Raw genomic sequence first — 56,409 nt, forward strand, 5'->3', positions numbered from 1 at the left:
GAAGGACCAGTTGTCCACCACCATGTGGAAGAAGGGCGACCGGCTGGTCCGCGACCCCGAGCGCACGCCGATCCGTGCCGACCAGGTCACCATCGGCTCGGTCTTCCACGTGCTCCCCGAGTCGATCAAGGACTCCGAGCACGTCCTCGAGGACAAGGCCAAGGCCGCCGTGCTGCTGATGCGCCTCAACCCCGAGGACATCAAGCCCCAGAAGGAGCGCGACTGGGGCCACGAGGGCATCGTCGCCTACTCCAAGATCTGCACCCACGTCGGGTGCCCCGTGGGTCTGTACGAGCAGCAGACGCACCACCTGCTCTGCCCCTGCCACCAGTCGACGTTCGACGTGACGCAGGACTGCAAGGTCATCTTCGGCCCGGCCAAGCGCCCCTTGCCGCAGCTGAAGATCACCGTCGATTCCGAGGGTTACCTGGTGGCCGACGCCCCGTTCCGTGAGGCTGTCGGTCCGAGTTTCTGGGAGCGTGGTTCCGCATGAGCAGCAACGGACGCAGCGGGTCGGCCGACCCCATCGATCGCCTGCGCAAGGACGACGTCACGCCCGAGGCACCCACCGCCCCCGCCCTGAAGGCCGTCGGCGGAGTCGCCGGCTGGCTCGACGACCGCACCGGTGCCGCCAAGCCCGTCGGCTACCTCATGAAGAAGGTCTTCCCCGAGCACTGGTCCTTCATGCTCGGCGAAGTCGCCATGTACTCGATGATCATCTGCCTGCTGTCGGGCACGTTCCTCACCTTCTGGTTCGTCCCGAGCGCCGGTCAGGTCGTCTACGACGGCTCCTACCTGCCGCTGCGTGGCATCACGATGTCAGAGGCGTTCCGCTCCACCGTCGACATCTCGTTCGACATCCGCGGGGGCCTGCTGATCCGCCAGATCCACCACTGGGCCGCCCTGATGTTCATCGTGGCGCTGTCGGTCCACATGCTCCGCGTCTTCTTCACCGGCGCGTTCCGCAAGCCGCGCGAGATCAACTGGGTGATCGGCTGCATCCTGTCGATGCTCGCGCTGGTGGAGGGCTTCGCCGGCTACTCGCTCCCGGACGACCTGCTGTCCGGCACCGGCCTGCGCGCCGCCGAGGGCTTCATGCGCTCGGTGCCCGTGCTCGGGTCCTACCTGTCGTTCGCGCTGTTCGACGGTCCGTTCCCGGGCGAGGCGATCATCCCCCGCCTCTTCTCGATCCACGTCCTGCTGCTCCCGGCGATCCTGGTCGGCCTGTTCACGGCCCACATCGGGCTGGTCTTCGTGCACAAGCACACCCAGTTCCCGGGGCCGGGTCGCACCAACGACAACGTGGTCGGCTTCCCCGTGATGCCGGTCTATGCGGCCAAGGCCGGTGGCTTCTTCTTCATCGTCTTCGGCGTCATCTCCCTCATCTCGGGCCTGGTCACGATCAACCCGATCTGGGCGTACGGACCCTACGACCCGTCGCCCGTGACCGCGGGGTCCCAACCGGACTGGTACATGGGCTTCGCCGACGGGGCGCTGCGCCTGCTGCCCGGCTGGCTGGAGTTCACCGCGTTCGGGTTTACCTTCTCGTTCAACGTCATGATCGGCGCCATCCTGCTCATCCCCGTGATGTACGGGCTGATGGCCATCTACCCGTTCCTCGAGAGGTGGGTGACCGGCGACAACCGCGAGCACCACCTGCTCGACCGGCCGCGCAACAACCCCACCCGCACGGGTCTGGGGATGGCAGCGCTGACGGCCTACGGCGTGCTCATGTTCGCCGCCGGCAACGACCTCATGGCGATCAAGCTGCACCTGTCGATCAACGACATCACCCACATCCTGCGGGCGGCGTTCTTCATCGCTCCCCCGCTGGTGTTCTGGGTGACCAAGCGGATCTGCCTGTCGCTGCAGCGCAAGGACCGCGACCTGGTGCTCCACGGCCGGGAGACCGGTCGCATCATCCGGACCGCCGACGGGAAGTTCTTCGAGCAGCACGAGCCGCTCGACGAGTTCACCCGCTGGAACCTCGTGCAGCACGAGCCCCACCACGTGCTCACCCTCGAGAAGGCGACCGACGAGCACGGGGTGGCCTCCCCCACCGCGCGCAAGGACCAGGCCCGCTCGGCGCTGTCCCGGTTCTACTTCAGCGACTCGATCAACCCGGTCACGCCGGCCGAGCTCGCCGCCGCCCACCACGACGGCCACGGGCGCGAGTCGATCGGCGCCATCGAGGCGGGTAGCGACGAGACCCGGCCCGCCCTCGAGAGCGCCCGCAGGGAGCCCCCCAAGCGCCCCTGAGGCCCGCCGGTGCCCACGGGGGGGCACCCCAGCAGGTCACAGGGCCGCCCAGGCGACCCAGAGCCCGGTCCGCCCATGGCAGGCTGGACCCGTGGTCGAGATTGACGCGGCGGAGTTCGAGCAGGCGGTCGGCGATGCCCTGGACGCGGTGCCGCCGGAGCTGATGCGGCTGCTCGACAACGTCGTCTTCTTCGTCGAGGACGAGCCACCGGCCGACGACCCCGACCTGCTGGGGGTCTACGACGGGACGCCCCTGACCGAGCGCGGTGACGCGTGGGCAGGCGCCCTCCCCGACCGGATCACGATCTTCCGCGGGCCACTGACCAGGATGTGCAAGGACCGCGAGGACCTGCTCGACGAGATCGCCGTGACCGTGGTGCACGAGATCGCCCACCACTTCGGCATCGACGACGAGCGACTCCACGCCCTCGGCTGGGCCTGAGCCGATCTGAGCCAGTCTGAGCCGGTCTGAGCCGGTCCCCAACAGCGTGGTCCCGTCAGGGCAGCGGCAGGTGGAACGCCGCGGCCATCGACGTGGCGGTCTTCGCGCGTCCGAGCGGCTCGGTGCCGGTGACCTCCGCGTAGAGCCGGGCCAAGGAGTAGTGGTCGAGCCGGGCCGTCACCACCCGGTGTCGCTGGCTGGGGTGCGCCACCACCGTGAGCACGCGGTTGCCGGCGCTCTTGTCGTCCTCGTCGGCCGTGAGCACGACGGCGAGCCGACCAGCCTTCCAGTCCGGGCCCGCCTCGATCCTGGTCATCCACCCCTGGAACCACCGGTCTGCCGTCGCGAGGCTGCAGTCATGGGCGTCGTGGCACAGGTCGGGCACGACCATCGCAGCGTTCGGCAGGTGGCCCGCGTCGACCGCCGGTCCCAACGCGGTGACCGGCAGGTCGTACCTGCGGCACAGTGCCCGCTCGTCGGCGAAGTAGGGCCACGGGTTGTGCTTGACCGCATACCGCCCGCTCGGTAGCAGGGCGCAGCTGCCCGGCATCGCGTCCACGTAGACCGCCGCGGTGCGTCCGGCGGAGATCGCCCGGCCGAAGACCGAGGGGCCATGCACCGGCACGTTGTCGGCCGGCGACTTGTTCGTGGTGACCAGTCGGGTGCTCCCCGCCGCGATGGCGATGTAGTTGGGGAGGGACGGATGGCGCACCCCGAAGTAGCTGGTCGCGTAGCCGTAGGTCTTCGCGAGGCGGTAGGTGTACGGCATCTGCGCGCGCATCTGGGCGAGCGAGTGGTTCTCCACGACGAAGACGATCAGCTTGCTGACCGGGACCACCGCGGACGCGGACGCGGCCGCCGACCCCGTGGTGGTGGTGGTCGTCGTGGTGGTCGTCGTGGTGGTCGCCGGGCTGTCGCCGGTCGCGCTGCTGGTGGTCGTGGCGGTGCTGCCGACCGCGTCACCGCCCGACGAGTCCGCGCACCCGGCGAGGCCGAGCACAGCGAGAACCGAGCTGGCGACGAGCAGGCTGGTCCGGTGCACCCTTGCACGATGACACACCCCGGCGGCGACGCACCGTTCGAGACTCGCGGGGTGACGACTCGCGGGGTGACGACTCACCGGGTGACGACTCACCGGGTGACGACCCACGGGGCGACGACCCAGCGGCACCGCGCCCCTAGGACGGCAGTCGGCTCGGCTCAGGCCAGCGCGCTCTGCGCCTTCCACTTCGCGAACGAGTACTGCCAGACACCGATGCCCTCGGCCGGCAGGAACGGACGGTTGGAGCCGATGAAGGTCACCACGTCGCCGACCTTGGAGTTCTCGAACATCCACTTGGCGTTGGCCGGTGACATGTTCACGCAGCCGTGGCTGACGTTGGCGTTGCCCTGGGCACCCACCGACCACGGAGCGGAGTGGAGGTACTCGCCGGTCCAGGTGACCCGCAGGTTCCAGTCCGTCTCCTCTTTGTAGTAGCCGGGCTTGCCCTTGGGGATGCCGATGGTCGTCGAGTCCATCGTGACGTGACCCTCCTTGCGGATGATCACCTTGGTCCCGGACCGGGTCTCCGTGGTGGCGCCGGGGCGACCGGTGCTGACAGGGATCACCTTGATGACCTGGCCGCCACGACGGACCGTCATCTGGTGACGCTTGATGTCGACCGTGGAGATCATCGACGAACCCACCGTGAAGCTCGCGCTGTCGTCGTTGCCGACCCACTTGCCCTCACCGGTCTGGACGCCGGTCAGGGGCGCGCTGATGGTGACCGTGGTGCCGGGCTTCCAGTAGTTGGTGGGGCGCCACATGAGCTGGCGGTTGTCGAGCCAGCCCCACGACCCGTTCTGCGTGGGTGAGGTGGTGATCGTGACCCGCTTCTCTACCTCGGCGCGAAGCTTCGCGCTGGTGACGGCGGAGTCGAACTGGATGCTGGCCGGCATACCGACGCCGACGGTCTCGCCGGAGTTGAGGATGCCGTAGGTCGCGGTGACCTTGGGCTTCAGGGTGGCGAACGTCGAGGTGGTCGTGGACGGCGTGCCGTCCTCGCCGGTGGCGGTCGCGCTGACCGTGTATGCCGCGCTGGGAGCCAGCAGCCCGCTGGAGGTCCACGCGCCGTCGTCGCCCAGCTTGCCGGCGACCTTGCGGCCCTTGGCGTCGGCGACGGTGACCTCGCCGAGGGTGCCGCTGGTGGCCGAGACCACCACGGGATCGGTCGGCAGCACGCCCGTGGCTCCCTCGGCCGGCGTGATGGTCAGCTCGGCCGGCGTGGGGGTCGCCGAGGACGAGGAGGAGGACGAGGAGCTGGAGCCGGCCACGTTGTCGGTCGCCGGGCTGTCGACGCCGCCCGAACAGCCGGCCACCAGGGCCAGTCCCGCAACCATGGTCGCGGCCACGGCCAGTCGTGCCCCTTGAGTCCTACCCACCACGTGTACTCCTGTGCTCTGCGCCGTCGTGGCGCCCTGTGCGTTCGGTGCTGGTCAAAAGCGTGTGCCTCTGAACAGCGTGTGCGTGTCGCGTCCTCGGCCACAGTCGCAGGACCCGTCCGACGACGGCCGTCATCCCGACAGACGCCCGACCGGCCCGAATGGTTGGCTATGCAACTGTGTCTGGCCGGGCGATCACTATTTCGCGCCAGGCCCCCTGAGCCCGAGCCCCTGAAGAACCCGGCGGCCCGCCCCTGCGCGGACCGGAGGTCAGTCTACCTGCTCGACGGCGATGCCCCTGACACCACGACGATGCCCCCGAAACGACACACCAGGGCGCAAACGCCAGCACCGCCACGCTGTGGGCCGGGAGGTCGGGCGACTGGCCGGGTTCGCACCGAGCAACGCGAACGGCCGGGGCAACCCCGCAAGGGTCACACCCGGCCGATCGACCACGCGCAGCTCAGACGGCGTGCGGCCCCTTGAAGTACTCGAAGGTCCAGCCCACCAGGGCGACCACGCCGAACGTGGCACCGATGATGAACAGCCACCAGCCGACCGCCAGGCCGAGGAAGCACAGCGCAGCCGCACCGGCGAGCGGCAGGGGCCACCAGGAGTGCGGGCTGAAGAAGCCGTACTCGCCCTCGTGCTCGGCGATCTCCCCACCGGGGTTGTCCTCCGGGCGCTCGGGCAGCCGGCGCGCGGTGGCCCACAGGTAGAACGCGACCATCGCGCCCAGCCCTGCGGAGAGGAACAGGCCGGCCGGACCGACCGGCTCCTTCCACTCCGTGAAGATGCCGTAGACGAGGCCGACGGGGGCGAAGAAGGCCGCCAGGATGATGAAGAGCTTGTACTCGATCTTCACGGGTCAGTCACGCTCCTCATGGAACCGCGGGTGCTTGTCGTGGTCGAACTCGCCCGTGACGTGCTCCTCGCCGGAACCGGTCTCGGCCATGATGCGGGTCAGCGTGTCGGGGTCGGCGTGCACGCCGGACAGCGGAGCCGCCTCGGGGTGGTGCAGGTCGAAGGCCGGGCGCTCGGAGCGGATCCGCGGGATGGTGTCGAAGTTGTGGCGCGGCGGCGGGCACGAGGTGGCCCACTCGAGCGACGCGCCGTAGCCCCACGGGTCGTCGGTCTCGACCAGCGGCGCGGTGCGCCAGGTCTTCCAGACGTTGTAGAGGAACGGGAGCGTCGACGCGGCCAGCAGGAAGGCGCCGAAGGTGGACACCTGGTTCTCCCAGGTGAAGCCGTCCTCGGGCAGGTAGTCGGCGTAGCGACGGGGCATGCCGTCGACGCCCAGCACGTGCTGGATGAGGAAGGTCGTGTGGAAGCCGATGAACAGCATCCAGAAGTGCACCTTGCCCAGCGTCTCGTCGAGCATCCGACCGGTGAACTTGGGCCACCAGAAGTAGAAGCCGGCGAACATCGCGAAGACCACGGTGCCGAAGACCACGTAGTGGAAGTGCGCCACCACGAAGTAGCTGTCGGACAGGTGGAAGTCGAGGGCCGGGCTGGACAGGATGATGCCGGTCAGGCCGCCGAAGAGGAACGTGACGAGGAAGCCGATCGCCCAGAGCATCGGCGTCTCGAAGGACAGCTTGCCGCCCCACATCGTGCCGATCCAGTTGAAGAACTTCACGCCCGTGGGCACGGCGATGAGCATCGTCATGACCGCGAAGAACGGGAGGAGGACCTGGCCCGTGGCGTACATGTGGTGGGCCCACACGGTGACCGAGAGGGCCGCGATGCCGATGGTCGCGAAGACCAGGGTCTTGTAGCCGAAGATCGGCTTGCGCGAGAACACCGGGAGGATCTCGGAGATGATGCCGAAGAACGGCAGCGCGATGATGTAGACCTCGGGGTGGCCGAAGAACCAGAACAGGTGCTGCCACAGCATCGGACCACCGTTGTCGGGGTCGAAGACGTGGGCCCCGAACTTCCGGTCGGCACCGAGGGCCAGCAGCGCGGAGGCCAGCACCGGGAACGCCATCAGCACGAGCAGGCTGGTGACGAGGATCGTCCAGGTGAAGATCGGCATCCGGAACATCGTCATGCCGGGCGCGCGCATGCAGATGATCGTGGTGATGAAGTTGACGGCGCCGAGGATGGTGCCGAAGCCGGCGAGCGCGAGGCCGAAGACCCACAGGTCGCCACCGAGGCCGGGGCTGTTCGACGCGTCGGACAGCGGCGAGTAGGCGAACCAGCCGAACGACGCCGCACCCGACGGGGTGAGGAAGCCGGCGGAGGCGATCAGGCCACCGAAGAGGTAGAGCCAGTAGGCGAACATGTTGAGCCGCGGGAAGGCGACATCGGGTGCGCCGATCTGGATCGGCATGAGCGCGTTGGCGAACCCGGCGAACAGCGGGGTCGCGAACAGCAGCAGCATGATCGTGCCGTGCATGGTGAACAGCTGGTTGAACTGGTCGGGGTTGTCCACGATCTGCAGGCCCGGCTGGAACAGCTCGGCCCGGATCAGGAGCGCGAGCACGCCACCGAACATGAAGAAGATGAACGAGGTGATGAAGTAGAGGTTGCCGATCACCTTGTGGTCAGTGGTCGACGCCCACTTCACGACGGTCTGGCCCTTGGTGAGCCGGCGGGTCGCGGTGGCCTCGGTGGACCGGTAGTAGGTCCCCGCGCTCGACTCGGTTGCCGCTGCCATCAGTTGCTCCCTGCACTCGGGATGAGGTCTTTGTCCTCGTTCATGACCTTCTCGGGGTTCAGGCTGTTGTCGAGCTGGCCGGTGTTGCCCTTCCCCTTGAGCTCGGCGATGTGGGCGTCGTAGGCGGCCTGGTCGACGACCTTGACATTGAACAGCATCTGCGAGTGGTAGGCGCCGCAGAGCTCGGCGCACTTCCCCTTGAAGTCACCGGTCTCGGTGGGCACGACCTGGAACTTGTTGACCCGCCCGGGGATCATGTCGAGCTTCTGCAGGAACGCCGGCACCCAGAACGAGTGGATGACGTCGCGCGAGGTCAGCACGAACTCGGTGCGCTTGTTGACCGGCAGGTAGAGGGTCGGGAGGTTCTGCTCGGTGCCGGGCTCCCCCGTGAGCTCGGCCTGGGTGCCGCTCTCGTAGGTCTGCTCGTTGACGTAGTTGAAGTCCCAGCTCCACTTCTTGCCCACCACGTTGACGACGACGTCGGGGTGCTTGGAGGTGTCGAGCAGGGCGGCCTCGTCACGAGCGGTGTAGTAGAAGAGCACCGCGATCATGAACACCGGGACGATCGTGTAGAGGATCTCCATCGGCACGTTGTAGCGCAGCTGCACCGGCAGGGCGGTGTCGTCCTTCTTGCGGCGGTAGGCCACCACGCACCAGCCGATCAGGCCCCAGACGATGACCCCGACGATGAGCGCGGCGATCCAGGCACCGTTCCAGAGCGAGGTGACGCGTTCGCCGCCCTCGGTCACGGCGCGGGGCAGGAAGCCGTCCTGGACGCGCCCGGCGCAGCCGGAGAGGGCGAGGGCGACGAGCGACAGCCCGAGAGCCGTGGTCGTTCTCCTCTGAGCAGTCCGCCGCCGCTGTGGGCGCGGCGCAGAGACGTCGTGCTGACGCAACGGTGCACCTTCTTCGAGACAGTGATGGGCCATCGCGCCAAACCCTACTCCAGCCAGTGCGTCCCGTCCGGTCAGGGTGCGGCTAACGTCAGGGTGTGGCGAACCCCTCCCCGGACGACGCTCCCGGCGGCGAATCCGACCGTCTCCCCGAGCGTGCCGTCCTCGACGCGGCGCCCGGGCCGATGCACCCGCGAGCCAGGGAGACGATGCTCGCGGCGGTCGACGCCGGCTGGGCCGACCCGCGCCGCCTGCACCGGGAAGGACGGACGGCGCGACGGCTCCTCGACCAGGCCCGTGAGGTGCTCGCGACTGGGCTCTCGGTCAGCCCTTCGGAAGTCGCCTTCGCGCCCGACGGCCCGACCGCGGTCCGCTGGATGACCGACGGCCTCCGGTATGCCGCGCGGCGTCGCGGAGCGCGCCTGGTCGCCTCGGCCGTCGAGCACTCTGCGGTCCTCGTCCCCGGCCGCCACGCAGCCGACGCGGCAGCCGACCCGGCGGCCTTCGAGGCGGTCGCCGTCGACGGCGCCGGGCGCGTGGACCTCGGCGCGTGGCACCGGGCCGTGGCCACACCGGGGACGGTGGCCGCCGTCCTCCAGCACGCCAACGGCGAGGTGGGCACCATCCAGCCCCTCGAGGCGGCTCACGAGGCCTGCCTCGCCGCCGGGGTGCCGCTCGGGGTGGACGCCCAGGCCTCACTCGGGCGGACCTCGCCACCGGACACCTACGACGTCCTGGCCGGCGACGCCGCGTCCTGGGGTGGACCGGGCGGCCTCGGCATCCTGCTCGTCCCGGAGCGCACGCGGTGGCTGCTCCCGGGCCCCGCCGACCCGGACGCCGCCCTCAGCGGGCCGTCTCGGCACACGCCGTGGGTCCCCTTGGCGCTGGCGGCGGCCGAAGCCTGGCAGCAATCCGCGGCCGGGGCCGCGCGGGAGCGCGAGGAGGCGTTCGCGCTCGTCGACCTCATCCGCACCGCTGCTGCCGCGGTCCCGGACGTCGACGTCGTGGGTGACCCGGCGGGCCGCCTCCCCCACGTCGTCACCTTCTCGGCGCTCTACGCCGACGGTGAGGCGCTGGTGCGCGAGTTCGACCGCAGGGGCTTCGCCGTGGGCTCGGGCTCGGCGTGCACGGCCAGCACCCTCGAGCCGAGCCATGTCCTGGCGGCGATGGGCGCGCTGACCCACGGCAACGTGCGCATCACCCTGCCCCTGGCTGCCGTGGCACCTGACCGGGCCGCCCAGGTCGACGCCTTCTGCGCCGTCATCGCCGAGGTGGTCGAGTCGGTGCGGACCGAGCTCGGGGCTCGTCGCCTGTGACCGGCACCCCGCGACCCCCGCGACCCCCGGATGAGCTGGAGCCCACCCCGGCATCCGAGCTCGTCGTCGTGGACGCCCGCGGCCTGCGCTGCCCAATCCCGGTCATCAGGCTCGCGCGGGCCGCCCAGGACTCGCCGGCCGGCACCGTGGTCGAGGTGTGGGCGACCGACCCGGCGGCCCGCGCCGACATCCCGGCGTGGTGCCGGATGCGCGCCCAGGACTACCTCGGCGAGGTCGCCACGGAGGGCGAGCACGCGGCATACCGGGTGCGCACGGTGGGGTGAGCCCCGGGTCGGCTAGGCGGAGAAGGTCGGTGGCTCGAGGCCGACGGCCTCGCCGAGCCGCGCGAGGTAGTCGCGACGCGACACCGTGACCACGCCGAGGCTGCGCAGGTGGTCGGTCGCCCACTGCACGTCGATGAGGCGACGAGGGTCGCCGTCGGCGAAGACGTAGCCGGCCGTGGCCACGACGGCGGCCTTGGACGCATCGGTGACCCGGTGGAACATCGACTCCCCCGCGAAGAGCCCGCCGACGTTGATGCCGTAGAGCCCCCCGACGAGCTGGCCGTCCTGCCAGGTCTCGATGCTGTGCGCCCAGCCGAGGGCGTGCAGCTCGGTGTAGGCGTCGATGATCTCCTCGGTGATCCAGCGGCCGTCGCGACCGGGGTCGGCACACGCCTCGACCACGTCGCGAAAGGCCGTGTCGACCCGCATCTCGAAATGCCGCAGCGACTTCTGGAGCGAACGGCTGGCGTGCACTCCCCCGGGCAGCAGGACCCCGCGCGGGTCCGGTGACCACCAGCCCAGCGGCCTCGTGCCGAGCTCACCGAGCCCCATCGGGAACACGCCGCTGCGGTAGGCCTCGATCAGCGTCCCCGCCCGCAGGTCACCCCCGACGGCGACCATGTCCTCGCCGTCCTCCACCTCGCTCAGGTCGAAGACCCAGCTGGTGGGGAGGGGTTCGACCGGCTCGGCGGTCACCACCGGTGCACCGCTCGCCTACGGCGCGATGCAGCTGATGTGGGGTTCGATCGCGTCCGCCGACTCCTGGCCGTAGGCATCGGCAAGCCGCTGGAGGAAGCTCGCCTTGCCCAGCGTGTACTCCTGCGTGCCCACGGTCTCGATGACGTAGGTCGCGAGCATCGAGCCGAGCTCCGCGGAGTGGCGCAGGCCGAGGTCGGCCGCCAGCCCGGTGAGGAAGCCGGCCCGGAACGCGTCACCGACACCGGTCGGGTCGGCCCGGCGCACCTCGCGGGCGACCGAGACCTCGATGGTGTCCTCGCCCTTGCGCTCGATGGAGACGCCCTCCTTGCCCCGGGTGATGACCCGGGTGTGCACCCGGTCGGCGATCTCGGCGGCGTCCCAGCCGGTCTTCTGCTCGGTCAACGCCGCTTCGTACTCGTTGGTGAGCAGGAAGTCGGCGCCGTCGATGAGCTGGCGGATGGTCTCGCCGTCGGCGAACGCGAGCTGCTGGCTCGGGTCGGCAGCGAACGGTATGCCGCGGGACCGGCACTCGCGCGTGTGGCGCAGCATCGCCTCGGGGTCGTTGGCGCCGACCAGGACCAGGTCGAGCCCGCCCACGCGGTGGGCGATGGGGTCGAGCTCGATGCCCCGTGCCTCGCTCATCGCGCCGGCGTAGAAGGTGGCGATCTGGGCCATGTCCTCGTCGGTCGTGCAGACGAAGCGGGCCGTGTGCTTGGACTCGGACACGTGCACCGAGTGGCAGTCGACCCCGTGTCGCTCGAGCCAGCTGCGGTAGTCGGCGAAGTCCTCACCCACCGCCCCGACGAGGATCGGCCGCTGGCCGAGGTTGGCCATGCCGAACGCGATGTTGGCGGCCACCCCGCCCCGGCGGACCTCGAGGTCGTCCGCGAGGAACGACAGCGAGACCTTGTCGAGCTGCTCGACGACGAGGCTGTCGCGGAACCTGCCCTTGAAGGTCATCAGGTGGTCGGTGGCGATGGAACCCGTGATGGCTATCTGCACGGGACGAAAACCTACCTGTTGTGGAGGTTCAGCGCGCGCAGCTCCCTCTGGCCATTGCCGCGACCGGATGCAGGGGGCACAGTCGAGCCATGACCGAACCCGAGATCGCCGCGTTCGACTTCAGCGGCCTGCGCGCCACCTTCGTCAACTGCACCCTCAAGCGCTCCCCCGAGCCCAGCAACACCCAGGCCCTGGTCGACCTCAGCGCCGCCATCATGCGCAAGCACGGGGTCGACGTCGAGCTGATCCGGGCCGTCGACCACGACATCGCCACGGGCGTCTACGTCGACATGACCGAGCACGGCTGGGACCGCGACGAGTGGCCGACGTTGTTCGCCCGGATCCTCGACTCCGACATCCTCGTGGTCGCCGGGCCGATCTGGCTGGGCGACAACTCCAGCATCACCAAGCAGGTGATCGAGCGCCTCTACGCCGGCTCGTCGATGACCAACGCGGCTGGGCAGTACGTCTACTACGGGAAGGTCGGGGGCGCGATCATCACCGGCAACGAGGACGGCATCAAGCACTGCTCCTCCAACATCCTCTACAGCCTCCAGCACATCGGTTACTCGATCCCGCCGGCTGCGGACGCCGGGTGGATCGGCGAGGCGGGACCCGGTCCGTCGTACCTCGACCCGGGCAGCGGCGGGCCCGAGAACGAGTTCACCCAGCGCAACACCACGTTCATGACGTGGAACCTCATGCACCTCGCGGCGCTGCTGAAGGCCGCAGGTGGCTTCCCGGTCGGGGGCAACCAGCGCACCGAGTGGGACGCCGGCGCCCGGTTCGACTACCCGAACCCCGAGTACCGCTAGCTGGGTGTACCGGGTGAGGACAGACCAGCGAAGGGCCCGTCACCACTGGTGACGGGCCCTTCGGCAGTGCTCAGTTGCTGGGTTGTCAGCTGCTGGGTTGTCAGCTGCCGTGCTCGATCAGCTGCTGTGTTCGATCAGCTGCTGTGTTCGATCAGCTGAACGAGTCGCCGCAGGCGCAGGAGCTGCCGGCGTTGGGGTTGTCGATGGTGAAGCCCTGCTTCTCGATCGTGTCGGCGAAGTCGATGCTCGCGTTCTCGAGGTAGGGGGCGCTCATCCGGTCGACGACGACCTCGACACCGTCGAAGTCGCGGACGAGGTCACCGTCGAGGGTGCGCTCGTCGAAGTAGAGCTGGTAGATGAGGCCGGAGCAGCCGCCGGGCTGGACTCCGACGCGCAGGCGCAGGTCGTCGCGACCTTCCTGCTCGAGCAGGGACTTCACCTTGGCAGCAGCGACATCAGAGAGGAGCACGCCGTGCGTGGCCTCGGCGGGCGCCTCGGTGGCGTCGACGGTGGTCGCCGCAGCGGTCTGGTCCTGAACACTCATGGTGATGCGTCCTTCATGTCGGTGGAGGTCGGCCACTGGTGCCAACCCACGGTTCGCGCGAAATGTTCCCCGCGCCACTCCACTGTACGACGTGCTCAGGCGCGAGGGGACCAGGTGGCCGCCACCCGGGCGGTTCGCGCCGCGAGGGTGCCGACGGGATCGGTCATGGCGGCCTCGACCTGCGCGGGCGTCTCAGCCACCGCATAGCTGCCCGACAACCCCAGGGTCATGGTCTCCCGTCGCCCGACGAGGGCCTGCCCGGCGATCACGACGCTGGGGGTGGCCGTCTCCAGCGCCAGACCTGCGACCCCCGCCACGACCTTGCCCTGCAGGCTCTGCCAGTCGAACGAGCCCTCCCCCGTGACCACGAGGTCGGCTGCCCGCAGCAGCTCGCGCAGCCCGACTGCCTCGAGGACCTCGCCCACGCCGCTCACGCGGGTGCCGCCGAGCAGCAGCAGCGCGTAGCCCAGCCCTCCCGCGGCCCCGGCGCCAGGCGTCTTGTCCAGCCGTCTCGCCGACCCGGTCAGCAGGTCGGTCTGCTCCGGCACCGTGCGGCGCACGACCTCGACAAACCGTCCCAGGGCGCCCTCCAGCGCCTGCGCCAGCTCCGGCGAGGCTCCCTTCTGGGGGCTGAACACGGCACTGGCCCCCTGGAGTCCGAGGAGCGGCGACTCGACGTCGGTGGCGAGCACGAGCTCGACGTCGCGGAACCGGTCGCGCGCCTCGACCAGCCCCGGCAGGGCCGCGTCGGAGATCTCCGCGAGCGCCAGTCCACCCCGCGCCAGGTCGTGGGCGGCACCGGCGCCCAGGGCCGCCAGCAGACCAGCCCCCGCGTCGTTGGTGGCGCTCCCGCCCAGGCCGACGACGATGCGGCTCACGCCCTCGTCGAGGGCCGCCTCGAGCAGCCGTCCCACGCCCCAGGTGCTGGTGAGGGCGGGGTTGCGCTCGTCGGCCGCGAGCAGGTGGAGACCGGCCGCCTGCGCCGACTCGAGGTATGCCGTGCGGCGTCCACCGTCGTCGACCACCAGGAGCGCTGCGGGCACCTCACGACCGAGCGGGTCGGTGACGGTCACCGCCAGGGTCTGGGCGTCGGGCAGTGCCCCGGCGAGGACGTCGAGGAAACCCGGTCCCCCGTCGGACAGCGGTCGCAGGGTCAGCAGGTCGTGCGGTGCGCTGGCGGCCCACCCCTGGGCCATGGCCTGCGCGGCCTGCTGGGCGGTGAGGGTGCCGGTGAAGCAGTCCGGGGCGATGACGACGTGCACGGTCCCATCCTTCCAGTCCACGTGCGAGTGTCAGCGGTGGGCTTAATTCGACCCGGTTGAGCACGAATGGGCGGAAAATGCGTGGCGCGGTGGAGGCGGGTGGCGGCAAACAGGTCCACACTAGACACATGCGCCCCCGTCAGCCCGCCAAGAAGCCGCACCTGCCCAACAGCCCCTTCCGCGCCGCAGAGGTCCCCGAGATCCCGGACTTCGCCGTCGACGACAGGGTCACCCACGACCGGCACGGCCTGGGATCGGTCGTCCGGGTCACCGGCGACCGGATCCACGTGCGTTTCGGTGAGAACACCGTCAGCGTGGCGATGTCCAGCAGCAAGATCCACCCGCTCTGAGTCGGCCCACCTAGGGCACCAGGGCGGCAGCGAGCAGCCGGCGGGCGGCTCCTTCGTCGCCGTCCACCGAGAGGTCGGCAGGATCGGCTCGGTGCCACAGTGCGAGGTAGAGCTGGGTCGCGGGTCCACTGACCCGCGCGACCGCTCCCTCCGCCACCCCGTCGACCAGCACGACGGCTCCGTCGACCAGCCGAACGGTCCAGGACGCCTCGACGTCGGTGCAACACAAGGCGATCGGCTCGGGCGCTGGGATCACGTTCAGCGCCGCGCGGTCCGCATGACGGACCAGGCTGCGAGGAGCCATCACCTCGAACACCTCGGCCACGCCGTCGGCCGCGTCCTGTGGCGTGAGGCCGGGAACCGCCTCCACCGGACCGGACACCGGCAGGCGGGCAGCGGCCTGCAACGCGTCGACGTGGTGGACCGTGGTCTCGTGGAACTGACGGCGGCGCCAGAACCCCGCGGTCCCGTGGGCCGGGTCGGCCGAGAAGCTCCAGGAGGGGTGGTCCGGGGGCAGCTCGGACAGGGTGGCCACGATCGAGTCGGCGCACGCGGCATACCAGTCGGCGAGGGGCTGGTCGCGGTCGCGCCGCGGGTAGGGGTCGGGCGGTGCGCCCTCCCGCGCGCTGTGGGCGGCCCAGAGGTGCACCCGGCCGAGGTGGTCGACGAGGTCGCTCACCGACCAGCCGGGACAGGCGGGCACCGCTGCTGCGGGGTCGGTGGTGCGCACCGTGGCGAGCATCGCCGAGGTCGCCGTCCCGAGGGCGGCCAGCGCGTGGTCGTCGTCCATGGGCGCGACCCTAGCCCGGCAGCCGGCGCTGGGCACGGGACCGCACGGCATACGATCGGGGCGTGAGCACCCCTGTGACGCAGTCGGACTCCCGTCCCTCCCCCCTTCCGCTGCTGGTCCTCGGTCGGGGCACCGACCTGCACACGGAGCGGGGCGTCGAGTGCCCTGGCGACCTGCCTGCCGCCTCGGACCCGGGGCTCGTCGAGCGGGCCCGCGCGGCCAAGGCCGCCCTCGGCGACCAGGTGTTCGTGCTCGGGCACCACTACCAGCGCGACGAGGTCATCGAGTTCGCCGACGTCACGGGCGACTCCTTCAAGCTGGCCAAGGACGCAGCCGCGCGACCGGATGCGCCGTACATCGTGTTCTGCGGGGTCCACTTCATGGCCGAGTCGGCCGACATCCTCACCAGCGACGAGCAGACCGTGATCCTGCCCGACCTGGCCGCTGGGTGCTCGATGGCCGACATGGCCGCGATCCGCCAGGTCGAGGACGCCTGGGACGACCTGGTCGAGGCCGGGGTCGCGGACCGGACCATCCCGGTCACCTACATGAACTCCTCCGCGGCGATCAAGGCCTTCACCGGCCGTCACGGCGGCACGATCTGCACCTCGTCCAACGCCCGCACCGCCCTCACCTGGGCGCTGGACCAGGCGGGCGAGGGTGGCAAGGTGCTCTTCCTGCCCGACCAGCACCTCGGGCGCAACACCTACGTCCGCGACCTCGGTGGCGACCTCGACGGGTGCGTGGTCTTCGACCCGCACAAGCCGATGGGTGGCCTGACCCGCCAGGAGCTCGAGGACGCCACGATGATCCTGTGGCGCGGCCACTGTTCGGTGCACGGCCGGTTCAGCCTCGCCGCGGTCGAGCAGGCCCGGCGCGAGATCCCCGACGTCAAGGTGATCGTCCACCCCGAGTGCCAGCACGAGGTCGTCGAGGCGGCCGACGAGGTCGGCTCGACCGAGAAGATCATCCAGACCATCGCGGCCGCGCCGGCCGGCACCAAGTGGGTCGTGGGCACCGAGCTCAACCTCGTGCGCCGGCTCGCCGCGCAGTTCCCCGAGCAGCAGGTCTCGTTCCTCGAGAAGAACGTCTGCTACTGCTCGACGATGAACCGCATCGACCTGCCCCACCTCGTGTGGACCCTCGAGTCTCTTGTGGCGGGCCGCGTCGTCAACCCGATCCGGGTCGACCCCGAGGTGGCCCACCACGCGCGCGTCGCGCTCGACCAGATGCTCGCCCTCCCGGGCGAGACCCACCGGGACTAGCTCAGCCGACAGAGATCAGGCCATCGCCGTGGCCGCCCGGACTGGGGTCCACGCTGCTCCCCGTCGACCGGGGCGGACTAGTCCTCCTGAGGGAGTCCAAACGCGGGCGACCCTGCCCATACTGGGTGATCCGCAAGGATTCGCGCCCCACGCAGGAGGGTCACCCCATGGCCACGATGTCACGCAGGCGAGCAGCCAGGATGGTCGCCGGCGACGTCATCGCACCGTATGGTGTGGCGATCCGCGGTCGCGATGCCTGCATCCCGACGTGCTCGGTCCGGCCGAGCGGCGGAGGGGGTGGCGAGTCTCGCTGTAGACCGCTGCACCCGCCGTGGGCGGGCTGACCCGACCGAGTTCAGGGGCGGTCGGGCAGCTCGTCCACGGTCATCGTGAAGTCCCGCGCGCGCAGCCGGTCGACCAGGGCGTCACCCATCGCGGTCGACGGGGTGAGCACGCCTGCGGCAGCAGGCAGCGACGGTCCGTCCAGCGCGAGGCACAGGGCCGACTCACCCAGCATGACGGCCGTGGCGGCATACCCGGGGTCGCCCTGTGCGGCCACCGTGGCGAGGTAGCGGCGGCCGGTCTCGGTGGTGGTCCGGATCTTCATCGAGAACCACCCGGACCGCCGGGCCTGCTCGCTCGGTCCCTCGCCCGGCGAGGGGGCCAGGCGGTCGACGATCGGCCGGGTGCGGGGGTTGGCCATGCCGGCGTAGGCCAGGCCCAGCAGCCCGGTGAACACGGTGGCACGACGGCGGCCCCGCATGCCCTTCCCGTAGGCGCTCACCTCGCGGTAGCGGAACCGGCGACCGTAGGCGTGGTCGCGCAGTGCGTTGCTACGACGCACGATCCGGGTGTTGAAGCCGGCCATGATGAACGGCCCGACCCAGTCGCCCGTCTGGGCGTCGACGAAGACCGAGCTCGCGTCGCGCTCCTTGCCCAGGTCGGGCTCGGTGGCTCGGTCGGGGCTGAGGGCGTAGGCGTCGAAGATCACCGTGCGCAGCGACGTGTCGGCTGCCACCGCCTCGAGCTGCGCCCGTGAGGAGTCGATGGTGCCGCCGCTGAGGCCGCCCTTCGACTTGGCGTGCAGGGTCGTGTCGAGCAGGGAGCCGGCTGCATCGGCGACGGCGCGCTCGTGCAGCAGGTGCACCCCGAGGTCGGACGGGATCGAGTCGTACCCACAGGCCGTCACGATGCGCGCCCCGGTCTCCTTGGCGCGGGCGTCGACGGCGTCGATCGCCCGGCGGACGAACAGCACCTCACCGGTGAGGTCGGCGTAGTGGGTGCCGGCCTCGGCACAGGCCTCGACGAGGGGCAGGCCGTAGCGCAGGTAGGGGCCGACGGTCGACGCGACAGCCGTCGTCGACTCCGCCATGGCACGCAGCGAGGCGGAGTCGGCGGAGTCGGCGACCACCAGGGGCCAGTCGCGGGCCGCGGCCGGCAGCTCCGACCGCACCWCCTCGAGCCGGCGCTCGGAGCGTCCGGCCAAGGCGACGCGGGTGCCTGCCGGCGCGTGCTCGGCGAGGTAGGCGGCGACGAGCCGGCCGACGAAGCCGGTGGCCCCGAAGAGCACGACGTCGTGGGTGCGGGTGGGGGTGGCGGGGGTCATGACGGCGTTCCATTCGCTCGGGTGTGCGCGATGAGGTCGCGGTACCAGTGGTAGGAGTCCTTGGGAGTGCGGACCTGGGTCTGGTAGTCGACGTGCACCAGCCCGAACCGCTCGGCATAGCCGGCCGCCCACTCGAAGTTGTCGGTCGCCGACCACGCGACGTAGCCGCGCACGTCAGCGCCGTCGCGGATCTCGTCGGCCAGGGCCCCCAGGTGGGCGTCGTGGTAGGCGATCCGTCGCGGATCGGGCACCCGGCCGTCGACGGGGTCGTCGTCATGGAACGAGCAGCCGCTCTCGGTCACGTAGAGCGGCGGCAGCTTCTCGGCATACCGGTTGCGGAAGGTGCGCACGATCTGGGCCAGGCCCTCCGGGACGATCGGCCAGTCGAAGTCGGTGCGTTCGTAGCCCTCGATCCGACGGGTCTCGAACGGGAGTCCCGACGGGAGCTCGGCGCCGTCGAGCTGGGAGCTGTCGGGCGCCAGGCCGGGCGCACCGATGCGCGCCGGGTTGTAGTAGTTGATGCCGAACCAGTCGAGCGGCTCGGCGATGGTGGCGAGGTCGCCGTCGCGGTAGGTCGGGAAGCCCTGCTCGGTGCCCTCGACCGGGTAATGGCCCAGCAGGACCGGGTCGGCGAACATCCAGTTCCAGAGGTTGTCGTAGAACTGGGACGCCTCGACGTCCGGTGGCTCCTGCGAGGCCGGCCACACCGGCGCGTGGTTGCTCGCGATGCCGATCTCGCGGCAGCCGGCCGCGCGCAGCGCCTGCGTCGCGAGCCCGTGCCCGAGGAGCAGGTGGTGGACGACGGGCAGCGCCTCGAACCCCAGCGAGCGGCCGGGTGCGTGGTTGCCGATCGCGTAGCCGAGCATGGTGACGACGTTGGGCTCGTTGAGCGGCATCCAGCGCGCCACCCGGTCACCGAGCCGCTCGCCGACGATCCCCGCGTATGCCGCGAAGTGCTCGGTGATCTCGCGACCGGTCCATCCCCCGCGGTCCTCCAGGGACTGCGGGGTGTCCCAGTGGAAGAGCGTGGCGGTGGGCTCGATGCCGGCGTCGAGCAGCTCGTCGACCAGGCGGTCGTAGAAGTCGAGGCCGGCGGCGTTCACCTCGCCCGCCCCCGTGGGCAGGATCCGTGGCCACGAGATCGAGAACCGGTAGCTGTCGACGCCGAGGACCTTGAGCAGCTCCACGTCCTCGCGGTAGCGGTGGTAGTGGTCGCAGGCGACGGCTCCGCTGGCGTCACCCGCGATCGCTCCCGGCTTGTCGCAGAAGGTGTCCCACACCGACCGACCGCGGCCGTCCTCGTTGACGGCGCCCTCGACCTGGTAGGCCGCGGACGCCACGCCGAAGGTGAAATCCTGTGGCAGAAGCGGGAACTCGGTCACCGGACTCTCCTCGGGCTTGCGGTGGTGGGCTGGACTTCGGGGTCAGCGGGGCATGGCCCCCAGCCGCGCCAGGAGGACGGCCTCGGCCACACAGACCTTCTCGAACTCGCCGAGGTGCAGCGACTCGTTGGCGCCATGGGCCCGGGTGTCAGGGTCCTCGACACCGGTCACGAGGATCGCGGCGTCGGGGAACTTCTTCGCGAACGACGCGACGAACGGGATCGACCCGCCCACGCCGATGTCGACCGGCACGACGCCCCACGCATCGGTGAAGGCTGCCCGCGCCTGGTCGTAGACCGGGCCGTCGGCGTGGGCGTCGAACCCGGCACCCTGGTCGTCGAGGTGCACCTCGACCCTGGCGCCCCACGGGGTGTGTGCGGCGATGTGGCGCTGCACCGCGGCATACGCCTCCAGGGGGACCTCGTCGGGGGCGAGCCGGATCGAGACCTTGGCGCTCGCACTCGGCACGAGCGTGTTCGACGACTTCGCCACGGAGGGCGCGTCGATGCCGATGACGGTGGCGGTCGGCTTGGCCCAGATCCGGTCGAGGAGGCTGCCCGTGCCGATGACCTCGACACCGTCGAGCAGTCCGGACTCCTCACGCAGGCGGGCCTCGTCGAACTCGAGGTCGCTCGCCTTGCCCGACTTCAGGCCGGCGACCGCGACGTCGCCGGCGTCGTCGTGGAGGCTGGCCAGGATCCGGACCAGGGGGGTCAGGGCGTCGGGGACGGCACCGCCGAACATGCCCGAGTGCACTCCGTGGTCGAGGGTCGTCACGGTCACGACGACGCGGATCAGGCCACGCAGGGTGGTCGTGAGCGCGGGCTCGCCGATGGCCCAGTTGGTCGAGTCGGCCAGCACGATCGCATCGGCGCGCAGCTTCTCGCCGTGCTTCTCCAGCAGGGTCGGCAGCGAGTCGGAGCCGATCTCCTCCTCCCCCTCGACGAAGACGGTCACGCCGACCGGAAGGGCACCCGCGTGGGCTCGAAGCGCTGCGAGGTGCGCCATGATCCCGGCCTTGTCGTCTGCGGCGCCCCGGCCGTAGAGCCGGCCGTCACGCTCGGTCGGCTCGAAAGGCGCACTGTCCCAGTCCTTCTCGTCGCCGGGCGGCTGCACGTCGTGGTGGGCGTAGAGCATCACCGTGGGCGCACCCTCTGGTCCGTCGATGTGCCCGATGACGGCCGGGCGGCCCCCTTCGCGGACGATCTCGACGTCGAGCCCCTCGGCGCGCAGGAGCGCGGCGGTCGCCTCGGCGCTCGCCTCGACGTGGGCCTGGTCGAACGCATCGAGGCTCACGCTCGGGATGCGGGTGAGGTCCTCGAGGTTCTGGCGCAGGCCCGGCATGAGGTCCGCCACGGTGTCCCGAAGGGCGCAGATCTGGTCGTCGGTCAGCAGGTCGTCAGTCACGGTCGGGAGCCTAACGGGTGCGACTGCCGGCTCCTCGGGCGTGGTCCGGAGCGCTCGGCGGCGCCTTCGCCCACACCCTGCCCACGGCGACCTGGTGGGACGACCTGGCCGACGGCGCGACCTTGCGCTGGCTGCGCTGAGCCCCCCGCTGGCACGGATTCAGGGGTAGCTGCTCCGACGGCATACAGTGAGCCTGTGTTTGGACGCAACAAGACCCTGAACGAGCAGCAGGCCGAGACGGTCGCGACTGCGCCCCGCGAGGGCGCCAAGAACCGGCCGACGCCCAAGCGCAAGGACCAGGAGGCCGCGAACCGGCGCCCCTTGGTCGTGACCGACCGCAAGGCGGCTCGCAGCGTCGACCGCGACAAGCGTCGTGAGGCGCAGCTGAAGCAGCGCGCGGCCATGGTCACCGGCGACGACGCCCACCTGCCCGCTCGGGACAAGGGTCCGGTGCGCCGCTACATCCGCGACTACGTGGATGCCCGCTGGAACTTCGGCGAGTTCATGCTGCCGGTGATGATCGTCGTCCTGGCGCTGTCGTTCATCCGCATCCCGGCCGTGTTCGCGGCCGTGTCGATCGGCGTCTACGGCCTCCTGCTGGCCGCCGCGGTCGACGGCTTCCTCATGTGGCGCCGGCTCAAGGCCAAGCTCATCGCCAAGTTCGGCGAGGACAAGGTGGGCCGCGGGCTCGCCATGTACGCGGTAATGCGCGGCTTCCAGCTCCGCCGCTCGCGGATGCCGCGGGCGCTCATCAAGCGCGGCGACTTCCCCTCCTGACGGCCTCGGCCCGGCCAGCTACTCCGCGGCCAGCTACTCCGCGGCCCGCAGGCTCATCGGTCCGTAGACCTGGCGTCCCTCGTGGAACAGCGTGACGGCGTCCACCCCGAGGTCGGTCAGCTCGTGCCACGACTCGCCGAACCAGTTCTCGGCGTCGGACTGCGACGGGAAGGCCGTCGTCACCAGCCCTTCGCCGCTCAGCTCCGCCCCGTCGGCGTCGAGGTAGGTCCACGTCCACGCATCGCTCATCCCCCCACTCTAGGGTTCGCACCGTGATCGAGTTCGAGGGCGTGACGCTCGCGTACGCCGCGCAGCCGGTCCTGCGCGACGTCACCTTCGGGGTCCCCGAGGGTGAGCTCCTGCTCGTCGTCGGCCCGACCGGTTCGGGCAAGTCCTCCCTCCTGCGGTGCCTCGACGCCGGCCTGACCCGGGACCCCGCGAACACCTCCGCCCGCCTCACGGGGCGGGTGCTGGTCGACGGCGTCGACGTGCACAAGGCAGACCCGGCCGACCCGCGGCCACTCATCGGTGTGGTGCGCCAGGACCCGGCCAGGGCCCTGGCCGCTGGCACGGTGGAGTCCGTCATCGCGGGCGCGGTGCTCGCCCGCCACGCCGACTCCCACGCCGGTCAGCGCCAGGTGGAGGAGACCCTCGACCTGCTCGGGATCAACGACCTGCGGTCACGGCCGGTCACCGAGCTGTCGGGGGGCCAGCAGCAACGGGTGGCGATCGCAGTGGCCGTCGTCGCGGGGCCGCGGGTGCTGGTGCTCGACGAGCCCACGTCGGCACTGGACCCGGTCGCCGCCGAGGACGTGCTGGCGATCCTGCACCGCCTCGTGCACGACGTCGGCACCACCGTGGTGGTGGCCGAGCACCGGCTCGAACGGGTCGTACACCACGCCGACGCGGTGCTGCTGGTGGAGTCGGGACGGGTCCGCGGCCCGCTCGACCCGGCGGCGGCCATGGCCGTCTCCGCTCTCCACCCGCCGGTGGTCGAGCTCGGGCTCCGCCTGGGCTGGGACCGCGTCGCACTGTCGGTCCGCGAGGCCCGACGGTCGGCTCGCACCCTCCGGACGACCCTCAACCCCGTGGCTACGACACCGGCCCCCGACACCGGCTCGCCCCACGCCACCAGCACCGGATCCGTCCCCGCACCGGTCGTCGACCTGCGGCGGCTGAGCGTCGTGCGCGACACCGTCATCGCGCTGCGCACGGTGGACCTCGGCGTCGAGCCGGGCGAGGTCGTCGCCCTGATGGGTCGCAACGGCTCAGGCAAGTCCACCCTCCTCGCCACCCTCGACGGATCGTTGTCACCCACGTCGGGTCGAGTGGTCGTCACCGAGCCCCCTGCCCTGGCCCCTCAGGACCCGGGCGACCTCCTGACCGACGCGCCCGTGTCCGTGCAGCTGGCGGCGCACGACGCCACCCACGGCCTGGCCGCCGGCACGAGCCGGGCCGTGCTCGGTCGGCTCGCGCCGGACCTCGACCTGCCCGACCCCGACCTGCCCGACCTCGACCTGCCCGACCTCGAGGATCCTCGCCAACACACGGCGGCAGACCTGTCCGAGGGGCAGCGGATGTGCGTGGCCCTGAGCCTGGTCCTGGCCCGCGGGACCGCGCTGCTCCTGCTCGACGAGCCCACCCGTGGTCTCGACTACACCGCCAAGGACCGCCTCACGACGATCCTCGCCGAGCGGGCCGCGGCGGGCTGCGCGGTGCTGGTCGCCACCCACGACGTCGAGCTCACGGCCGAGGTCGCCACCCGGGTCGTGCTCCTCGCCGAGGGCGAGGTCATCGCGGATGGGCCGGCGACGCAGGTGCTGGCCGACTCCCCCGCGTTCGCACCGCAGGTGGCCAAGGTGATGCACCCGTTGCCCTTCCTGCGGGTTGCGGACGTGCTGACCGCCGTCGAGGCGCACACCTCCGCGTGACCGCCCTCCTAGACCGGTGGGCCCGCCTCGACCCTGCGCCGGATCTCGGCCAGCCCATCGGCACCCGGCGCCACGCTCCACCAGCTCTCCACCCACCAGGTCGCGCCGATGCCCTCCCACTGTGCGGGGGTGCCCGCCGACTTCACGAACTCGCCGGTGCTGTCGCCCTCGATGACGACGTCGTAGCCGTCCCACGCAAGACCCAGCCCCTCGCGCAGGCCACGCACGACACCCAGCGCCTCGGCGACCGACTCGAGGGTGAGGTGCGGGCTGCCTGGCTTCGCCTCGGGCACCGCGACCGTCGGCAGGACTCCCTGCCACCGGGCGGCGCGCTCCAGCGAGCGCTGCCGCTCCTGGCCCGGCAGGTAGGCTCCGACGACCCACACCGGCGGGTGGGGGCGCTGGGGAGGGGGCGCCGGCGTCGGTGGGGCGTCGCCGCGCTCGGGCCCGACCGGGTAGTAGGTGCCCTCGAACGTGAACGGCTCACCTGAGAGCAGCCCGCGGTAGACCGTCAGCGACTCGTCGAGCTTGCGGGCTCGCACGGCGCGGCCCTCGTCGGGCTCGAACCGGGTCCAGCCCGAGTGCAGGGCGCCGAGCCCGACCGACATGACGACCCGTCCGCCGCTGAGCCGGTCGACCGAGCCCACCATCGAGGCGAGGTCCCAGGGTCGGTGTCGCGAGGCCGGGGTCAGCAACGTGCCGAGTCGGATGCGGGAGGTCTGCACCGCCGCGGCAGCCAGGGTGACCCAGGCGTGCTCACCGTAGAGGCTCTCCCAGGTGAAGATGGCGTCCCAGCCGTGCTGCTCCCCCAGGACCGCCACCTCGGCGAACTCGCGCGGATCTGCGAACGGGACCACGAAGCCGTACTTCATGCTCCGAAGGTAAGGGGGCCCACCGACAGCCGGTGGTCAGCCGAGTGCGAGCTCGATGCTCGGCCGCACCACGACCTCGGTGGTCAGCGAGTTGGCGATGTAGCACTGCTCGTGGGCCTCGTGCAGCATCCGCTCGATGGTCGCGACGTCGACCGGTCCGGCGTCCGGGCCACCGGCGTGGGGCGTGACCCGCACCCGCGGACTGAGCACGATGCGGCTGATCCGTGGTGGCACCAGGTCGTCGGGCATCTCGCCCGTCGCGTCGTCCTCGTAGGAGACGACGTCGACGCCGCCTCTGGCGGCCACGGCGAGGAACGACAACAGCTGGCACGACGAGGCCGCCAGCACCAGCAGCTGCTCGGGGTTGGGCAGGTCGGGGTCACCGCGAAAGTGCGGGTCGGCACTGAGGTCGAAACCCTCGGTCGCCGGCGGCGTCCAGGCGGTGTGCGCCCGCGGGTAGGCGCGGTAGCCCACGCCGGTCGAGCCGCTCCACTCCACCCGCGCGAGGTAGGTGTGCCCGCGGAAGTCGGCACCCGGCATACCCGCTCCTCCTGTAGTGCGGCGCTCGCGTCGCGGCGCCTTCGGGGGCCTCAGGCCTCGCGGACGTCGACCTCGACGAACGGCGGCTTCACGACCGTCGCGGGGACCTCTCGTCCACGCACGTCGATGACGACCTCGTCACCCGCGGCGACCGACGGCGCCAGGAGCGCGAGGGCGATGCCGTTCTTGAGGGTCGGGCTGAACGTGCCGGAGGTGACCTCGCCGACGACCTCGTCGCCGGCCTTCACCGCGCAGTGGGCGCGGGGGATGCCCCGACCCGTGGCCAGCAGGCCCCAGGCGACCCGGGCGGGGCCGGCGGCCTTCTCGGCGACGAGCGCGTCCTTGCCCCAGAACGACTCCTTCTTCCAGCCGACCGCCCAGCCGACCCGGGCCTGCACCGGCGTGATGTCGACGGACAGCTCGTTGCCGTGCAGGGCGTAGCCCATCTCGGTGCGCAGGGTGTCGCGCGCGCCCAGACCGCAGGGCAGCCCGTCGAACGGCGCGGCGGCCTCGAGGAGGGCGTCCCACAGCTGGGCCGACACCTCCCAGGCCGGCACCAATTCGTAGCCGCGCTCCCCGGTGTAGCCGGTGCGGCAGACGATGACCGGGTGGCCGTTCCAGTCGGTCTCGACGAAGGACATGTACTCGTGCCCGGTGGGCAGGCCCAGCGCCTCGAGGACCTCGTCGCTCTTCGTGCCCTGGACGGCGATGACGCCGTAGCCCTCGTGCAGGTTCTCGACCGTCAGGCCCTCGGGTGCGGCGGCGGCGAGCAGCTCGACGACCTGGGCGGTGTTGGCCGCGTTGGGGATGAGGAAGACGTCCTCGTCGCTGCGCAGGTAGGCGATCAGGTCGTCGACCACGCCACCTGACTCGGTGCAGCACAAGGTGTACTGCGCCTTGCCCTCGTGGATGCGGCCGAGGTCGTTGGCCAGGCAGGAGTTGACGAACTCGCGCGCGCCGGGACCGGAGACCCGCGCCTTGCCGAGGTGGGACACGTCGAAGATGCCGACGGACGAGCGCACCGCCGTGTGCTCACGGACCACGCCGCCACCGGGGTACTCGATGGGCATCTCCCACCCGCCGAAGTCGGCCATCTTGGCGCCGAGGGCCACGTGCCGGTCGTGCAGGGGCGAGGTCTTGAGGGGTGCGTCGCTCATGCGTCGAACGCTACCGCCCCGGGCCGCCGCCTCCACCAGCACGGCTATCCTGCGCTGTGCAGGTGCCACCGCCCCCACCCCGAAGGATGACTACGTGACCACCGTCAACGTGTCCGACCGCCCCGCCCACGACCTCAAGACGGACGCCCTCGTCCTCGCCACGGTCGAGACCGATGGCAAGGCCGCCCTGGCCGCCGGCCACGGACTGCCGCGGGGGGCCGCGACCCACGTCGCCGCCCAGCTCGCCGCACTGCAGGCGACCGGCTCCGCCGAGGAGGTCCTGACCATCGCCGGCGTGCCCGGCGTGGCCGCCGCACGCGTGGTCCTGACCGGCCTCGGCAAGGGCACGACACGCACCACCTCCTTCGAGCCCGAGGTGCTCCGCCGCGCTGCCGGCGCCGCGGTCCGCTCGCTCAAGAACGCCGCCCGCGTCGCGCTCGCCCTCCCCACCCACGGCACCGAGTCCGTGGCCGCCGTGGCCGAGGGTGCCGCCCTCGGCGCCTACCGGTATGCCGGTGTGCGCGGTCCCAGCGCGAAGGCCGGCAAGGGCGTCAGCACCGTCACGGTGGTCACCTCCGACGCGCGGCTCAAGCCGGTCAAGGCCGCCGCCACCCGCGCCGCCGTCCTCGCCGACGCGAAGGCCTACGCCCGCGACCTGGTCAACACTCCCCCGAACAAGCTCTTCCCCCAGTCGTTCGCCGACTCGGTCAAGGCGCGCAACGCCGCGGCGAGCGCGAAGGTCACCATCAAGGTGCTCGACGAGGTGGCCCTCGAGAAGGGCGGCTTCGGCGGCATCGTCGGCGTCGGCCAGGGTTCGGTGAACCCGCCGCGCATGGTCACCCTCACGTGGAACCCGCCGAAGGCCAAGGGTTCGGTGGCCCTCGTCGGCAAGGGCATCACCTTCGACTCCGGCGGCCTCAACATCAAGCCGGCCACCGGCATGCTCACGATGAAGTCCGACATGGCCGGCGCCGCTGCCGTCGCCGCGACCGTGTTCGCCGCCGCCGAGCTCGGGCTGCCGGTCAAGGTCACCGGCTACCTCTGCCTCGCCGAGAACATGCCGAGCGGCACGGCGCAGCGCCCGAGCGACGTCGTGACGATGCGCAACGGCACGACCGTCGAGATCCTCGACACCGATGCCGAGGGGCGGATGGTCCTCGGCGACGGCATCTGCCTCGCCGGTGAGGGCAAGCCCGACGCGATCGTCGACATCGCCACCCTCACGGGCGCGCAGATGGTCGCCCTGGGTGCTCGCGTCGCCGGCATCATGGCCAACGAGGACGGGTTCCGTGACCGGGTTCGCGCGGCCGCGGACGTCGCCGGTGAGGCCGCGTGGCCGATGCCGCTGCCCACCGACCTGCGCGGCCAGCTCGACTCGGGGGTCGCCGACCTCGCCCACAAGGGCGAGCGCTGGGGCGGGATGCTGACCGCCGGCCTGTTCCTGAAGGAGTTCGTCACCGAGGGCACCCCGTGGGCCCACGTCGACATCGCCGGTCCGTCGTTCAACGACGGGGCGGCCTGGGGTTACACCCCGAAGGGCGCCACCGGCTACGGCGTGGGCACCCTGCTGGCCCTCGTCGAGGACTACGCGGGCTGACCCTCCCGCACCTCTGGCCACAGGTGCGGCACCACGAGGCCGGATCGCCGGGTTCGTGCGCCCTCAGTGGCCAGAAGTGCGTGACCCAGACCTGACAGAGGGGCCCGTCCGGATCGGACGGGCCCCTCTGTCAGATATATCTCGTGGGTCTGCTGAACCGCTCAGCCACCGCTCTTGCGACGGAACATCTGCTGCGTCGCGTTCGTCGCAGCGCCCTGGGCGTGGTCGACCTTGCCGTGCTCCGAGTCGTCCGACACGTCGCGACCAGCATGCGACTGCTTGCGCTCGAGGGCTTCGCGGAACTTGCGCTTCATCTCCTCGCTGGGTCCCTGTCCCCCCGGCGTCGGTTTCCCAGACTTCGGTGCGTCACCGGACTTGGCCATGGTGCCTCCTGCTCCTCGCTGTGGACGAGCCGTTCGGCCCGCAGGTCTGTGTCTCCACCCTCGCACCCCGCACCGCCGGGCACCACCGCATCAAGCGGCGGGTCGGCACGCGGCATACCGTCAGGGCTTCTTGCGCTGGCGCGAGTTCCACTCGCGCATCCGGTTGGGGTAACCGGTCTGGAGCACGTCGTAGACGGGCACCTCGAGGCTGCGCGCGAGGTCGAACGCGTAGTCGCGCGMGCCGGCCGCGCGACGGGTCCACTCGCCGTCGTGGGCGATCAGGATGACGGTGGTCGCCGTGACGTTGGTGGGCGGCTCGACATAGGCCTCGACCCCGCGACGGCTCCTCGCGAACTCCGTCAGGTGCTTGCGCACCGCCTGCTGGTCCACCGCCATGTTCGGTCCGTCGGAGGGACCCTTGAGGGAGCGCTTGCCGCCCCGCTTCCACCACGCCATGGGCCAACGATACGGGGACCGAAGCCGTGATCCGGCACCATCGCGGCCACCGGGGTGGCGGCGGCTCGCGCGCCGGCTTCCTCCGTGCGGACCAACGGCCGACCTGCTTGCGCCTCGCTGTGCAAACAGTGACAAGATGCTCTGTGTCGATCCCGGACCGGCCATGACCTGACCGCGACCTCTGGGTGACGCGCATGTCCGATGCACACGACGCAAGGGAGCGAGCATGTCGGCTGACGCCGAGACCACCGAAGAGACCACGTATGACGTGGTGATCCTCGGAGGAGGAAGTGGCGGCTACGCATGTGCGTTCCGTGCTGCGGAGCTCGGACTCACCGTGGCCCTGGTGGAGAAGGACAAGCTCGGGGGCACCTGCCTGCACGTCGGGTGCATCCCGACCAAGGCGCTGCTGCACGCCGCCGAGGTCGCCGACACCGCCCGCGAGGGCGCGCAGTTCGGCGTGAAGACCACCTTCGAGTCCGTCGACATGTCTGGCGTCAACGCCTACAAGGACGGCGTGATCGCCCGCCTCTACAAGGGACTGCAGGGTCTGGCCAAGGCACACAAGGTCGAGCTGGTCGAGGGGGCCGGACGCCTGGTCGACCGCTCCACCGTCGAGGTCGGCGGTCGGCTGGTCCGCGGCCGCAACGTCGTCCTCGCCACGGGCTCCTACCCCAAGTCGCTGCCCGGCCTCGAGATCGGCGGCCGGGTGATGACGTCCGAACAGGCCCTGGAGCTCGACTTCGTCCCACCGCGCGTCGTGGTCCTCGGCGGCGGCGTCATCGGCGTCGAGTTCGCCTCCGTCTTCAAGTCGTTCGGCTCGGAGGTGACCATCGTCGAGGCCCTGCCGCGGCTGGTCGCGGCCGAGGACGAGGCCATCTCCAAGACCCTCGAGCGCTCGTTCCGCAAGCGCAAGATCGCGTTCAAGACCGGGGTGAAGTTCACCGGCGCGACCCAGTCGGGCGACACCGTCACGGTGAACCTCGAGGACGGCAGCACCATCGAGGCCGACCTCCTGCTCGTCGCCGTCGGCCGCGGTCCGGTCACCGAGGGTCTCGGCTACGCCGAGGTCGGTGTCACCCTCGACCGGGGCTTCGTGACCACCGACGAGCGCCTGCGCACCGGCGTCGAGGGTGTGTATGCCGTGGGAGACATCGTGCCGGGCCTCCAGCTGGCGCACCGGGGCTTCGCGCAGGGCATCTTCGTGGCCGAGGAGATCGCCGGCCTGACCCCGGCCGTGATCGACGAGACGGGCATCCCGCGGGTCACCTACTGCGACCCCGAGATCGCCTCCGTGGGCCTCACCGAGGCGCAGGCCGGCGAGAAGTACGGCGAGGTCGAGACCTACGAGTACAACCTCGGCGGCAACGGCAAGTCGCAGATCCTGCAGACCCAGGGCTTCGTCAAGCTGGTCCGCGAGAAGGACGGCCCGGTCGTCGGGGTCCACATGATCGGCGCCCGGATGGGTGAGCAGATCGGTGAGGCCCAGCTCATCTACAACTGGGAGGCGCTGCCGTCCGACGTGGCGAGCCTGATCCACGCCCACCCGACCCAGAACGAGTCCCTCGGCGAGGCCCACCTGGCCCTGGCCGGCAAGCCGCTCCACGCGCACCACTGACCCGAGCGCGCCGCACCACCGCACTGCCGCACCATCCGCACCGCAGCAGCACCCGCACCGCAGCAGCACCGCCAGCGAACACGAGTACAAGGAGAGACAGGCACATGTCTGAACGCGTGACCATGCCAGCCCTGGGTGAGTCCGTCACCGAAGGCACCGTGACGCGCTGGCTGAAGAACGTCGGCGACACCGTGGCGGTTGACGAGCCGCTCCTCGAGGTCTCGACCGACAAGGTCGACACCGAGATCCCCTCCCCCGTGGCCGGTGTGCTGCAGGAGATCCTCGCCCAGGAGGACGACACCGTCCCCGTGGGCGCCGACCTCGCCGTCATCGGCGACGGCGCCGAGGGCTCCGGCGGCGGCGACCAGCCCGCTGAGCAGGACAGCGGCCAGGACGAGCAGGCCCAGCAGGACGACGGCCAGGGCCAGCAGGACCAGCAGGACCAGCAGCAGGAGGCCCCTGCCGCGGAGGCCCCGTCGACCGACCAGGAGCCGCAGGCCGCGACGTCCGAGCCCGAGCAGGCCCAGGCCTCGGACGACCAGGGCCAGTCCGCGCCCGCCGGTTCCGACTCGGGTGCCGACTCCGGCGCGTCCGGCGGCGAGACCGTGAAGATGCCGGCCCTGGGTGAGTCCGTCACCGAGGGCACCGTCACCCGCTGGCTCAAGGCCGAGGGTGACCACGTCGACGTCGACGAGCCGCTCCTCGAGGTCTCGACCGACAAGGTCGACACCGAGATCCCGTCGCCCGTCGCCGGCACGCTGACCAAGATCCTCGTGCAGGAGGACGACACCGTCCCCGTCGGTGGCGACCTGGCCGTGATCGGTGGCTCCGGTGGGGGCTCGGCCCCTGCCGAGGAGGCTCCCGCCCAGGAAGCCCCCGCCCAGGAAGCCCCCGCCCAGGAAGCCCCCGCCCAGGAAGCCCCCGCCCAGGAAGCCCCCGCCCAGCAGGCACCCCAGCAGGCACCCCCGCAGGAAGCACCTGCCGAGGAGGCCCCCGCCCAGGAGGCACCCGCCCAGCAGGAAGCGCCGGCCCCCCAGGCGGCACCCGCTCCGGCGGAGGCCCCGGCCCCCGCCCCCGCCGCGTCCTCGGACGAGACCGACGCCTCGGCCTACGTCACGCCGCTCGTGCGCAAGCTGGCCGCCGACAACAAGGTCGACCTCGGGTCGCTCAAGGGCACCGGTGTCGGTGGACGAATCCGCAAGCAGGACGTCCTCGACGCCGCCAAGGCAGCGCAGGAGGCCGCGGCCGCCCCGGCAGCCTCACCCGCCGCCGCGGCTCCGGCCGCTCCCGCGGCAGCGGCGTCGTCCTCCGCCGGCGGCGGCCCCTCGCCCGTCTCGCCGAAGCGTGGGACGACCGAGAAGATGTCGCGGCTGCGTCAGACCATCGCCAAGCGGATGGTCGAGTCGCTCCAGGTCTCCGCCCAGCTCACCACGGTGGTCGAGGTCGACGTCACCAAGATCGCCCGCCTGCGCGCCAAGGCCAAGTCCGAGTTCGAGCAGCGTGAGGGCACCAAGCTCAGCTTCCTGCCGTTCTTCGCGCTGGCCGCCGTCGAGGCCCTCAAGGTCCACCCGTCGGTCAACTCCAGCGTCGAGGGCACCGAGGTGACCTACCACGGCACCGAGAACCTCGGCGTCGCGGTCGACACCGAGCGCGGCCTGCTGGTGCCCGTCATCAAGGACGCCGGCGACCTCAACATCGCCGGGCTGGCCCGCAAGATCGCCGACCTCGCCGAGCGCACCCGCACCAACAAGATCGGGCCCGACGAGCTCGGCGGTGGCACGTTCACGCTGACCAACACCGGCAGCCGCGGCGCTCTCTTCGACACCCCGATCATCAACCAGCCCAACGTCGCGATCCTCGGCACCGGCGCGGTCGTCAAGCGCCCCGTCGTGGTCTCCGACGGCGACGGGGGCGAGACCATCGCGGTCCGCTCGATGGTCTACCTGGCCCTGTCGTACGACCACCGAGTCGTCGACGGAGCCGATGCGGCCCGCTTCCTCACGACGATGAAGACCCGTCTCGAGGACGGCAACTTCGACTCCGACCTCGGTCTCTGAGGAGCCGGGCCAGGCAGGAACAGCTCGTGCCACAGCGCGTTGCCATCACCGGTGCCTCCGGACTGATCGGCGGCGCGCTGTCGGCGTTCCTGCGCGACCGCGGTGACGAGGTCGTCCGGCTGGTCCGGCGGACCCCCACCGCCCCGGACGAGGTGCAGTGGGACCCGGCGGCTCGCCGGCTCGACCCGGCTGACCTCGAAGGGGTCACCGCCGTGGTCCACCTGGCCGGAGCGGGGGTCGGCGACCAGCGCTGGACGCCCTCCTACCAGCAGGAGATCCTCGCCTCCCGCGTCGACGGCACCGCGACCGTGGCGACCGCCCTGGCGACGCTCGCCGCCGGGGGCCAGTCGGTGCGGCTGGTCAGCGGCGCCGCCGTCGGCGTCTACGGCGACCGGGGCGACGAGGTGCTCACGGAGGAGTCGGCTCCGGGCACCGGGTTCCTGAGCGAGGTGGTGCGGGCCTGGGAGGCCGCGGCAGCCCCGGCTCGCGAGGCGGGGCTGTCCGTCGCACACCCGCGCACCGGCCTCGTGTTCGCCCCCGACGGTGGTGCGATGGCGCGCATGCTCCCCCTGGCCAAGCTCGGGATCAACGGCCCACTCGGCAGCGGTCGCCAGTGGTGGCCGTGGATCTCGTTGCGCGACACCGTCGCCGGGCTCGCCCACCTCGTCGACCACCCCGAGCTCGCGGGACCGGTCAACCTCGTGGGCCCGCACCCCGACCACCAGGTCGACATCGCCCGCGAGCTGGGCAGGCAGGTCCACCGCCCAGCGCTCCTGCCTGCTCCGGCCTTCGGCATCAAGCTGGTGCTGGGTGGGTTCTCTGACGAGGTGCTGACCAGCAAGCGCGCCCTCCCGACGCGGCTGCTCGAGTCGGGTTTCGTCCACCAGGACCAGACCGTCGAGTCCGCGCTGCGCTGGGTGCTCGCGCAGCCGTCCTAGCCGTCGGCCTCCGACACCTCCTCCACCTGCCAGCGCCGGCCGGACCAGACCAGCACGAACCGCATCGGGGTGCCCGGCACCGCCGCCCGGGTCCGCACCTCCCCGGTCGCCTCCACGACCTGGTATGCCGCCGTGCCCACGACCGCGTCGAGCGTCGCGACGGTCGCCTCGTGGGTGATCGTGCGGGCGCTCGTCACCTCGAAGCCCACCCCCTGCCATGACGTGCCGGAGGCACGGAGGTCGGCGAGGAGCGCGGTGTCCTGCGCCAACGCCCCGGACCCCGGCGCGTCGAGCTGCGCCAGGATGGTGGTCGACCGGCTGTTCATCGCGTCCGCACGCAACGCAGCCAGGGCCACCATCAACGCGAGCGGGTCGCGTGCCGGTGCCGTGCGATCGGCCACCGGATCCATGGCCGCCGGAGCCGTGGCCGCCGTGGCCGCGGCCGCCGGAGCCGGCGCGGTGGCGGCCGTCGCAGCGGGTCTCGTTGCAGTGGTCCGCGCCGGTTTGCTCGTCGGGGTCGCCGCCGAGGTGACCGTGGCCTGGCTCGTCGGTGCACCCGTCCCCGTGGCGGGCGGGTCCGAGCGGTCGTGGCCGAGCCAGGCGGGCCGGCCCAGGACACCGGCGGCGACGAGCCCCCCGACGCCCAGCACCACCACCAGCGCGGCGAGCGTGGCCATGGCCCTCACCCGACCCCGAAGGAGCCGCGACGCCACCTCTCGTCGCCTCCGCGCCACGGGCTCGGCGGCGGTCACCGTCGGGCGCCGTAGCCGCTGCGTGAGCAACGAGGACTCGTCCTTCCCGACGACGAGCCGCAGCGGCTCGCAGGGCGCGGAGTCGTAGTAGGCCAGCGCCAGCTCAGCAGCAGTCGGCCGCAGGGCCGGGTCACCGAGCAACGCCTGCGTGGTCACCTCGGACCACGCCGTCGGCAAGCCGGGCGCGACCTCGGCCAAAGCAGGGCGCAGCGCCCCTGGTGCCGGGGCGCTGCCGGTGACGCACCACCAGGCCAGTGCGCCCACGGCATACACGTCTGTGGCAGTGGTGCGGACACCTTCCTCGAACACTTCAGGAGCAACGAAACCCTCTGTGCCCCATAGATATCCAGGATGATGTCCGGGCACCTCACCCGCCAGTCGCGCGACCCCGAGGTCGGTGAGGAAGGGTCGCCCGGACAGCTCGAGGACGACGTTGGCCGGAGTCACGTCGCCGTGCACCACCCCGAGCGCGTGGAGCCCGGCCAGGGTCCGCGCCACCGGGGCCAGCACCGTGACCGACTCCCCGACGCTCAGGTGGCCGCGCGCACGCACGGCACGTTCGAGGGAGCCTCCGCCGAGGTGGTCGAGCACGAGCGCCACCGCAGGGGGCTCCGCGTCCAGCCCCACGGCCTCGTGGAACCCCACCAGCCCCTCGACCTCTACGCGGCCCAGCACAGCGAGCTCGCGGGCGAGAGAGTGCGCCTCCTCCGGCTGCGCCACCGGCACGAGCTTGACGGCGACCCGGCGCCCGTCGGTGAGCCGAGTGCCCGCCCAGACCGTGCCCAGGCCACCTCGCCCGATCAGCTCCCCCAGCGCGTAGCCGGGCACCGTGGGCACCATGGGCACCGTGGGCGCGTCCGGCCCGTCCGCGTTCGCGTCCGGGGCGAGGGGGTCCAGGCTCACCGCGCCAGTCTGCCCAGCAGCGACGGACCGCCCTGCGCGTTGTCCACAGGGTCCCTCCTAGAGTCGGGTCATGCCTGCAGACCAGCCCACGATCCTGGCCACCTCCGGCGGCTACCGCCGCGCCCAGCGCACGTCGTTCGAGTTCAACTCGCTCGTGCACCACGCCGTGGAGCTCTCCGGGGCGACGGGGCGCCCGCGGGTGACCCACCTGCCCACGGCCAGCGGTGACCAGCGCTGGCTCGGCGACGACATGGTCGAGGCGGCCCGGGTGGCCGGCTTCGACTTCACCAACCTCTACCTCTTCCCCATGCCCAACCTCGCCGACATCGAGGGTCATCTCCTCGAGCAGGACGTCGTGTGGGTGAACGGCGGCTCGGTCGCCAACCTGCTCGCGGTCTGGAAGGTGCACGAGCTCGAGGGCGTCTTCCGCCGGGTCTGGGAGGCAGGCGTGGTGCTCGCCGGCGTCTCGGCCGGGTCGATCTGTTGGTATGCCGGCGGCACGACCGACTCGTTCGGCCCCGAGCTGCGCGCGGTGACCAACGGCTTGGGCTTCCTGCCCTACGGCAACGGCGTGCACTACGACTCCGAGGCGCGACGACGCCCCTTGGTGCACCAGCTGGTGGCGGACGGCGCGCTCCCGACCACTCACTGCACCGACGACGGGGTGGGTCTCGTCTACCGCGGGACCGAGCTCGTCGAGGCGGTCAGCGAGCAGGACGGCAAGGGGGCGTTCATCGTCTCGCGCGAGGGCGACCAGGCCGTCGAGGAGCGGATCGAACCGCGCCGCCTCCGAACCCCCTGAGCGCTCGGCGTACGCTGGCTCCCATGCGCTTCGAACACGTGGGATTCGCCCCCGAGCTCGTCGACTACGAGGCGGCGTGGGCGCACCAGCGTGAGGTGCACGCGGCCGTGGTCGAGGGCGCGGAAGACACCGTCCTGCTGCTCGAGCACGCCGCGGTCTACACCGCCGGCAAGCGTACCGAGCCCCACCAGCGTCCCTTCGACGGCACACCCGTCATCGACGTGGACCGGGGCGGCCTCATCACGTGGCACGGGCCCGGGCAGCTCGTGGGCTACCCGATCGTCCGCCTGCACGGCGTGCCGATCGACGTGGTGGCCCACGTGCGTCGCCTCGAGGAGGTGATGATCCGCACCTGTCGCGAGTTCGACGTGGAGGTGACCCGGGTCGACGGCCGCAGCGGGGTGTGGGTGCTCGCGGACGACCGTGGTCCCGACCGCAAGCTCGGCGCCATCGGGGTGCGGGTCAGCCGCCAGGTCACCATGCACGGGTTCGCGCTCAACTGCGACGCCGACCTGTCGTGGGCCGACAACATCATCGCGTGCGGGATCGACGACGCCGGGGTCAGCTCGATCACCCGCGAGGCCGGCCGGGTGGTCACCGTCCAGGACGTGCTCCCGTATGCCGAGAAGCACCTGGGCGACGTCCTCGCCTCCGGTGCCTGACCAGCCCGCGGACGCCGGAGCCGTCGAGAGCCGGGCCGCGTCCGGGTCCCCGGCCGAGGCCGCCGACACCGCCCCGCGCGCCTCGCTCACCCGACGCCTCGTCCAGCTCGTGGTGTCCTGTGTGGTCCTTGGTGTCGGCGTGGCCGTCCTCCTCGACGCCGCCCTGGGCTCCGACGGCTACTCCACGCTCATCTCGGGTCTCACCTCGACCTCGGGGCTGCCCTTCGTGGTCGTCAACCTCGGGGTCGGGATCCTGCTCATCGCGCTGGCCTGGAGCCGAGGCACCCGGCCGGGAGTCGGCACCATCGTGCAGACGGTCGTCGTGGGTGGCACGGTGAGCGCCGTCTCGCCGCTGCTGCCCGCTCCCGACTCCCTGGGGCCGAGGTTCCTCGAGCTCGCCGTCGCGTTCGTCCTGCTGGCGCTGGGGGTGGCCGGCTACCTCGCCTCGCACACCGGGGCCGGCCCGGCCGAGGGCGCCGCGATCTCGTTCGACCCCCCGCTGCCGTTCAAGTGGAGCTACACGGTGCTGCAGGCCGTGAGTGCGCTGGGCGGCTGGGCCCTCGGCGCCGCCGTCGGCCCCGGGACCCTCATCGTGTCGCTCTTCGTGGGCCCCACTGTCGACCTGCTCACCCGGGTCCTGTTCCACAGTCGCAAGGTCTCGGCCTGAGGGCGCGGAATACCGTCGCGCCGGCAGGCGTAGTCTTGATGGACGCCCGGTGACCTCCGGGCGCACTCGCGCTCCGCGGCATACCGGCTGCCGGCGGCGCACCGAACGGAAGGCAAGGGAGTCTTCGTGACCATCGCACCCGAGGGCCGTCGACTGCTGCGCGTCGAGGCGCGCAACGCCGAGACGCCGATCGAGCGCAAGCCCGAGTGGATCCGGACGACCGCGAAGATGGGTCCGGAGTACACCAAGCTCCACTCGATGGTGAAGACCGAGGGGCTGCACACGGTGTGCCAGGAGGCCGGCTGCCCCAACATCTTCGAGTGCTGGGAGGACCGTGAGGCCACCTTCCTCATCGGCGGTGACGTCTGCACCCGACGCTGCGACTTCTGTGACATCGCCACCGGTCGCCCCGAGGCACTCGACCGTGACGAGCCGCGCCGGGTCGCCGAGTCGGTCGCCCAGATGGGCCTGCGCTACTCCACCGTGACCGGTGTCGCCCGCGACGACCAGCCCGACGGTGCCGCCTGGCTCTACGCCGAGACGATCCGCCAGATCCATGCCACGAACCCCCACACCGGCGTCGAGATCCTGCCGCCCGACTTCGGCGCCAAGCCCGAGCTCGTGGGCCAGGTCTTCGACGCGCGGCCCGAGGTCTTCGCGCACAACCTCGAGACCGTGCCCCGCATCTTCAAGCAGATCCGGCCGGCCTTCACCTACGACAAGTCGCTCCAGGTCCTGTCGATGGCGCGCGAGGCCGAGCTCGTCACCAAGTCCAACCTCATCCTGGGCATGGGCGAGGAGGACCACGAGGTGGAGCAGGCGATCCGCGACCTGCACGACGCCGGCTGCGACATCCTCACCATCACGCAGTACCTCCGACCGTCCAAGCTGCACCACCCGATCGACCGGTGGGTCAAGCCCGAGGAGTTCGTGCACTGGAGCGACGTCGCCCAGGAGATGGGCTTCAAGGGCGTCATGGCCGGACCCCTGGTGCGGTCGTCCTACCGCGCTGGACGCCTGTGGGCGACCGCCATGCGCAAGTGGGGTCGCGACATCCCGGAGCACCTCCAGCACCTCGCCGAGGCCGCCGGTGACCCCGCCCGCCAGGAGGCGTCGTCCCTCCTCGCCGCACGCCAGCCGGGCGTGTTGGGCGCCCCCGCCTGACACCCGTATCCTGACCCTCATGGCCCGCAAGGAAACGCAGCAGTCAGACACGCCCAAGAAGCCGGGCCGGTTCGCCCAGATCCGTCAGGTCTTCACGGCCTCGCGCAAGGCCGACCCCACGATCCCGTGGTGGATGCTGCTGGCGTTCCTCGCCGTGATCGCCGTCGGCGTGGGCATCGGTGCCCTGCTGGGCCACTGGGTCTACGCCCTGGTCCTCTCGGTGCCGATGGGCCTGCTCGCCGCCACACTCGTGTTGTCCCGGATGGCGGAGCGGGCGGCCTACCGGTCGCTCGAGGGCCAGCCGGGAGCAGCCGGTGCGGCTCTCGGTGCCTTGCGTCGCGGCTGGTTCTACGACCAGCAGCCGGTGGCCGTCGACGGCGCCCGCGGCACCCGCCCCGAGGACGTCGCCGGGGCTGCCTTCGTGTACCGCGCGCTGGGACGTCCCGGCATCGTGCTCATCGGCGAGGGCCCTGACGCCCGCCGCACCAAGCTGCTCACCCAGGAGCGCAAGAAGGTCGAGCGGGTCGCCCCGGGCGTGCCCGTGATCTCGGTGGTCGTCGGCGACGGCGCCGACCAGGTGCCGATCCGCAAGCTGGGCAGCAAGATCACCCGCATGAAGCCGGTCCTCACCAAGGAGGAGGTGTCGGCCGTCAACAAGCGCCTCAAGTCGCTGGGTGGCCTGCGCCCGCCGATCCCGGCCGGCATGGACCCGAACAAGGCCCGCGTCGACCGCAAGGCGATGCGCGGCCGCTGACCCGGCGCCTCAGCCGGAGGCGCGCTCGACCAGTGACGTCTCGAGGACCAGCTGCTCGGGGGCGGACACTCCCCCGGCGCTGATCTGCGCGAGCAGCATCGTCGCCATCTCGCGGCCGAGCTGTTCCATCGGCTGGTGCACCGTCGTCAGGGGTGGGTTCGCGACCGCTGCCAGCGGTCCGTCGTCGAACCCGACCAGCGCCACGTCCCCCGGCACGCTGCGACCTGCCTCGCGCAACACCCGCAGGGCGCCCAGCGCCATCAGGTCGCTCGCTGCGAACACCGCGTCGATGTCGGGACGCCGCTCCAGCAGCGCGGTCATCGCTGAGGCCCCACTCACCTCGCTGAAGTCGCCGACCTCGACCAACGTCTCGTCGACCTCCCGACCCGCGGCGGTCAGCGCCTGGCGGTAGCCGTCGAGGCGGTCGCGACCGGCGATCATGTCCTGGGGTCCGGCGATGAGCGCGACCACGCCGCGACCGCTCGACACCAGGTGCGTCACCGCGCCACGCGCGCCTCCGGTGTTGTCGACGTCGACGTAGCTCATCTCCCCGACCTGTCCGGGGCGGCCACAGAAGACGACGGGCAGCCCGCGGCCCTGGATCCGGCTCGGGAGCGTGTCGGCGTCGTGGGCCGAGAGCATCAGCACCCCGTCGACGTGCTGGGGCGTGAGGTAGGTGTCGAGGCGGTCGACCTGTTCGCGGGTCTGCACGAGGGCGAGCACGAGCTGTCGAGACGCCTCCCCCACCACGGTGGTGATGCCGCGCACGACCCCGGCGAAGAACGGCTCCCCGAAGATCCGCTCCTCGGGCTCGCTGATCACCAGGGCGATGGCCCCGGTCCGGCGGGTCACGAGGGCACGGGCCGCCATGTTGGGCACGTAGCCGAGCTCGTCGACGGCCCGCAGCACCCTGACGCGGGTGCGCTCGGAGACCTGCGGCGACCCGTTGACCACGCGCGACACCGTGCCGCGTCCCACGCCTGCGCGGGCCGCCACCTCCTCGAGGGTCGGCTGGCCGCCGGTGCCGCTGCTCACGAGCTGTGCCTCATGGGGTCAGTATTGCGTGCGGTCACCGGCGAGGAACGCGGCATACCAGCGTCCGCTGTCCTTGACCGTCCGCTGCTGGGTCTCGAAGTCCACGTGCACGATGCCGAACCGCTTGGCATAGCCCTCGGCCCACTCGAAGTTGTCCATCAGTGACCACGCGAAGTAGCCGGTCAGCGGGACCCCGGCAGCCACGGCTCGCGACGCCGCCTCCAGGTGGGTCGCGAGGAAGTCGATCCGGCGCGGGTCGTGGATGGTACCGTCCTGGCCCACCTCGTCGTCGAAGGCTGCGCCGTTCTCGGTCATCACCAGCGGGAGGTCGCCGTAGTCCCTGCTCACGCGAGTCAGGATGTCGTACAGGCCGTCGGCGTCCACCTCCCAGCCCATCGCGGTGGTCGGCAGGCCGCGGTCGGTGAAGTCGACGACCCCCGACCCGGGGAACGCTCCGGGCGCCACCACGTGGCGGGTGTAGTAGTTCACGCCCAGGAAGTCGAGCGGGGCACTGATCGTCTCGAGGTCGCCGTCGGCGACGAACGCGAGGTCGCTGACGTGCGCCACGTCCTCGACGACGTCCTTGGGGTAGGCGCCGCGCAGCACCGGGTCGAGGAACCACCGGTTCGACAGGCCGTCGATGCGGCGCACCGCGTCGTCCACGCCGTGCCTGTCGTGGGCACCGGCGACCGGGTACAGGTTGAGGGTGATCCCGACCTGCGCGTCCGTGACCCGTTCGCGGATCGCCTGCACCGCCAGCCCGTGCCCGAGCATGAGGTGGTGCGACGCGGCCAGCGCATCGGCACCGTCCGCCCGACCGGGGGCGTGCCTCCCGCTGCCGTAGCCGAGGAAGGCCGAGCACCACGGCTCGTTGAGCGTGATGAAGTGCTTGACCCGGTCGCCGAGGGCGTCGGCGACGTGCGCGGCATACTCCGCGAAGCGGTATGCCGTGTCGCGGGCCGGCCAGCCGCCCAGGTCTTCGAGGGGTTGCGGCAGGTCCCAGTGGTAGAGCGTCGCCCACGGCGTGATGCCGCGCTCGAGCAGGCTGTCGACGAGGCGGCTGTAGAAGTCGACCCCGGCCTGGTTGACCGGGCCCGAGCCAGTCGGCTGCACGCGTGGCCAGGCGATCGAGAAGCGGTAGGCGTCGACGCCCAGGCTCGCCATCAGGTCGGCGTCCTGCGGGTAGCGGTGGTAGTGCTCGACCGCCACGTCGCCGCTGTCACCGTCGACCACGCGACCCGGCGTGGCCGAGAAGGTGTCCCAGATCGAGGGTCCCCGGCCGTCCTCGGACGTGGCGCCCTCGATCTGGTAGCTCGAGGTGGCCACGCCCCAGGCGAAGTCGTCGGGGAAGTCGCTGCGCGACACGTGGAAGTCGCTGCGAGACAGGTGGTTCCGGATCGGCATGGTCATCCCTTGACTCCGCCCTGCATGATGCCGCCGATGATCTGGCGGCCGAACACGATGAACACGATGACGAGCGGCAGGGTGCCGAGCAGGGTCCCTGCCATGACCAGCGCCTGGTCGGTGTAGTAGCCGCCTGAGAGCCTGGACAGCGCGACCTGCACCGTCGGGTGCTCGGCGTCGAGCGTCAGGTAGGGCCACAGGAAGTCGTTCCAGCGCTCCATGAACGTGAGCAGCCCGAGCACCGCTGCGGCCGGCCGCAGGATCGGGAAGACCACCGAGAAGAAGATCCGGAAGGTTGACGCCCCGTCGACCCTGGCTGCCTCGATGAGCTCGTTGGGGATCGCCTGCGCGGCGTACTGCCGCATCATGAACACCCCGAACCCGCTCACGAGGAAGGGCAGCAGCGCCGACGGCAGGGTGCCCGCCAGGCCCAGCTTGCCCATCAGCATGTAGAGCGGCACGAGACCCAGCTGGACCGGGACCATCATGGTGCCGATCACGAGGAGCAGCAACGCACTTCGCCCTCGGAAGCGGAGCTTCGCGAATGCGAACCCGGCCAGCGCGGAGAACACCACGACCGAGAGGGTCGCGACACCGGCGACCAGCACCGAGTTCACCATCGCCTGCCCGAACATGACGTCCTGGTTGGCGAAGACGCGCGAGATGTTGCTGCCCAGCCGGTCGCCCGGGGTGAGCGGTGGCGGCACCGAGGTGATGTCGCTGTTGGGCCGCGAGGCCATGACGACCATGTAGTAGAGCGGCCCGGCGGAGAGCAGGACGGAGACCGCCAGGCAGAGGTAGACGAGCTTGCTCGCGGGAGTGGCGCCGGTGCTCTGGGCGGCCAGCCTGGCCAGTGACCGACGACGGCGGGAGCTGGGTGCCTCGACGACCGGGACGGCGACCTGGGGCACGGCGGCGGGGAGCTGGATCTGGGTCATCGTCGCCTCACTCCGCCGACCGGATGCGTCGCAGCAGCAGGACGTTGATGGCCGAGAAGACCGCGATGAACAGGAACAGCACCCACGCGATCGTGGCCGCGTAGCCGAACCGCTGACCGGTGAAGGCCTGCTGGATGAGGTACATCGCGGCCGTCTGGAACTGGCCCGTCGTGCCGCCACCGATGGAGTTCGCACCGGGGTTGAACAGCAAGGGCTCGGTGAACAGCTGGGTGCCGCCGATCGTGGCGACGACCGACACGAAGATGAGCGTGGGGCGCAGCATCGGCACCGTGATCGACCAGAAGGTGCGCCAGCCGTTGGCCCCGTCGATGCGCGCTGCCTCGTAGATCTCGGTCGGCACCGACTGCAGCGCGGCCAACAGGATCAGCGCGTTGTAGCCGGTCCAGCGCCAGTCGACCATGGTCGAGATCGCGAGCCAGGACGACCAGCGGTGGTCCTGCCACGCGATCGGGTCGACGCCCACGTGGCCGAGGATCCAGTTGAACAGCCCGAAGTCCCGGCTGAACATCATCGTGAAGATGATCCCGACCGCGGCGACCGAGGTGACGTTCGGGAGCAGGATCCCCATCCGCCACCAGGTCGCCCCCCGCAGCCGCGAGTTGAGCATCTGGGCCAGCACCATCGCGAGGACCAGCTGCGGGATGGTCGCGACCACGAACATCCCCAAGGTGTTGAGCATCGCGTTCCAGAAGTCCTTGTCCTGCATCAGCTCGCTGTAGTTGCCGAGGCCGAGCCAGCCCTGGTCACCCGCGAGCAGGCTCCAGTCGTGGGTCGAGACCCAGGCCGTGTAGACCAGCGGGAACAGGCCGAAGACCGCGAACAGGATGAAGAACGGCGAGACCATCGCGTAGGGCGACAGGCGGGTGTCGGCTCGCCGGAGCCGGTGCCGCCAGCCGGTCGTCGGCGGTGTGGCGCCGGCGACCTTCGCGGGCGTGGTGGTGGTCACGGCTCTCCCTCGGGTGGGTGCTGTCGTGCTGGGTGGTCGTGCTCGGGTCCTGCTGGGTGGTGGTGCTGGGGTGGTCGTGCTGGGGTCCTGCTGGTGGTGGCGGTCGGGTGCCGGCACACTCGCGGGCCTCGACGGCGCGCAGGGTGTTCTCCACGGCGTCGCGGACCGGCTGGTTCTTGGCGCCGAGGTAGACCGGCTTCAAGTTGGCCGCGCCGGCGACGAACAGCTCACCGACAGGGGCGTTGTTGAAGTAGTCGTTCTTGGCGTCCTTGAGGGCCGCTTCGGTGTAGAGCTTGGGGTTGGACGGCAGGTTTCCGGCCGCCTTGAACGCCGCGAGCTGGCTGTCACCCGTCGTGAGGAACTTGGCGAGCTCGACCGCCTCCTTCTGGTGCTTGCTCTGCGTCGGCACACCGAGCCAGGAGCCGCCCCAGTTGCCACCACCACCGGGGATGGTGGTGATGTCCCACTTCCCGGAGTTCGCGGCACCGGCCTGGTCCTTGATGTAGCCGGTCATCCACGCGGGGCAGGCCAGCGTGGCGAACGAGCCGTTCTTGAACCCGGCGTTCCATTCCGGCGAGAAGGCCTTGAGCTTGGCGGAGAGGCCGGTGTCGACCATCTTCAGCGACTCGTCCCAGGCCGACTTCACCGCGGGGTTGCTGTCGATGACCAGGCTGTCGCTGCGGTCGAAGTAGGTGTGGTCACCCGACTGCATGAGGATCGAGTTGTAGGTGTTGGTGGCGCTGTCGACGAAGTGCGACTTCGCGTCCTTGATGCCGGCCTGGTACTTCTGGCCGGTGGCGATGTACTCGTCCCAGGTGGGCCACAGCTTGCCGACCTCGACGCGGTCGGTGGGCAGGCCGGCCTTCTCGAACAGGTCCTTGCGATAGCACATCGCCAGGCCGCCCACGTCGGTGCCGAGGCCGATGGTCGTCTTGCCGTCCGCCGTCGTGGCGTTGGAGTACTTCCACGGGAGCCAGTTGTCCTTGAGCTCGTTGCTGCCGTACTGCTGCAGGTTCACGAACTTGTCGGCGCTCTGCAGGAAGTTGACGACCTGGCCCTCCTCGATCGCCACGACGTCGCCGGCACCCGAGCCGGCCGCGATCCGCTGGATGAGCTGGGTGTTGTACTTGCCGAGGTCGCCCTCGGCGGTCTCCACGACGGTGACGTTCGGGTGGGCCTTCATGTACTTCGTGTAGAGGTCGGTGTAGCCGAACTTGCCGAACGTGCTCACCCGCAGCGTGACCTTCTCGCCGGGTGAGGTGGAGCCGCCGTTGTCGCCACCGCAGGCGGCGGTGAGGGCGGCCGTAGCGATCATTGCGGCTGCGGGAACCAGCCAGCGAGAGCGTGAGTGCACCGTTGCACCTTTCGTCGGGCTCCCTCATGGGAGCGCTCCCGAACAGCGTGGGACCAGGTCCGCCGCCGGGTCAAGAGTTCCGTGGGAGCGTTCTCATTTCGTGATCATTCCGTGACCTTCGGCGTCGTGGCCGGCTCCGACATCGCCGCGACCGTTGCCGCGAACCGCGTCACCGAGCCCGGCGCCATCCGCAGGAAGAGGTCGGGTTCGATGAGCTCGAGCTCCATCAGGGTCGGTTGCCCGTCGACGTCGATGAGGTCGACCCGCGCATAGACCAGGGCATCCGGGGCGTGGCCCATCGCCCGCTGGGCCACGTCGAGCTCGGCCTCGGTCGGGGTGTGGACCTCCTCCGAACCGCCGTGCAGGGCCTGCACGCGATAGTCGCCGGGCTTGGGCACCTTGCGCACCGCGTGCGACAGCTCGCCGCCGAAGAAGAACAGCGACACCTCCCCCGCCTCCACGCCCGCGGCGTACGGCTGGACGATCGTGTCGCCCGCCGCGACGAGGGCGAGCAGGTGCGCGCCCGCCTCCGCCGACCCGGCCGGCGCCTTGAGTGCTCCCCTGGCCCCACCGTCGACCGCCGGCTTGATCACCACCTCGTCCCAGCCGGTCGCCACCATGCGGTCGACGGGGTCCGCCGCCCCCCGCGCGAGGGCCAGGGTGGGCAGGACGGGAATACCGGCCTCGCTGAGCTCCAGCAGGTAGCCCTTGTGGGAGTTCCAGCGAATCACACTGGGGCTGTTGATGATTCGCGACACCGAGTCAACGTGGTCCGCCCACTGGAGGTAGTCGTCGAGGCGGTCGAAGTAGTCCCAGGTCGAACGGATCACGACGAGGTCGAACGACCCCCAGTCGACGCCCCGGTCGTGCCACACGACCACGTCGGCGTCGTGACCGAGCAGGCGCAGCTCGTCGGCGATCGCCGGCGGCTCGGGGTCGACGTACGACGGATCGGACCAGGTGCAGAGGGCGATGCGGCTCACGGTGACCAGTGTGGCAGCGGGCGCGCGACGAGGGCTTGCGCGACGCGGCATACGCGATATAACGTGAGTCTCGACAACGCGATATAGCGTGACTCTGGGTCACGACAGCACAGCGAGAGGACACCCCATGAGCGAGGAATGGTCGATCGACACCCCCCGGGTGCTCGACATCGGCGGAGACGGCGAGAAGGTCGGGCGGCTCAGCGTCGCCGTCGTCGGTGGCCGCGTCGACGTGGTCACGCACACCGACTCCCCCACCGCCCGCGTCGAGATCGCCCAGATCGAGGGTATGCCGGTCAAGGTCACCTGGGACGGGTGGAAGCTCAAGATCACCCACGGGGTCGACTCGACCCGGATCCTGGACCGCGTGCGGCAGGCCTTCGACGGCCTCGAGCGCAACCGGGTGGCCCTGAGCATCTCGATCCCCGAGGACGCCGAGACCTCGGTGAGCACGGTCAGCGCCAGTGGGTTGCTGGCGGGCATGCGAGCCGGGGCCAGGGCCAACACCGTCTCGGGGTCGATCACCATCGACGACGTGGTCGGCGACGTCGACATCAACACGGTCAGCGGCGAGGTCGAGTGCGGCAACGTGCGCGGCCGCCTCAAGGTGCACTCCGTCTCGGGTGCGGTCACCGCCCAGCAGAGCGACGTGCCCGAGGTCAGCATCAGCACGGTGAGCGGCGACGTGGCGCTCGACCTGGTCAACGGCACCGCCAGCATCAAGTCGACCTCCGTCTCCGGAGACGTCACGGTCCGCGCCCCCCACGGCGGCTACGACGTGACGGCCAACACCGCCTCGGGGCAGGTCGTCATCGACGGGCACGCGATCCACAAGCACTCCTACACCGCAGGCAACCGGCTCACCGAGGGCGACGGCAGCCTGCGCGTGAAGGCCAACGCCGTCTCCGGGAACGTCGTCGTGCTCAAGGCCGCCGCAGCCGCCCAGCCGGGTGGGGCGTCCGCATGAGCCCCGTCTTCGCGCACGGCCAGCTCCGGCTCTACCTGCTGGCCCTGCTCAACGAGGGACCGCGCCACGGGTACGAGGTCATCCAGGACCTCGAGCACCGGTTCAACGGCCTCTACTCCCCCAGCGCCGGCACGGTGTATCCGAGGCTGGCCAAGCTGGAGGAGGAAGGGCTGGTCGAGCGGGCTGAGGAGGGCCGCAAGGCGATCTACCGGATCACCGAGGCCGGGCGCCAGGAAGTGCGTGACCGCCAGGACGAGCTGTCGAGCCTGGAGTCCGACCTCGACCTCTCGGTGCGTGAGCTCGCCGAGCAGGTGCGCTCGCGCGTCCGCGGACAGACCAAGGACCTGCGGGCCGAGCTCAAGGCTGCCGCGCAGGAGGCCCGCCGCACCGCGACGCCGGTCGGTGGCCAGGAGCCGTGGAACGGCTGGAAGGGCAGTGACCCCAGCGCGATCCGCGACCTCGAGCAGGCGGTTGCCGAGCTGCGCTCAGAGGCACGCACGGCGTGGAAGCGGCACGGGCTGACCAGTGAGCAGAGCCGCGAGATCATCGACATCCTCACCGAAGCGACCGGTCGGATCCGCGACGTCTTCACCCGCCGCTGACCAAGCCCCTCAGGTGCGGACGATGAGGGTGCCGGCGGCCTTGTCGTGCAGGCTGCGGCCGTCCTTGTCCCAGAACATCGCCGGGAGGAAGAGGCACAGCAGGACCGTGCGCACCAGCACCTGGAAGGGTCTGGCGCGCTGGCCGTCGAGCGACAGCACGCGCAGGCCGACGACCCGGTGGCCGAGCGTGTAGCCCGCCGTCCCCACGAGCAGCAGCTGCTCGAGCGCGAACAGGCCGAGCAGGATCAGGGTGTCGTTGCCGGAGGCCACGCCGGCGAACGGGAGCGGCACGTCGAACAACGCTGCCGCGATGAGCTGACAGGCGGTCCAGTCGATGAGGACGCCGACCAGGCGACGCCCGAACCGGGCGATCGAACCGCGACCGGTGCGCGGCATACCAAGTCGCTCTCCTGGGTATGCCGAGGAGGCACCTGAGCGCGAACCCGGGCCTTCGAGCCAGGACCCGAGGTCCTTGCGGTCCACCACGGCGCCAGCCTCTCACGTCGTAACACCCGTGAAACATTCGGGTCATGGGCGAGAAATCCCCACCCGTTAGGGTCGACGGCGACACCAGTTGAGCCATGGGCGGTTTCGCCCGCCCCACCACAGGAGGTTGGTTTGTTCAGCAATGCTGACGAGGTCCTGAAGTTCATCAAGGACGAGGACGTCATCTTCGTCGACGTGAGGTTCTGTGACCTGCCCGGCGTGATGCAGCACTTCAACGTGCCGGCCAAGAGCCTCGACGCGGAGTTCTTCAAGGAAGGCCAGATGTTCGACGGGTCGTCGATCCGTGGCTTCCAGGCGATCCACGAGTCCGACATGAAGCTGGTGCCGGACCCCACGAGCGCGTACCTCGACCCGTTCCGCAAGGAAAAGACGCTCATCCTCAACTTCTCCATCGTCGACCCGTTCACCGGCGAGGAGTACTCGCGCGACCCCCGCAACATCGCGGCCAAGGCCGAGGCGTACCTCAAGTCGACGGGCATCGCCGACACCGCGTACTTCGGTGCGGAGGCCGAGTTCTACGTCTTCGACGACGTGCGCTTCGAGACCAGGCAGAACGCCAGCTACTACTTCATCGACTCCATCGAGGCCGCGTGGAACACCGGTCGCGAGGAGGAAGGTGGCAACAAGGGCTACAAGACCCGCTACAAGGGTGGCTACTTCCCGGTGCCCCCGGTCGACCACTTCGCCGACATGCGCGACGAGATGACCCTGGCCCTAGAGGACGCGGGCCTCACGGTCGAGCGCGCCCACCACGAGGTCGGCACCGCCGGTCAGCAGGAGATCAACTACCGCTTCAACACGTTGAAGCAGGCCGCTGACGACGTGCTGAAGTTCAAGTACATCATCAAGAACGTGGCGTGGAAGGGCGACAAGACCGTCACCTTCATGCCGAAGCCGATCTTCGGTGACAACGGCTCGGGCATGCACTCGCACCAGTCGCTCTGGAAGGACGGCGAGCCGCTGTTCTACGACGAGCGCGGCTACGGCGGCCTGTCGGACATCGCCCGCTGGTACATCGGTGGACTGCTCAAGCACGCCCCGGCGCTGCTGGCGTTCACCAACCCGACGGTGAACTCCTACCACCGCCTCGTCCCCGGCTACGAGGCCCCGGTCAACCTGGTCTACTCGGCGCGTAACCGCTCGGCCTGCATCCGCATCCCGATCACCGGTGACAACCCGAAGGCCAAGCGCGTCGAGTTCCGCGTCCCGGACCCGTCGGCCAACCCGTACCTCGCGTTCTCGGCGATGCTGATGGCCGGCCTGGACGGCATCAAGAACCGCATCGAGCCCCCGGAGCCGGTGGACAAGGACCTCTACGAGCTGCCGCCGGAGGAGCACGACGCGATCGCGCAGGTCCCCGGTTCGCTCCCCGAGGTGCTCGACGCCCTCGAGGCCGACCACGAGTTCCTGCTCGAGGGTGACGTGTTCACCACGGACCTCATCGAGACCTGGATCGAGTGGAAGCGCAAGAACGAGGTCGACCCGATCCGCTTCCGCCCGCACCCGCACGAGTTCGAGATGTACTTCGATATCTGAGCGAGGAACGAGCCAGATATCGAACAGAAGGAACAGCGACATCTGAGCGAGGAACGAGCGAACGTCCACCGAGTCCGCCCGCGCTGCCGTCACCGGCAGCGCGGGCGGACTCGTCTGCGTTGGGCCACGCGTGCCCATACGTGTTGAGGGTCGTCATCGGCGAGGCGTGCTGCAGCCGCGCCTGGACGACCTTGACGTCCAGCCCTGCCGAGATGAGCAGCGAGGCAAAGTAGTGCCGCAGGGTCGTGCAAGCGGAAACCCTCGGGCAGGCCCTTCACGGTCCCCCGGACTTCGCGCATCGCGCGCTCGATCGTCCATGGCGTCGCAGCCCTCTGGATCTCTGATGTCACCAGCACATCAGCACCGGTGCGGGCCACCTCGGCCGACAACATCAGCGCCAGCTCGGACGCTATGGGAACTGGTGTCATAGACGTCTCCAACTCAACGGCCGGGCCGGGTACCGGATCGCTGGCGCCAGCGATGCCACGCATGAAGTCGACGTCGGATACCCCTTGGCGCCGCGGCCTCCGACACCCGGAGGCCCGCGAACGCGCCCAACAGGACCGCAGGGCGCGGGCCCTCCGGGAAAGCGTCGTAGACGCTCCAGACTTGATCCGTGGTGGCCACGTAGGGACGCTGCTCCCCGACTTCGGCGCTGTCTTCCTCGAGCACGGCGACCTCGGGATGATGCCGTCATTGACCCCAGGGGATCCAAGAATCCCTACGCCCACGGACCGCTGGACCCGCCTATCCGCCTGATCAATCCACCTCGATTTTTCCTCACGAAGACCCTTTGGAGCGTCGTTCAGCGCAACCCTCCAGCGCTGGTCCACCGCAGGCGACTTGAAGCAGTCCGGCACCATCACTCTCACAGCGGATTACCTCCCGCCGAAACCGGCGGTGAGCGCGGCGATCGACCCCTCGGGCGTCGTCGCGAAGAAGGCCGGCGCCGTGACTGTCTCTGGCACCGTGAACTGTTCAGGGTCGTCGGGGACGCCGTCGATCAGCGGCACCGTCCGCCAGTTCTACAAGCGCCAGGTGCAGACCGCGCCCCTGACCTTCACCGGCCTCGCCTCGTGTACGGGCCCAGGCCGCTGGACCGCTAGGGGTTCGTCGTCGACCTTCCTCTTCACGGGTGGCACCGCGGACGTCTCGGTTACGGTCGAAGCCTGCAACCAGCGGGGATGCTCCACCGCCACCACCACGCGCACCGTCAAGCTCAAGGTGATGTGACCACGGGCGGCGGACACCATTTCGCCCTAGAAGGCGAGACAGGCCGTGTGCGGTGCCGTGCCGTAGAGCGTTTGTCAGCGTGCCCTTGCAGGAATGGTGACGGTCCGCGAGCCGCACGTGCCAGAAAGGATGCCTGAGAGCTTGGTGCGCTCGGCAGAGTCCATCGTCAGCCGCCACCGATACTTGATCTGCACCCAGTAGATCGCGTAGAGGCACCGGGAGGACGTCAGCGGAGGCAGCCACTGCGCCGGGTCGGACGCCCCCTTGGACGAGTTGAGGTTGTCCGTGATGGCATTGAGGTTTGGGTAGTACAGGTCGTTGGAGTAGCGGTGGCGGTCTGTGCTGCTCCAGTAGCGGGCCCCAGAGCCCCACGCCTCGGCCAAGGCGACATGGTGGTCGATGTCGACGTCGGCAGGGTTGGTCCATGTGCGTCCGTCCCACTTGGAGACCCACTTGCCGGATCGGACGTAGCACCGGTTACTCGAGGTGTAGGACACCGGAACCAGTGACTCAGAGACAAGGACCTCGGCGCGGGTGTTCTGGCAGTCGCCGTTGGCATCGATCCAGTCCTGGAACTTGGCCCTGTCGTAGCTGGCGTTGTTCTCGAAGGCCACGCTGATCTTGAACAGGAGCGACCGGGCGCTCGTGGTGGCGGCCTCCGCAGGGGCCGCGGCGCCGATAGCCAGGCTGGCTGACGTGAGTGTCGCCAGCACGGCGGCTATCAGGCGGCGCGAAGTCACGCATACAGCGGACCACAACTCACCCTCGGACGTCCTCGGAATCTAGATAGACGCCGAGAAACCCGGCTTGAGGGCCTCCCCCGGCAGCACGGCCGGAGTGCTGTCATGCCAGTTGCTGATGTTCATGGCCGGTTCCGGCGCAGCCCCGGCCGTGGACGGGTGGCTGCGCCTCTTCACCGACCCTGGGTCTGCGGATGGTCGACCTGGACGGCGAGCAGGGTGAGGCCGAGGTCTCGGACCCGGTCCAGCAGTCCGTGCAGCGCGGCCTGGTCGGCTACCTCTCCGGTGAGGGTGGTGGTGCCGTCAGGCTCGTGGGTCACCGTGAACCCGTTGAACGACGAGCCCCAGTGCGCCCCGAGGTGCCCGTCGACCCGCAGCCGATAGCCGGTGGGCGGTGGTCGGCGGTCCGGCTGGATCACGGCGAGCCCACCCGAGCGACCAAGCTGGCCTTGCGACCCGGACGAGCCTCGCGGACTCGCCTGCCGCGGCGGATGACGAGCTCCGCGACCGCGAGGTTGATCACCCAGCCGGCCCCGAGACCGAGGTCGGTCGATGGCGACCGGTCGCCGAGGACGGCATGGGCGAGGCCGAGGGTGAAGGTCTGGGTCCCGGCGCCGAGGGCGAGCGCATACGCCCGCGTCATCCAGGCCTGGTGGGTGGCGACGTCGGCACGACGGATCGCTGCGAAGCCGAGCGTGATGCTGGCGGCCATGCCCGACCCGGCAGCCAGCCGGAAGAGGTAGGCCAGGCCACCGGTGTCGGTCTGGCGGGGGTAGAACAGTGTCATCCACAGACCGGAGAACGCGACGGCCAACCCGAGCACGACCAGCACGCGTCCTGTCCCCCGGTGCCAGCCGGGGCGACGACGACGCAGACGGGAGGAGAACTGGAAGGCGCCCAGGACGGCATACGGGATGACGCTCAGGATGTGCACCACGACCGGGGCCGGCGAGGCGGTGATGCGCGCGTTGTGCGGCATGACGTGCGGACCACCGAGCACCTCGACGAGGCGCAGCGAGCCTGCGATCACGGGTATGGCGCTGAGGGCCACGAGCGCGTACGGCACCCACCCTGCCGACCTGGTCGACGAGGTGGGTGCCGTGGTGCCGGAGGTGGTCACCTGGCGCCGGCCAGGTCGCGCCGCGAGCTGTCCGCGGTGGTGGCGGGCTGGGTAGCCCGGCTGCGACCTTCGCTCCAGAGCGAGTACCCGAGCCCGACCATGGCCACGCCGATGGGGAGCGCGAAGAGCCGGAAGTTCACCTGCGGGAGGAAGGGGATCGCGATGGTGGCGACGGTGCCGGCGGCCAGGACCACAGCCGCCCATCGGGCGAGGACGTCGGCCCGGAAGAGTGCGACACCGAAGAGGAATCCACCCAGCAGGTAGGTGACCGCGTTGACGATGCTGAGCGGTCCCATGAGCCCGAGGTCCCCGACCGCCTTGCCGTCGGTGGCAGCGGCGACCACGTCGGAGACGTAACCCGGCGACGTGTCCGCGATCGAGGGCAGGACGACGAGGCCGATGATCTCGACGCTGAGCATGATCAGGTAGCCGATCACGAACAGGCTGTAGCCGAGCAGCCCCAGGACCCGCGTCTGCCTCACCTGCCGCAGGTACATCCCGGTGATGCCGGCCAGCGACAGCACGGCCATGACCACCTTGGTGCCTTGGCGCACCTTCCACTCGGTCGTCGAGATGAACGCGAGGTCGAGCGGCGGGTGCTTGACCTGGACGGCGATGAAGAGGACTCCCGCGACGACGGCGCAGAGGCCGGCGGCGCGGATCAGCTTGGCGGTGGTGATGGTCATGGTTGGCTCCTGGGTCGAGGTCCTCGGCGAGGCGCCGCGGGGGATGACCTGAAGGTAGGAGCCGACAGGGTGACGTGGCGTCACCCGACGATGTGACCGACGGGGTGATCCCTAGAGCAGGCCCCGCTCGCGCGCCCTGCGGACCGCCGCCCGACGGGTGTTGACGTCGAGCTTCGTGAAGATGTGCTTGGTGTGGGTGCGCAGCGTGTTGTGCGACACGAACAGCTCTCGGGCGATCTGCGGTCCGGTCAGCTCGCTGTCGAGCAGCCGCAGCACCTGGAGCTCCCGCTCACTCAGCAACTCGGTCGCCGCGCGCACCTGAAGTCCACCGTCAACGCCTCCACCGTGGGCTCCCCTGCGGCCGAGGATGCGTCGAGCGCGTGCGGCGGCGGTCCCTCCCGGCCCGGCAGCCCCCCGCTGTTCGACGGCACGCAGCAGCTCGACCATCGGGGCACCTTCGTCGAGGAAGAGGCGCACGGAGCCCTCGGGTTCGGCGGCGTCGGCCAGTGCCTCGGCGAGCACCGTCGCCGCTCGTCCGCGATCGCCCGAGGCGTCGAGGGCCACGGCCGTGAGCATGCTGATCTCCAGGAGGCTGCCGTTGCGAGCCAAGGCCCGGGCGTCGTCGGCCAACCTCCGCAACAGGCCGAGCGCGTCGTCCAGCGCGCCCGGGTCGGGGTGGGGGCGGTGTCGAGCGACCAGCAGCCGCACCAAGGTCAGGTGGTCGTGCTCGCGCAGGTAGTCAGGGCTGTCATCGGTCGACACGCCTCGCTCCGCTGCCCAGCGCGAGGCCCGCGACAGGTCGTCGGCCGCGATCCACACCCGGGCCCTGATCGACGCGATGGGACGGACATCGGGGAAGAAGCCGGGTCGGTAGCTCTCCTCTGCCTTGGTCAGCAGCGCGTCTGCCTCGTGCGGGTCGCCGCCCGCCGCCGCCACGCGACCTCTCGCCACGAACCACCGGTGCAGGCTCTCGATCATCGGCGCCCGTTCGGCCAGCGTGGTGGCTGCGTCGAGGTGGCGCGTAGCCGCGTCGAGGTCTCCAGCGTCACGGTCCAGCTCGCTGAGTCCCACGTGCAGGGTGGCTGTGGCACGGGCGACGGGTTCGCCGTGCGCCTCCGCCACGTCCAAGGCCCGCTCGTACAGGCGACGGGCCTCGCCCGGTCGACCCGCGGCGACCAACAGGTCGGCGAGCACCACGGTGCTGGTGAGCTCGTCGACCAGGTTGCCGGCCGCGTGCAGACTCGCCACCGCTTCGGTGAACGTGTCGAACGCGGTCCGCACGTCGCCCTTCGCCCAGGCCGCGAGCCCGAGGAAGCCCGCCGCCCCGCCTCGCGCGAGGTGGTCCTGCGGGCCGGCCAGCTCGAGCGCGCGGGTGGCGTGGGCGACGGTCCCGGCGACGTCACCATGCGCCTGGGCGATGGCCGCGCGGTGCACCGCGATCGTCGCGGGCAGCGTGCGCAGGTCGTCGGTCTCCGCCCACGGGGGGGACGGGTCCGGGCCCGCCGCGAGCGACCGCTCGGCATCGTCGAATCGCTCCCCGACCGCGTCGAGGTCACCGGAGACCATGAGGAGGTAGCCGTAGAACACGCTGAGCACCGGACTGCGCCGGACTGTCGCATCGGGCAGCTCCTTGAGCCAGCCGAGCAGGAGGGGTTCGCGGCAGTGCCGCCGGATCGCCGGCACCGCGAGTTCCATGAGGTATGCCGCGCGGTCGAAGTCCCCCGCGTCCAGCGCGTGCCGGACCGCGTCGTCGGCGAGGTCCTGCTCCTCGTACCAGTGGCTCGCCCGCCGGTGCAGCAGCGGGACCAGGTCGGCGTGGTCGGCCAGCAGGTGCGCCTTCAGGACGTCGGCGAAGAGGTGGTGGTAGCGGTACCACCGCCGGTCGTCGTCGAGCGGGACGAGGAACAAGTTGGCTCGTTCGAGGACCTCGAGGACCCGTTCGCCGTCGGAGCGTCCGGTGAGCGCGTCGCACAGGGGACCGGTGAGGCGGTCCACCACCGCCGTCCGCAGCAGGAAGTCGCGGACGTGCTCGGGCTGGTGGGCGAGGACCTCCTCGACGAGGTAGTCGACGACGTAGCGGTCCGTGCCGGCGAACCGCGAGACGAAGCCGCTCGGGTCAGCCCTACCCCGCATCGACACCGCTGCGAGCTGGAGCGCAGCGATCCATCCTTCGGTGCGCTGCTCCAGCGAGGCGACGTCGGAGTGGGCCAGGCCAAGTCCCGCAACGGCGTTGAGGTAGTCCGTCGTCTCTCCCAAGGTGAAGCGCAGGTCGGCGGCGCGCACCTCGACCAGCTCGCCACGCACCCGCCAGCGCGGCAGTGGCAGGTCCGGGTCGGCGCGCGTGCTGACCAGGACGTGGACGTTCTCGGGGAGGTGCTCGAGGAAGAACGTCACTCCCGCGCGGACGTCCGGATCGACGACGACGTGGTAGTCGTCGAGCACGAGCCAGACCTCGTCAGGTGCAGCACCCAGACCGTTCAGCAAGGGAGTCAGCAGGGCCTCCGGCGACATCGGCCCGGACTCGATGCGATCCCCCGCAGCGGGATCGAGACCGGTCACGGTCCGCTGCAGCGCGGCGGCCACATAGCTCCAGAACGACGCGGCCTCGTTGTCCGACGAGTCGAGTGACACCCAGGCGACCGCTCGCCCGGTCGTGGCCGTCCGCCGCGCCCAGTCGGACAACAGCGTCGTCTTGCCGAATCCAGCCGGTGCGGACACGAGGGTCAGTCGCGCCTGCTCCCCCGCGCGCAGGACGTCGTGCAGCCTCGGCCGGGCCACCAGACCCTGCCGTGGCCGGGGGACGTACAGCTTGGTCCCGATCAGCGGACGTGCCACGTGCTCCCCCGTTCCGAGGTGCACCACCGACCGATGCGTGGCGTTGCCCGGCCCACGCTAGTGCTCAGAAGCC

58 protein-coding genes (2 of these 58 running past the window's edge) are annotated in these 56,409 nt (G+C 70.7%); 24 read left to right on the forward strand and 34 right to left on the reverse strand.

Features of this window, described 5'->3' with window-relative positions; genetic code table 11:
- The 3 genes from qcrA to ACXJKD_RS03370 all read left to right on the forward strand — a co-directional run.
- Positions 1-493, forward strand: partial view of a cytochrome bc1 complex Rieske iron-sulfur subunit gene (gene qcrA, locus ACXJKD_RS03360; protein WP_457252940.1) — the 3' end only. It extends 599 nt beyond the left edge of the window; 493 of the gene's 1,092 nt are visible here — the last part of the coding sequence; its start codon lies off the left edge, out of view; it ends in the stop codon at positions 491-493.
- The gene (qcrB, locus tag ACXJKD_RS03365; protein WP_457252941.1) at positions 490-2,259 is read left to right on the forward strand and encodes a cytochrome bc1 complex cytochrome b subunit; all 1,770 of its coding nucleotides are present in this window, start codon (positions 490-492) and stop codon (positions 2,257-2,259) included. Before qcrA ends, qcrB begins: the two co-directional genes overlap by 4 nt.
- Before the next feature lie 91 nt (positions 2,260-2,350).
- The gene (locus ACXJKD_RS03370) at positions 2,351-2,701 is read left to right on the forward strand and encodes a metallopeptidase family protein (RefSeq protein ID WP_457252942.1); all 351 of its coding nucleotides are present in this window, start codon (positions 2,351-2,353) and stop codon (positions 2,699-2,701) included.
- 55 nt (positions 2,702-2,756) lie between these two features.
- Here ACXJKD_RS03370 and ACXJKD_RS03375 read toward each other — a convergent pair whose 3' ends face one another.
- The 5 genes from ACXJKD_RS03375 to ctaC form a co-directional block, all read right to left on the reverse strand.
- Complete coding sequence (locus tag ACXJKD_RS03375; protein WP_457252943.1) at positions 2,757-3,743, reverse strand: alkaline phosphatase family protein; 987 nt, start codon at positions 3,741-3,743, stop codon at positions 2,757-2,759.
- 158 nt (positions 3,744-3,901) lie between these two features.
- Positions 3,902-5,125 (reverse strand): Ig-like domain-containing protein, encoded by a 1,224-nt coding sequence (locus ACXJKD_RS03380; RefSeq protein ID WP_457252945.1) that lies wholly within the window; start codon positions 5,123-5,125, stop codon positions 3,902-3,904.
- Between the two features lie 460 nt (positions 5,126-5,585).
- Entirely contained in the window at positions 5,586-5,987 is a 402-nt protein-coding gene (locus ACXJKD_RS03385) for a cytochrome c oxidase subunit 4 (protein ID WP_457252946.1), read from the reverse strand.
- A 3-nt stretch (positions 5,988-5,990) separates the two neighbouring features.
- Positions 5,991-7,784, reverse strand: a complete 1,794-nt coding sequence (gene ctaD, locus ACXJKD_RS03390) for an aa3-type cytochrome oxidase subunit I (protein ID WP_457252947.1) — start codon at positions 7,782-7,784, stop codon at positions 5,991-5,993.
- On the reverse strand, positions 7,784-8,680 hold the full coding sequence (gene ctaC / locus ACXJKD_RS03395) for an aa3-type cytochrome oxidase subunit II (RefSeq protein ID WP_457252948.1): 897 nt from the start codon (positions 8,678-8,680) through the stop codon (positions 7,784-7,786). The genes ctaD and ctaC overlap by 1 nt, the downstream gene beginning before the upstream one ends.
- 95 nt (positions 8,681-8,775) lie before the next feature.
- Here ctaC and ACXJKD_RS03400 point away from each other — a divergent pair, with 95 nt between their 5' ends.
- Together ACXJKD_RS03400 and ACXJKD_RS03405 are read left to right on the forward strand one after the other, a co-directional pair.
- Positions 8,776-9,993, forward strand: a complete 1,218-nt coding sequence (locus ACXJKD_RS03400; protein ID WP_457252949.1) for an aminotransferase class V-fold PLP-dependent enzyme — start codon at positions 8,776-8,778, stop codon at positions 9,991-9,993.
- Entirely contained in the window at positions 9,990-10,277 is a 288-nt protein-coding gene (locus tag ACXJKD_RS03405; protein WP_457252950.1) for a sulfurtransferase TusA family protein, read from the forward strand. The genes ACXJKD_RS03400 and ACXJKD_RS03405 overlap by 4 nt, the downstream gene beginning before the upstream one ends.
- Positions 10,278-10,289: 12 nt before the next feature.
- On the opposite strand, the gene aat is transcribed toward ACXJKD_RS03405, so the two are convergent.
- On the reverse strand, positions 10,290-10,976 hold the full coding sequence (gene aat / locus ACXJKD_RS03410; protein ID WP_457252951.1) for a leucyl/phenylalanyl-tRNA--protein transferase: 687 nt from the start codon (positions 10,974-10,976) through the stop codon (positions 10,290-10,292).
- Between the two features lie 15 nt (positions 10,977-10,991).
- Positions 10,992-11,978 carry a carbohydrate kinase family protein gene (locus ACXJKD_RS03415; RefSeq protein WP_457252952.1) on the reverse strand — a complete coding sequence of 329 codons (987 nt, stop codon included), beginning with the start codon at positions 11,976-11,978 and terminating at the stop codon, positions 10,992-10,994.
- 89 nt (positions 11,979-12,067) lie between these two features.
- On the opposite strand from ACXJKD_RS03415, the gene ACXJKD_RS03420 reads away from it, so the two are divergent.
- Entirely contained in the window at positions 12,068-12,793 is a 726-nt protein-coding gene (locus tag ACXJKD_RS03420; protein ID WP_457252953.1) for a flavodoxin family protein, read from the forward strand.
- A gap of 151 nt (positions 12,794-12,944) precedes the next feature.
- Here the strand turns inward: ACXJKD_RS03420 and ACXJKD_RS03425 are convergent, their stop codons facing one another.
- Together ACXJKD_RS03425 and ACXJKD_RS03430 are read right to left on the reverse strand one after the other, a co-directional pair.
- Entirely contained in the window at positions 12,945-13,337 is a 393-nt protein-coding gene (locus ACXJKD_RS03425; RefSeq protein WP_457252954.1) for a HesB/IscA family protein, read from the reverse strand.
- 95 nt (positions 13,338-13,432) lie between these two features.
- Positions 13,433-14,599 (reverse strand): glycerate kinase family protein, encoded by a 1,167-nt coding sequence (locus tag ACXJKD_RS03430; protein ID WP_457252955.1) that lies wholly within the window; start codon positions 14,597-14,599, stop codon positions 13,433-13,435.
- Between the two features lie 128 nt (positions 14,600-14,727).
- Here ACXJKD_RS03430 and ACXJKD_RS03435 point away from each other — a divergent pair, with 128 nt between their 5' ends.
- Positions 14,728-14,949 (forward strand): hypothetical protein, encoded by a 222-nt coding sequence (locus ACXJKD_RS03435; RefSeq protein ID WP_457252956.1) that lies wholly within the window; start codon positions 14,728-14,730, stop codon positions 14,947-14,949.
- A 10-nt stretch (positions 14,950-14,959) separates the two neighbouring features.
- Here ACXJKD_RS03435 and ACXJKD_RS03440 read toward each other — a convergent pair whose 3' ends face one another.
- Positions 14,960-15,739 (reverse strand): maleylpyruvate isomerase N-terminal domain-containing protein, encoded by a 780-nt coding sequence (locus ACXJKD_RS03440; protein WP_457252957.1) that lies wholly within the window; start codon positions 15,737-15,739, stop codon positions 14,960-14,962.
- Between the two features lie 62 nt (positions 15,740-15,801).
- On the opposite strand from ACXJKD_RS03440, the gene nadA reads away from it, so the two are divergent.
- Positions 15,802-17,004, forward strand: a complete 1,203-nt coding sequence (gene nadA, locus ACXJKD_RS03445) for a quinolinate synthase NadA (RefSeq protein WP_457252958.1) — start codon at positions 15,802-15,804, stop codon at positions 17,002-17,004.
- Between the two features lie 355 nt (positions 17,005-17,359).
- On the opposite strand, the gene ACXJKD_RS03450 is transcribed toward nadA, so the two are convergent.
- From ACXJKD_RS03450 to ACXJKD_RS03460, 3 genes are read right to left on the reverse strand one after another with little or no spacing between them, the layout of a single operon-like run.
- Positions 17,360-18,610 (reverse strand): saccharopine dehydrogenase family protein, encoded by a 1,251-nt coding sequence (locus ACXJKD_RS03450; protein WP_457252959.1) that lies wholly within the window; start codon positions 18,608-18,610, stop codon positions 17,360-17,362.
- A complete protein-coding gene (locus tag ACXJKD_RS03455) occupies positions 18,607-19,992 on the reverse strand; it encodes a GH1 family beta-glucosidase (RefSeq protein WP_457252960.1) in 1,386 nt (461 codons plus the stop codon). Before ACXJKD_RS03455 ends, ACXJKD_RS03450 begins: the two co-directional genes overlap by 4 nt.
- A 42-nt stretch (positions 19,993-20,034) precedes the next feature.
- Positions 20,035-21,399 carry a M20/M25/M40 family metallo-hydrolase gene (locus tag ACXJKD_RS03460; RefSeq protein ID WP_457252961.1) on the reverse strand — a complete coding sequence of 455 codons (1,365 nt, stop codon included), beginning with the start codon at positions 21,397-21,399 and terminating at the stop codon, positions 20,035-20,037.
- A gap of 17 nt (positions 21,400-21,416) precedes the next feature.
- Between ACXJKD_RS03460 and ACXJKD_RS03465 the strand changes: the two genes are divergently transcribed.
- Both ACXJKD_RS03465 and ACXJKD_RS03470 read left to right on the forward strand, forming a co-directional pair.
- On the forward strand, positions 21,417-21,539 hold the full coding sequence (locus ACXJKD_RS03465) for a hypothetical protein (protein ID WP_457252962.1): 123 nt from the start codon (positions 21,417-21,419) through the stop codon (positions 21,537-21,539).
- 55 nt (positions 21,540-21,594) lie between these two features.
- Positions 21,595-22,176, forward strand: a complete 582-nt coding sequence (locus ACXJKD_RS03470) for a DUF3043 domain-containing protein (RefSeq protein ID WP_457252963.1) — start codon at positions 21,595-21,597, stop codon at positions 22,174-22,176.
- Between the two features lie 33 nt (positions 22,177-22,209).
- Here the strand turns inward: ACXJKD_RS03470 and ACXJKD_RS03475 are convergent, their stop codons facing one another.
- Positions 22,210-22,425 carry a hypothetical protein gene (locus tag ACXJKD_RS03475; protein WP_457252964.1) on the reverse strand — a complete coding sequence of 72 codons (216 nt, stop codon included), beginning with the start codon at positions 22,423-22,425 and terminating at the stop codon, positions 22,210-22,212.
- A 23-nt stretch (positions 22,426-22,448) separates the two neighbouring features.
- Between ACXJKD_RS03475 and ACXJKD_RS03480 the strand changes: the two genes are divergently transcribed.
- Positions 22,449-24,107 (forward strand): ATP-binding cassette domain-containing protein, encoded by a 1,659-nt coding sequence (locus ACXJKD_RS03480; RefSeq protein ID WP_457252965.1) that lies wholly within the window; start codon positions 22,449-22,451, stop codon positions 24,105-24,107.
- A gap of 8 nt (positions 24,108-24,115) precedes the next feature.
- On the opposite strand, the gene ACXJKD_RS03485 is transcribed toward ACXJKD_RS03480, so the two are convergent.
- From ACXJKD_RS03485 to gcvT, 3 genes are read right to left on the reverse strand one after another with little or no spacing between them, the layout of a single operon-like run.
- Entirely contained in the window at positions 24,116-24,979 is an 864-nt protein-coding gene (locus ACXJKD_RS03485; RefSeq protein ID WP_457252966.1) for an LLM class flavin-dependent oxidoreductase, read from the reverse strand.
- Positions 24,980-25,015: 36 nt separating this feature from the next.
- Complete coding sequence (locus tag ACXJKD_RS03490) at positions 25,016-25,519, reverse strand: OsmC family protein (protein ID WP_457252967.1); 504 nt, start codon at positions 25,517-25,519, stop codon at positions 25,016-25,018.
- A 50-nt stretch (positions 25,520-25,569) separates the two neighbouring features.
- Positions 25,570-26,676 (reverse strand): glycine cleavage system aminomethyltransferase GcvT, encoded by a 1,107-nt coding sequence (gene gcvT, locus ACXJKD_RS03495; protein WP_457252969.1) that lies wholly within the window; start codon positions 26,674-26,676, stop codon positions 25,570-25,572.
- A gap of 94 nt (positions 26,677-26,770) precedes the next feature.
- On the opposite strand from gcvT, the gene ACXJKD_RS03500 reads away from it, so the two are divergent.
- Positions 26,771-28,273 carry a leucyl aminopeptidase gene (locus ACXJKD_RS03500; protein ID WP_457252970.1) on the forward strand — a complete coding sequence of 501 codons (1,503 nt, stop codon included), beginning with the start codon at positions 26,771-26,773 and terminating at the stop codon, positions 28,271-28,273.
- 161 nt (positions 28,274-28,434) lie between these two features.
- On the opposite strand, the gene ACXJKD_RS03505 is transcribed toward ACXJKD_RS03500, so the two are convergent.
- Both ACXJKD_RS03505 and ACXJKD_RS03510 read right to left on the reverse strand, forming a co-directional pair.
- Positions 28,435-28,656 carry a DUF5302 domain-containing protein gene (locus ACXJKD_RS03505; protein ID WP_457252971.1) on the reverse strand — a complete coding sequence of 74 codons (222 nt, stop codon included), beginning with the start codon at positions 28,654-28,656 and terminating at the stop codon, positions 28,435-28,437.
- 120 nt (positions 28,657-28,776) lie between these two features.
- Positions 28,777-29,112, reverse strand: a complete 336-nt coding sequence (locus tag ACXJKD_RS03510) for a hypothetical protein (protein ID WP_457252972.1) — start codon at positions 29,110-29,112, stop codon at positions 28,777-28,779.
- 226 nt (positions 29,113-29,338) lie between these two features.
- On the opposite strand from ACXJKD_RS03510, the gene lpdA reads away from it, so the two are divergent.
- The 3 genes from lpdA to ACXJKD_RS03525 all read left to right on the forward strand — a co-directional run bounded on the left by lpdA (position 29,339) and on the right by ACXJKD_RS03525 (position 33,725).
- Positions 29,339-30,730 (forward strand): dihydrolipoyl dehydrogenase, encoded by a 1,392-nt coding sequence (gene lpdA, locus ACXJKD_RS03515; protein ID WP_457252974.1) that lies wholly within the window; start codon positions 29,339-29,341, stop codon positions 30,728-30,730.
- A 104-nt stretch (positions 30,731-30,834) separates the two neighbouring features.
- Positions 30,835-32,787 (forward strand): 2-oxoglutarate dehydrogenase, E2 component, dihydrolipoamide succinyltransferase, encoded by a 1,953-nt coding sequence (gene sucB, locus ACXJKD_RS03520; RefSeq protein WP_457252975.1) that lies wholly within the window; start codon positions 30,835-30,837, stop codon positions 32,785-32,787.
- A 26-nt stretch (positions 32,788-32,813) separates the two neighbouring features.
- Positions 32,814-33,725 (forward strand): TIGR01777 family oxidoreductase, encoded by a 912-nt coding sequence (locus ACXJKD_RS03525; protein WP_457252976.1) that lies wholly within the window; start codon positions 32,814-32,816, stop codon positions 33,723-33,725.
- Here ACXJKD_RS03525 and ACXJKD_RS03530 read toward each other — a convergent pair.
- Positions 33,722-35,380, reverse strand: coding sequence for a protein kinase domain-containing protein (locus tag ACXJKD_RS03530; protein WP_457252977.1), 1,659 nt, complete (start codon positions 35,378-35,380; stop codon positions 33,722-33,724). The genes ACXJKD_RS03525 and ACXJKD_RS03530 overlap by 4 nt on opposite strands.
- Before the next feature lie 70 nt (positions 35,381-35,450).
- On the opposite strand from ACXJKD_RS03530, the gene ACXJKD_RS03535 reads away from it, so the two are divergent.
- The 5 genes from ACXJKD_RS03535 (at position 35,451) to ACXJKD_RS03555 (ending at position 39,429) form a co-directional block, all read left to right on the forward strand.
- Entirely contained in the window at positions 35,451-36,182 is a 732-nt protein-coding gene (locus tag ACXJKD_RS03535; protein WP_457252978.1) for a Type 1 glutamine amidotransferase-like domain-containing protein, read from the forward strand.
- The gene (lipB, locus tag ACXJKD_RS03540) at positions 36,179-36,844 is read left to right on the forward strand and encodes a lipoyl(octanoyl) transferase LipB (protein WP_457254150.1); all 666 of its coding nucleotides are present in this window, start codon (positions 36,179-36,181) and stop codon (positions 36,842-36,844) included. The genes ACXJKD_RS03535 and lipB overlap by 4 nt, the downstream gene beginning before the upstream one ends.
- A complete protein-coding gene (locus ACXJKD_RS03545; RefSeq protein ID WP_457252979.1) occupies positions 36,837-37,511 on the forward strand; it encodes a hypothetical protein in 675 nt (224 codons plus the stop codon). The genes lipB and ACXJKD_RS03545 overlap by 8 nt, the downstream gene beginning before the upstream one ends.
- Before the next feature lie 126 nt (positions 37,512-37,637).
- On the forward strand, positions 37,638-38,675 hold the full coding sequence (gene lipA / locus ACXJKD_RS03550) for a lipoyl synthase (RefSeq protein WP_457252980.1): 1,038 nt from the start codon (positions 37,638-37,640) through the stop codon (positions 38,673-38,675).
- A 19-nt stretch (positions 38,676-38,694) separates the two neighbouring features.
- The gene (locus ACXJKD_RS03555; RefSeq protein ID WP_457252981.1) at positions 38,695-39,429 is read left to right on the forward strand and encodes a DUF4191 domain-containing protein; all 735 of its coding nucleotides are present in this window, start codon (positions 38,695-38,697) and stop codon (positions 39,427-39,429) included.
- 9 nt (positions 39,430-39,438) lie between these two features.
- Here ACXJKD_RS03555 and ACXJKD_RS03560 read toward each other — a convergent pair whose 3' ends face one another.
- From ACXJKD_RS03560 to ACXJKD_RS03585, 6 genes are all read right to left on the reverse strand, one after another.
- Entirely contained in the window at positions 39,439-40,464 is a 1,026-nt protein-coding gene (locus ACXJKD_RS03560) for a LacI family DNA-binding transcriptional regulator (protein WP_457252982.1), read from the reverse strand.
- Positions 40,465-40,482: 18 nt separating this feature from the next.
- On the reverse strand, positions 40,483-41,868 hold the full coding sequence (locus ACXJKD_RS03565; RefSeq protein WP_457252983.1) for a GH1 family beta-glucosidase: 1,386 nt from the start codon (positions 41,866-41,868) through the stop codon (positions 40,483-40,485).
- A 2-nt stretch (positions 41,869-41,870) separates the two neighbouring features.
- Entirely contained in the window at positions 41,871-42,806 is a 936-nt protein-coding gene (locus ACXJKD_RS03570; RefSeq protein ID WP_457252984.1) for a carbohydrate ABC transporter permease, read from the reverse strand.
- A gap of 7 nt (positions 42,807-42,813) precedes the next feature.
- The gene (locus tag ACXJKD_RS03575) at positions 42,814-43,671 is read right to left on the reverse strand and encodes a carbohydrate ABC transporter permease (RefSeq protein ID WP_457252985.1); all 858 of its coding nucleotides are present in this window, start codon (positions 43,669-43,671) and stop codon (positions 42,814-42,816) included.
- Positions 43,571-45,127, reverse strand: a complete 1,557-nt coding sequence (locus ACXJKD_RS03580; protein WP_457252986.1) for an ABC transporter substrate-binding protein — start codon at positions 45,125-45,127, stop codon at positions 43,571-43,573. Before ACXJKD_RS03580 ends, ACXJKD_RS03575 begins: the two co-directional genes overlap by 101 nt.
- A gap of 104 nt (positions 45,128-45,231) precedes the next feature.
- Positions 45,232-46,110, reverse strand: coding sequence for an ATP-grasp domain-containing protein (locus ACXJKD_RS03585; RefSeq protein ID WP_457252987.1), 879 nt, complete (start codon positions 46,108-46,110; stop codon positions 45,232-45,234).
- Positions 46,111-46,237: 127 nt separating this feature from the next.
- Here ACXJKD_RS03585 and ACXJKD_RS03590 point away from each other — a divergent pair, with 127 nt between their 5' ends.
- Both ACXJKD_RS03590 and ACXJKD_RS03595 read left to right on the forward strand, forming a co-directional pair.
- The gene (locus ACXJKD_RS03590) at positions 46,238-47,077 is read left to right on the forward strand and encodes a DUF4097 family beta strand repeat-containing protein (RefSeq protein ID WP_457252988.1); all 840 of its coding nucleotides are present in this window, start codon (positions 46,238-46,240) and stop codon (positions 47,075-47,077) included.
- Positions 47,074-47,679, forward strand: coding sequence for a PadR family transcriptional regulator (locus ACXJKD_RS03595; protein ID WP_457252990.1), 606 nt, complete (start codon positions 47,074-47,076; stop codon positions 47,677-47,679). Before ACXJKD_RS03590 ends, ACXJKD_RS03595 begins: the two co-directional genes overlap by 4 nt.
- 9 nt (positions 47,680-47,688) lie before the next feature.
- On the opposite strand, the gene ACXJKD_RS03600 is transcribed toward ACXJKD_RS03595, so the two are convergent.
- A complete protein-coding gene (locus ACXJKD_RS03600; RefSeq protein ID WP_457252991.1) occupies positions 47,689-48,165 on the reverse strand; it encodes an RDD family protein in 477 nt (158 codons plus the stop codon).
- A 132-nt stretch (positions 48,166-48,297) separates the two neighbouring features.
- Between ACXJKD_RS03600 and glnA the strand changes: the two genes are divergently transcribed.
- Positions 48,298-49,722: a type I glutamate--ammonia ligase gene (gene glnA, locus ACXJKD_RS03605; RefSeq protein ID WP_457252992.1), complete on the forward strand. Its 1,425-nt coding sequence runs from the start codon at positions 48,298-48,300 to the stop codon at positions 49,720-49,722.
- On the opposite strand, the gene ACXJKD_RS03610 is transcribed toward glnA, so the two are convergent.
- Positions 49,625-49,963 (reverse strand): tyrosine-type recombinase/integrase, encoded by a 339-nt coding sequence (locus ACXJKD_RS03610; RefSeq protein ID WP_457254152.1) that lies wholly within the window; start codon positions 49,961-49,963, stop codon positions 49,625-49,627. The genes glnA and ACXJKD_RS03610 overlap by 98 nt on opposite strands.
- A gap of 659 nt (positions 49,964-50,622) precedes the next feature.
- Between ACXJKD_RS03610 and ACXJKD_RS03615 the strand changes: the two genes are divergently transcribed.
- Positions 50,623-50,955, forward strand: coding sequence for a DUF6299 family protein (locus ACXJKD_RS03615; protein WP_457252993.1), 333 nt, complete (start codon positions 50,623-50,625; stop codon positions 50,953-50,955).
- A gap of 74 nt (positions 50,956-51,029) precedes the next feature.
- Here ACXJKD_RS03615 and ACXJKD_RS03620 read toward each other — a convergent pair whose 3' ends face one another.
- From ACXJKD_RS03620 to ACXJKD_RS03645, 6 genes are all read right to left on the reverse strand, one after another.
- Positions 51,030-51,695: a GmrSD restriction endonuclease domain-containing protein gene (locus ACXJKD_RS03620; protein WP_457252994.1), complete on the reverse strand. Its 666-nt coding sequence runs from the start codon at positions 51,693-51,695 to the stop codon at positions 51,030-51,032.
- 173 nt (positions 51,696-51,868) lie between these two features.
- Positions 51,869-52,114, reverse strand: a complete 246-nt coding sequence (locus tag ACXJKD_RS03625; RefSeq protein ID WP_457252995.1) for a hypothetical protein — start codon at positions 52,112-52,114, stop codon at positions 51,869-51,871.
- Positions 52,111-52,815, reverse strand: a complete 705-nt coding sequence (locus ACXJKD_RS03630; RefSeq protein WP_457252996.1) for a DUF2306 domain-containing protein — start codon at positions 52,813-52,815, stop codon at positions 52,111-52,113. The genes ACXJKD_RS03625 and ACXJKD_RS03630 overlap by 4 nt, the downstream gene beginning before the upstream one ends.
- The gene (locus ACXJKD_RS03635) at positions 52,812-53,501 is read right to left on the reverse strand and encodes a hypothetical protein (protein ID WP_457252997.1); all 690 of its coding nucleotides are present in this window, start codon (positions 53,499-53,501) and stop codon (positions 52,812-52,814) included. Before ACXJKD_RS03635 ends, ACXJKD_RS03630 begins: the two co-directional genes overlap by 4 nt.
- A 111-nt stretch (positions 53,502-53,612) precedes the next feature.
- On the reverse strand, positions 53,613-56,336 hold the full coding sequence (locus ACXJKD_RS03640) for a tetratricopeptide repeat protein (RefSeq protein WP_457252999.1): 2,724 nt from the start codon (positions 56,334-56,336) through the stop codon (positions 53,613-53,615).
- 64 nt (positions 56,337-56,400) lie between these two features.
- A protein-coding gene (locus ACXJKD_RS03645; RefSeq protein WP_457253001.1) for a hypothetical protein crosses the window boundary here: on the reverse strand, positions 56,401-56,409 show its end. 798 nt of this gene lie beyond the right edge of the window; the window shows 9 of its 807 coding nt (coding positions 799-807); the start codon falls outside the window, past its right edge; the stop codon is at positions 56,401-56,403.

Source organism: Pedococcus sp. P5_B7, from assembly GCF_054049895.1.

Bases quoted from the DNA above. Each gene is read 5' to 3' on its own strand.
- ACXJKD_RS03475 (WP_457252964.1), bottom strand. From the start codon at position 22,425: ATGAGCGATGCGTGGACGTGGACCTACCTCGACGCCGACGGGGCGGAG.
- ACXJKD_RS03420 (WP_457252953.1), top strand. From the start codon at position 12,068: ATGACCGAACCCGAGATCGCCGCGTTCGACTTCAGCGGCCTGCGCGCC.
- lpdA (WP_457252974.1), top strand. From the start codon at position 29,339: ATGTCGGCTGACGCCGAGACCACCGAAGAGACCACGTATGACGTGGTG.
- ACXJKD_RS03535 (WP_457252978.1), top strand. From the start codon at position 35,451: ATGCCTGCAGACCAGCCCACGATCCTGGCCACCTCCGGCGGCTACCGC.
- ACXJKD_RS03575 (WP_457252985.1), bottom strand. From the start codon at position 43,671: ATGGTCTCGCCGTTCTTCATCCTGTTCGCGGTCTTCGGCCTGTTCCCG.
- ACXJKD_RS03590 (WP_457252988.1), top strand. From the start codon at position 46,238: ATGAGCGAGGAATGGTCGATCGACACCCCCCGGGTGCTCGACATCGGC.
- ctaD (WP_457252947.1), bottom strand. From the start codon at position 7,784: ATGGCAGCGGCAACCGAGTCGAGCGCGGGGACCTACTACCGGTCCACC.
- ACXJKD_RS03635 (WP_457252997.1), bottom strand. From the start codon at position 53,501: ATGACCATCACCACCGCCAAGCTGATCCGCGCCGCCGGCCTCTGCGCC.
- ACXJKD_RS03565 (WP_457252983.1), bottom strand. From the start codon at position 41,868: ATGCCGATCCGGAACCACCTGTCTCGCAGCGACTTCCACGTGTCGCGC.
- sucB (WP_457252975.1), top strand. From the start codon at position 30,835: ATGTCTGAACGCGTGACCATGCCAGCCCTGGGTGAGTCCGTCACCGAA.
- ACXJKD_RS03485 (WP_457252966.1), bottom strand. From the start codon at position 24,979: ATGAAGTACGGCTTCGTGGTCCCGTTCGCAGATCCGCGCGAGTTCGCC.
- ACXJKD_RS03505 (WP_457252971.1), bottom strand. From the start codon at position 28,656: ATGGCCAAGTCCGGTGACGCACCGAAGTCTGGGAAACCGACGCCGGGG.
- ACXJKD_RS03425 (WP_457252954.1), bottom strand. From the start codon at position 13,337: ATGAGTGTTCAGGACCAGACCGCTGCGGCGACCACCGTCGACGCCACC.
- ACXJKD_RS03555 (WP_457252981.1), top strand. From the start codon at position 38,695: ATGGCCCGCAAGGAAACGCAGCAGTCAGACACGCCCAAGAAGCCGGGC.
- ACXJKD_RS03435 (WP_457252956.1), top strand. From the start codon at position 14,728: ATGCGCCCCCGTCAGCCCGCCAAGAAGCCGCACCTGCCCAACAGCCCC.
- qcrB (WP_457252941.1), top strand. From the start codon at position 490: ATGAGCAGCAACGGACGCAGCGGGTCGGCCGACCCCATCGATCGCCTG.
- ACXJKD_RS03440 (WP_457252957.1), bottom strand. From the start codon at position 15,739: ATGGACGACGACCACGCGCTGGCCGCCCTCGGGACGGCGACCTCGGCG.
- ACXJKD_RS03595 (WP_457252990.1), top strand. From the start codon at position 47,074: ATGAGCCCCGTCTTCGCGCACGGCCAGCTCCGGCTCTACCTGCTGGCC.
- ACXJKD_RS03570 (WP_457252984.1), bottom strand. From the start codon at position 42,806: ATGACCCAGATCCAGCTCCCCGCCGCCGTGCCCCAGGTCGCCGTCCCG.
- ACXJKD_RS03490 (WP_457252967.1), bottom strand. From the start codon at position 25,519: ATGCCGGGTGCCGACTTCCGCGGGCACACCTACCTCGCGCGGGTGGAG.
- gcvT (WP_457252969.1), bottom strand. From the start codon at position 26,676: ATGAGCGACGCACCCCTCAAGACCTCGCCCCTGCACGACCGGCACGTG.